Origin of the sequence: Phenylobacterium conjunctum, from assembly GCF_042679085.1 — a bacterium.
GTDB lineage: Bacteria > Pseudomonadota > Alphaproteobacteria > Caulobacterales > Caulobacteraceae > Phenylobacterium > Phenylobacterium conjunctum.
Window position 1 is genome coordinate 54,410 of the sequence record NZ_JBHTLQ010000001.1, and the last position, 55,189, is coordinate 109,598.

The following is a 55,189-nucleotide window of genomic DNA, read 5'->3' on the forward strand; positions in this document are numbered from 1 at the left end:
CCCCGAGCAGCACCAGGAACCAGGCCGAGGCGGTCGCGCCCCGATAGTCGGCGTTCGTGCTGGGAGGCAGGAGGCTCATGCGGCGGCGCCCAGCAGCAGGGCGATCTGGCCCAAGGCGGCGGCCAGCGCGATGGCCAGCCCGACCCAGATGCGCGGGGAGGGCAGGAACATCATCATCGGCCGGGTGGGGAAGGACGCCGTCTCCGGCATGGCCGCGAACTTGAATTCATGGGCGCCGTTGAAGCGCGGGTCGCAGACCAGCTGGGCGAGGTCGCGGCGGCTGCGGTAGCGCATGTAGCCGATCATGGTCCAATCGGGGTCGGCCGGAACGCCCCAGGTGTCGACGAAGGGGCCGATCTTGCGCGCGGCGATGGCCGGGTGGCCGCCGCGGGCGAACAGGGCGGGCAGGAACATCTTGGTGTAGCCCTCCATGACCTCGCGGGCGGGCTTCTGCTCGCCGGTGGTCGGGTCGGCGATCGTGCCCGGCGCCAGGCGCACCAGGTTCAGCATGAAGAACTCCCGGCCGTCGTCGGCCAGGAAGAAGGCCTTGATGGCGTCGAGGCTGTTGCGGTCGGTGGCCTCGGCGCTGTCGGCGCGCATACGCTCGACGAGGCTCTCCACCTCGGCCGGGCGCAGCGGCCCGCGCCAGTTCTGATACCAGGCGAGGAAGGCTGCGTAGAGGACGAGGGCCAGGCCCCAGACCCAGAAGGTGGTCATGGTCGGTCTCCGAATGTCAGGCGAGCCAGGGCGTGCAGCCGGCGGCGTCGAGAATGGCCTTGAGGCCTGGCGCGTCGGCTGCCGCGGCATAGCGGGCCTTGAGCGCCGCCAGCGAGCGGGCGTGGTACTTCTGCGGGCCCTGGACGTAAGGCCCGCCGGGCAGGTCGACGGTGAAGCTTTCCGCGCCCTCGGCCAGGGCCTTGGCGTTGGCGGTGGTCCAGGGCAGGAAATAGCGGCCCACATAGGCCAGGATCGGCGCCAGCGTCGGCGCAAGGCTGTCCCAGGTCTCGAAGGCGCCGTCGTTGCGGGGCTCCAGCATGCGGTGGCACCAGTCCAGCACGGCGGGGCCGCGCGCCCGGATGCCGGCGCCGCAGGTCGGGTCTACGGAGCATTCGTAGAGCTGCGCCGCCAGGCCGAAGTCGCCGAAGCTGGGACGCGCGCCGAACAGATAGGGCCGGGCCTGCAGGTGCGGCTCCAGCAGGTCGAGCAGTTCGAAGTAGTAGGCGCTGATCAGCGGCGCGGTCTCGGCGCTGGAGCCCACGAAATGGCCGCGCCCGGTCATCCGCTCCCGGATGAACTGGGTGCGAGCGGCGATCTCCTCGGTCGAACCGAAGGGGGCGCTGAGGCGGGCGAGCGTCTGGGCCGAGGCCCGCTGGTCCACCTCCGCCCACCAACGGTGATGGAACATCAGCTTGTTGCCCCACTCGTCGCCGAACTCCTCGATCAGGGCCGACAGGAAGGCCAGGGCCGGATCGTCGGGATGGATCGAGGGCTCCGGGTGCTGGGCCTCCACCGTCTCCATGATCGGGGTGGAGTCCTGCAGGCCCTCGCCTGCGGGCGTCGCCACCGTCGGCACGATGGGCAGCCGGGCGTAGCGCTTGTAGTCCTCGTCGTTTTCCGCGCGCCGGGGGACCCATTCGTGCGGCAGGCCCTTGAAGCGGAAATAGGCGCGCACCTTCACCGAGTAGGGCGACATCTCCGAGCCGAAGATCCGGTGGGTCATGGGGGCCTCGTTCAGGGTTCCGCCCGGCGGGCGAGGAAGGTCTCGGCGATCCGCTCGCCGTGGGTGTCCTGCAGGAAGTGGCCGGCGTCGGCGAACACATCGAAGCTGGCCTGCGGGAAGCGGCCGGCCCAGGCGCGGCCCCAGTCCTCGGTGAACACGTTGTCGGCCCCGCCCCAGATGAAGTGGATGGGCTTGGTCCAGGTGTCGAGGGCGGCGAACCAGCGGGCCTGGTCTGCAGCGGCGCCACCTTCGGGATTGTAGAAGGGCAGGCTTAAGGGGAAGCGGCGAGGGCCGGCATGGCCCTGTCGGCCAAGGCCCTCGAAGGGCGCGTCATAGGCTCGCCGAACGGCGGCGGCCTCAGGTGTGAGTTGCGGATAGGTCCCGGAACTGACGATGCCGTAGAGATCCTGGGCGGTCATGTGGCCGAGCGAGACCATCATGAACCAGCCCAGGGACAGTTTGTCCGGCACGTTCAGGCCGAACAGGCCATCGGCCTGCCACTGGGCGTTCCAGCGGCGCAGGGCGTCGGTGTAGGCGTAGGCCTCGTGGTGCAGCCAGGTGTTCATGATCACCAGCCGGGCGAACCGCTGCGGCGCCTCAGCGACCTGGGCCAGGCTGATGGGGCCGCCCCAGTCCTGGCAGAAGAGGGTGATGTCCTTCAGGTCCAGGGCCTGGATCAGGGCCCGCTGCGCGGCCACATGGCGCAGGATCGAGTACCAGTCGTCCTCGATGGGTTTGTCCGAGCGGCCGAAGCCGATGTGGTCGGCGGCGATGCAGCGATAGCCCTCGGCGACCAGGCGGTTGAGGATGTGGCGGTTGAGGAAGCTCCAGGTCGGCATGCCGTGCATCAGCAGGGCGACAGGACCGTCTCGGGGGCCGACATCGACATAGGCCAGCCGCAGGCCCTCGAAGGTGATGTAGGCGGGGGCGTGGTCGAAGTCCGGCAGGCCCTGAAAGGCCGCCTCCGGCGTGCGCAGGAACGCGACGCCCTGATCCGTGGTCAGCACCTGGCTCATCCTGTCCTCCCAGGCCCCGTCTTTCGCGGGATCGGGTGAGCCTAGTCTAATGACATGAATTGTGTCGATAGTTTCTATGCAGGCCCGGCTTGCCTTCCGCAGCGCGCGGCGTGCATGCCTTCCGCAAAGACAAGCTCGCGGGGGAAACCATGCACGTCGACCTGACCGGACGCACCGCCCTGGTGACCGGCGCCTCCAGCGGCTTCGGCCGTCACTTCTGCCAGTTGCTGGCCCGCTCGGGCGCCGAGGTGATCGCCGCCGCCCGTCGCACCGAGCTGTTGGACAGCCTGGTCGCCGAGATCACGGCGACGGGCGGCAAGGCTCGCGCCCTGCGCCTGGACGTCGCTGACCAGGACCAGGTGATCGCGGCGCTCAGCGGGCTTGAGCGCCTGGATATCGCCATCAACAACGCCGGCGTCGCCTCGCCCACCAAGGCCATCGACATGGAGGCCGCCGAATGGCGCGGCGTGTTCGACGTCAATGTCAACGGCGCCTTCTTCGTCGCCCGCGAGGCGGCCCGGATCATGCGTAAGGCGCAGACCGGCGGCTCGATCATCAACATCGCCTCGATCACCGGCCTGCGCACGGCGCTGGCGGCCTCGGCCTATGCGCCGTCCAAGGCGGCGGTGATCCACATGACCAAGACGCTCGCCATGGAATGGGCGCGGTTCGGGGTGCGGGTGAACGCCATCACGCCCGGCTATATCGAGACCGACCTGAACCGCGAGTTCCTGCAGTCGGCCCACGGCGAGCAGATGCGGCTGCGCATTCCGCAGCGCCGGTTCGGCGAGATTTCCGACCTGGACGGCCCGCTGCTGCTGCTGGCCTCAGACGCCTCGCGCTACATGACCGGCAGCGTGCTGGAGGTGGACGGCGGGCACCTGGCGAGCCCGCTTTAGCCGCCCATCGTCTTGGCGCGCAGACGGCGCATGCCGCCGATCCAGCGGTCGTAGTCGGCGGTCTTACGCTGCATATAGGTCAGGACGACCGGGTGCGGCAGGATCAGGAACTTCTCTTCGGCCAGGCCGGCGATCACCGCCTCGGCGGCTTCGTCCGGGGTGAGCACGCCGTCCAGGCTCTGGGGCGAGCCTGAGCCACCGGCGCGCAGCATGGCCGTGTCGACCCCTTGCGGGCACAGCACCGAGACCGTGATCCCCTGGTCCCCGTGGGTGATCGACAGCGACTCGGCGAAGCCGATGGCCGCGTGCTTGGTGGTTGAGTAGACCGCCCCGCCGATCTGGGAGAGCAGACCCGCGGCCGAGACGGTGTTCAGGATGTAGCCCCCGCCGCGCTTCACCATGCCCGGGATCACCGCCCGCGCGGCGTGGACATGGGCCATGACATTGACGTTCCAGGCCCGGTGCCAGACGTCGTCCGGCGACGAGGCGGCGTTGTTGCGGTCCGGGTCGCCATCGCCGACGCCGGCGTTGGCGCAGAACAGGTCGATGCCGCCGTGGCGCGCCTCGATATCGGCGACCATTTTGGCGGTGGCCTCACCGTCGGTGACGTCCAGCGTGACGGCCTCGCCGCCGATCTCGGCGGCCACCTTGGCGGCGCCCTCGCCGTTGCGGTCGACCACGATGACCTTGGCGGCGCCTTCCTTGGCGAAGCGGCGGCACATGGCGGCCCCGATGCCATCCGCCCCACCGGTGACGACGACGATCTTGCCCTGGACGTTCATGGTGTCTGCCTTCCGCTTATCTTGCGGGCGGAACCTCGACCGGATCGTCGGGATTGGCAAGGCGCCTCTAGGCTCGCAAGCGGCGCCTGACTAGGGTGGGGTCAGGACTGTTCGGAGTATCCCCATGACGCTTTCCCGCCTCGGCGCCGCCCTCGTCTCGACGGCGCTCGCCTCCACCGTGGCGCTCTCGCCCCTCGCCGCCGTCGCCAAGCCCCTGTCCGCGCCGCAGCGCGCGATGATCCTGAAGGCCGTGGATGATGACGCCGGCCAGATCTCTGACGCCGCGATGAAGATCTGGAACTTCGCGGAGGTCGGCTACCAGGAGACCAAGAGCTCGGCCCTGCTGCAGGAGCAGCTGAAGGCCGCCGGGTTTGAGGTGAAGGTGGGTGTGGCGGGCATGCCCACCGCCTTTGTCGCCAGCTACAAGAACGGCAAGGGCCCCGTGATCGGAATCCTGGCTGAGTACGACGCCCTGCCGGGCCTGGGCCAGGCGGCCGAGCCGACCAAGACCCCGGTTGCGGGCCGCGCGGCCGGCCATGGCTGCGGACACAACCTGTTCGGCGCGGCCTCGGTGGGCGCCGCGGTCGCCATCAAGGACTGGATGGTCAAGAACAAGGTCCAGGGCGAGCTGCGGGTCTATGGCAGCCCGGCGGAAGAGGGCGGTTCGGGCAAGGTCTATCTGGTCCGCGCCGGCCTGTTCGACGACGTCGACGCCGCCATCCACTGGCACCCGGGCACCGAGAACTCGGCCGCTCAAGGGGTGAGCCTGGCCAATATCAGCGGCAAGTTCCGCTTCTACGGCGCCTCGGCCCACGCGGCCGCCAACCCGGACAAGGGCCGCTCGGCCCTCGACGGTGTCGAGGTGATGGACGTCGCCACCAACTATCTGCGTGAACACGTGCCGGAGAAGGCCCGCATCCACTATGTGGTGACCAGCGGCGGCGGCGCGCCCAACGTCGTGCCGGACTTCGCCGAGGTCTACTACTATGTCCGCCACCCCGATCCGGCGGTGGTCAAGGACGTCTGGTCCCGCGTGGAAAAGGCCGCCCAAGGCGCCGCCATCGCCACCGGCACCACCTACAAGATGGAAGTCACCGGCGGGGTCTACGCCCTGTTGCCCAACGACACCCTGGGCAAGGTGATGGACGCCAACCTGCGCAAGGTGGGCGGGATCAGCTGGACGCCGGAAGAGACGGCCTTCGCCAAGACCCTGCAGAAGTCCCTGACCAGCGCGCCGGACCTGGCTTCGGTGCAGAAGATCGACCCCTACAAGATCGAGATGGACGGCAGCGGCGGCTCGACCGACGTCTCCGACATCAGCTGGGTGACGCCGACCGTGGGCCTGCGCACCGCCACCTTCGTGCCGGGCTCGGCGGGCCACAGCTGGCAGAACGTGGCCGCCGCGGGCACGACCATCGGGACCAAGGGCGCGGTCAACGCGGCCAAGACCCTGGCGCTCACCGCCGCCGAGCTGTTCCAGAGCCCCGACGTGCTGAAGAAGGCCAAGGCCGAGCTGGCCGAGCGGCGCGGGCCGGACTTCAAGTACCAGGCCATGCTGGGCGACCGCCCGCCGGCCCTGGACTACCGCAAGGCGCCGAGCGCGGGCGGCGGGTCGGAGTAGGCTTGCGACTTGCAGGCTGTCCGTCGACTGCCGGTGGCCAAGGAAAAGGCGCTCTTGGGGAAGAAATTCCCCAGGGGCGCCTTAAGTCCCGGGTTGTGATAGAAAACTATTTCTCGAAGCGGCGGAATTACCCAAATTTGGCGAAGTCGCAAAGGTTCCGGTGCGGCCTCGTGGTCTGAACCGCTCAAGCCTTCAAATGTCGCGGGGCTTGGCTGCGTGAACACTGGTCACTTGAGAGCAAGGCGGTGTTTTGTCGCAGCGAACGACTTCCGGGGCGTCGCCAATTATTGAAATATAATTTCGTCTTCGAAGCCACCAATTAAACAATAATAGAAATAATAGTGGATCTCGGATTGTAGAAAATCGAGTATGGGCTGAAAGGGTTGTCGCAAGGTGACGGCAATTGCTACTTTGACTTGATATTATATTCGTCCCCATTCCACTGACTGGCGTCTCCTGTTCGCTTTTCCCCAGAATAGGGTACGCGTTCCTGCCTCGTATCCGACAATGTGCAGGGGCGAGGTGTGTCGCAGCTAGCCTCGACGTCAGAGATCGGGTGTGTGGCGCGGCGATGGGCCGCCAGAGGCGAGGGGGGAGGCTTGTCCTTCCTAGTTTGGGGGAGACGAGTTGCCGGGCCGTATTCTGAATCTGTTGCTCAGCGATGCGTCGAACGATGTCATCCGTTCAGAGGTCGAGGCCCTGAGCTGCGCCAGCTTTGGGAGCCGGGACGACTCGCCTCTCGGACGCGCCGATTTCCGTGACCAGCTTGCGGCCATCGTCGTGCGCGCCCTGGGCGCCGCATCTGTCGCCGGACTGGTCGTCGACGGCGCCGGACGGGTTCTGTCCATGACCCCGATGGCCAGCCAAGCAATCACATCGGAAGAGGTGCTGGCTGAGCGCACGGCTGGGACGCCGGTCATGCTCAACAGTTGCGCACGTTCAGCGGTTGAGCGCTTCCAGGTGAATCCTCAGCTCGAGGGCGCTTCTGCCGTGATTGAGGCGAGTGGCGGCCCATTGCTCCTTGAGATTAAGCGGCTTTGGCGTGACGAGACCGGGCCTGCAGGGCAGTTGCTGGTCTTGGTCGTTCGCCATCCCAGCACGCGCGACCCGCTTGCTGATCGTCTTCGCGCAGCGTTCGACCTAACCCCCGCTGAAGCCTCTGTCGCCCTAGCGCTTTGCACCGGTCAGTCTCCGGACGAAATCGCCGAGAACCGAGGCGTCAAGATCGATACGGTTAGGACCCAACTTCGGACACTTTTCAGCAAGCTGCGTGTCAAGCGGCAGGCGGAGCTCGTCTCGCTGTTGCTGGCCTATGCATAGGTCCCTGCAAGTCGGGATCGGGGTGAGAGGGATCTATGCGTGATCGCGCCCTGTCTCCATTGGCTGGCTTGTCCCCCCAGCTGACCCCCGTAAGCGGGGACGACATGATGGCGATCGTGGCCGCACATGAAGCCCACGCAGCCGGCCGGCCGACAGGCGCGCGCAAATTTCCCCGCTTCATCATCGCTCGGCGCAGTATGCTTAACCGGCGAGTGCTTCCTGAAATCGATTTCACCGGAGCCGACCTGGAAGACAGCACCTTCATCGAGGCGGATCTCACGCGGGCCCTGTTTTGCGGCGCCGTCCTGAGGCGCTGCGATTTCAGTTTCGCCCAGTTGACAAGGGCAGATCTGCGGGGAGTCGTCTTCGAGGGGGCTTGTCTCAACTGGGCGCGGCTCGATGAGGCAGATCTGCGCGCCTCGATCCTCGTCTACCGCGGCGGCTTCGCTGAGGCTGGGGCTTCGCCAGCCGAGGCGAGCCTGCGCGGGGCGAGCCTCAATGGGTCCAGACTGGATGACATTGACGGGCGGGGTGTGGACTTTTCCAACGCGTCGATGAAAGGCGCTGACCTTAGGCGCGCGAACCTAAACGGCGCGAGGCTATCGAACTGCAACTTCGACGGCGCGAACTTTGCGGGCGCTAAGGTCGCTGAGGCCGATTTCCGCGGCGCGATCTTGACGAATGTCGATCTGAGCGGACTGAATCTGCCCCGCGCTGCTCTTGCGACATGTGTCATCGATCCTAGCCTCGAAGCCTTGGCTAGGCGCCCAGGCCTGATGCGCCGGGTAGATGATGGCGAGGCATGGGGCATGACCGCTGGGCGGGCGGGGCGCGTGGCAGATCTCAACGGCGAAGACCTGCGGCCCCTCGGTCCAGCGCTAAGGGGCCGCAAGCTGCCAGCGCTTGTTGGCCGGAATGTTTGCGCGGTCGGACTAGACTTCTCACGCTGTCTGCTGGTCGGAGCAAACTTTGAGGGTGCAGACCTGCGTGGGGCCAACTTTATGAATGCGGATCTAAGGGGCGCGAGCTTCCTTAACGCCAATCTCGCCCACGCCAACTTTCACGGCGCTGATCTGAGCCCCCTCGAACTGCTGTCCGGTCGCCTACATCCCGTGAACCTCGAGGGGGCCGTGCTCGATGGGACCGGCATTGTTCGCGTCCTCGAGCTTTGACCGGAAGGCGGGTTTCAGGAGTGCTTTATGAGTGACCCCTCCGACGCGGCACATGCTGCCGAACGCGCCAGGGCCAAGCGACGGCTCCGGATCAATGAAAACACCCCTGTCATGATCTATCATGAGGGGCGCGGCTTGCCTGGAACGGTAATCGACCGCTCCGAGGCGGGCTTTCGCGTCGCCCTCGTTCCCCGCGTGAGAGTGGACGGCCAGGTCGTCGTTGAGGATGTTGGGGGGGCTCGTCGGTGGACCTGTAAGGTCATCTGGCAGTTGGGGGCCCATGTTGGCCTTGAGCGGCTTGATGTCGAGCCGCCTCAAGCTTGAGTGTCAGGCGGCTTGCGCGGCCTTCGCCCCGCTAGGCGGTTGGCCTGTCAAGGCGATAAGGGCTTCCATATTCAGAGCGTGGCATGACCAGGCGCGCGCCCCTTCTTTGAAGAGCGCCAGCCGCTCTGAGAGCCCGGCGATCACCTCGGGTGACCAACCTCTTTCAAGTCCCTTGAGGGTCTCGACGACCAATGCGAAGTGCCCCGAAGGCGTTGATATGAAGATCAGCACCCTTGCGGCGATTTCACCGTCCCATGCAGTGCGCCAGGGCCAGTAAACCGGCGTAGGCTGACCCCGGAAGTCGCAGTAGCCTACGAGCCTGTTTTGCCGGGTCGAGAGGGGTACGAAGGCCTGCGCCCCCTGGGTGACCGCGGTTATGGCGCTAAGCGGTATCGCCCAGTCGCGGTCTGAAGTCGCGATCAGATAAGGTTGTTGGGGCGGCGCGCCAACGCCGTTGCGCGTCTCCTCGTCTAGGGCCCGGGTCGTCAGTCGGGCGTATTGGGTCATGAGGTCCAGCTTGGACATGCCGTTGGCGCTCAGGCGAAAGATTAGACCCTCGGCCTCGTCAACATGGATGCCGTCCACGCTTAGACCATCGGACGCTGCGCTTGCGTGCAGAGCGGGCGGGCCGAGCTGGCGGATGTCTAGGGCGCGGTCGACCGCCAGCGCCAGGCATCGTTCCGCGTCTGGGCCTACCAACACAACTGACGCGGGTTCGATGCTTGCCTCGCGCACGGTCCCAGTCATGGCGACGCTGGGTTCACATACGCAATAGGTCCATCCCCGGTAGGTCACTCGACCGAGGGAGCCGTGGATGGCGGTGGTGTTTGGGACGATTTCGACGCCGGGCAAGGTCGCAAAGACGTCGGAGACTGGTATCGCAAGCTTCGCGCCGCCCCGCTCCACGAGCAAACATTCGCTCGCTTGGGCGGTCATGCGTTCGATCTTTTTGGCAGTATGGTCGGCGACGAAGACGGCGCGTCGGAGCACCGCATCGGTAATGTCCAGGAATGGCTGCCCCTCGAAATTGGATACTTGCGCTGCTAGGTCGGGCGTGGCGCTTGGCGTGAGGGCGGAGACTTCATCGGTCTGCAGTCCGTCGCTTGCGACCACATCAACAATTCGGTCGATGAAGATTGCGGTGACTCTCTGCTCTATCCGCAGGACAAGGGCGTAAACTTGAGAGGCGTCTCGGGTCTTCAGGCCTAGGAGGTCCCGAACCGTCAGGACTGGGATTAGCTCGTCGCGGATGCGAGCAAAGCCCTCCGAGGCGTCGCCAAAGGCTCGGCCAGCGCTATTGAACCCTTCGACCAGCGCGACCTCGCGAACGACGCTGACAGGGAACCGCAGGCCGAGGCCCCCAGCTTCAACCAGGACCAGTCGTTCGGCATGCCCAGCCATGCGGCTACTGGACCTTAGACTTCAGGTTGGCGATCAGTTCGCCGACCTGACTAGAGACCGCCTGTTGATTGGTCGATTGGTCAGAGATGTCGCGTATGGCGTCGCTAGAGCGGGCGGAGTAACCGACAATGCGCTCCAGGGAGATGCGAGCGTCTTCGGTCTGCTCACGTCCGATGGTTGCGCGAGTTACGGCTTCATCTATCAAGCCGGAGATTTGCCGAGCTGCGGAGGCCGACCGCTCGGCCAGTTTGCGCACCTCTGCGGCCACGACGGAAAAGCCAATACCGTGGTCTCCCGCACGCGCCGCCTCGATGGCGGCGTTAAAGGCCAAAAGGTTAGTCTGGTTGGAGATTTCGCCGATCACAGACACGATCTCGGATACTCCAGTGGCCGACTTCTGAATCTGCTCGATGGTGCCCAAGGTCCGAGTTATCGCCTCAACGCCTCGCTCCGCGGCGGTGCGAGAATCGGCAGAAAGTTCGCGAGCTTCGTCGCTCATCTTGCGAATGTCAGAGATGGAGGAGGCGAGATTCTGCATGACACCGCCCATCTGGTGGGCGCTGTCGCCGATGGTGCGTTCCAGGGCCACCGACTCCGTGACGTCGTAGGCGTATTTGATGACGCGAATGACTTGACCTTTGAGGTCTCGGATCGGGTTGTAGGTGGCTTCGATAAACACATCGCGCCCGAATTTGCCGATCCTGTGGAAGCGCCCAGACTTGGATTGACCCTTAGATAGTTGTAGCCAGAAGTCGCGATATTCGCGGCTCAATATGTAATCTTGTTGGCAGAATATAGAGTGATGTTGACCAATTATCTCGCGCAGAGAATATCCCATAGTTCTGATGAAATTCTCGTTGGCAGATATAACATTGCCGTCCAAATCAAACTCAATTACGGCTTGGGCGAGATCGATCGCTTTTAGCTTGCTGGAAGCCTCGACCGTCTTGACCTTTTCCTCGGTGATATCCGTGGCGAACTTGATGATTTTGTGCACCCGGCCGTCCAGTCCGATGATCGGATTGTAGGTGGCCTGGATCCAGACGTCGCGACCGTCGACGCCTACACGCCTGAACTCGCCGCTGTAGTATTCGCCCCGACCAAGTCGTTCCCAGAACCGGACATAGTCCTCGGTCTGTACGTAGCTGGCCTCACAGAACATGCGGTGATGACGTCCGGCGACGTCATCAAGTTTGTAGCCCATAAGATTGAGGAAGTTCTTGTTGGCCGACAGTATGGTTCCGTTCAGATCGAACTCGACAACGGCCTGGGCGCGATCTATGGCCTTTAAGGCGCCCTCCTGCTCAAGGGTTTTTAGCTTATCCTCGGTGATGTCGTAGGCGAATTTCACAACCTTCGCTGGTTTTCCGTGCATATCTAAGATCGGGTTGTAAGAGGCCTGTATCCAGAATTCGCGACCGTTCTTGCCCAAACGGCGAAATTCGCCATTTTGAACTTCTCCCTCGCCTAAGGCGCGCCAGAATTGCCGATATTCGGTAGATTTATTGGCTCCATCCGGCATGAATATTGAGTGGTGCTGCCCCTTGATCTCCGCCAGGCTGTATCCTGCGAGGCCTAGGAAGTTCTCGTTGGCGTTGAGGACATATCCTTGGGGGTCGAACTCGATCACAGCCTGGGCGCGGTTGATCGCAGCGAGGAGGCCCTGGTGCTCAAGGGTCATCCGCTTGGCGTCTGTGATATCGACCGCGATAAGGTGGATGGACTCGATCGCGCCATCTCCGCGGGACTTCGGCACATAGGTCGCTCGTACCCAGACCTCTTCGCCGTCGGCGGCGCGCATGCAGGTCTCGGTGTCTTGGGGGCGACCTTCAAGTAGATTGCGCCAAAGGGCTTGTGCGGCGCGCTCGTGATCCTCACCAACACACTGGATGTCCGCCAGCCTCAACCCCTCAGTGGCCTGCGTCCGGATGAGTCTGCGGAAGCCACTATTGCTGTTCAGGCAGACGCCAGATGGCGCGAACTCGGCGATGCAAACTGCATGGCTAAGCAGTTCGAGGGTTTCGGTGCTGACCTGACAGTCTCCCAAGGCCACGGGGCCTTCGGTGAGAGCGCATGCGTCGACCTTCGCCCCGGTGACAAGGGGCGCGCCATCGTCGGAGGCGGGCGTTGAGGTGGGGGAGAGCGTGTCCATACTGGCCCTGGTCCTGCAGGTCGAGATTGGGAGATTGGATCTTGGGTTTGAACTAGGCGCGCGCGGCCGATGCTGACCGTGCGACTGGCGGCTCAGATCGGCCCAGCAAGGTCTCCGGCCCTGCGGCCTCTAGGTCTAGGCGCGGGGCGACGGGAGCCCCTCGCTGCACCAGCGCAAAATTCTTCAGGATGAACATCGATCAGCTCCCCTAAGTCGCAATGGTTATTTCGCAAGATGCAGGAGCGGAACTTTGTGATCGGCATGGTTACCGATGCGTAAAACAGTCGATAGGTGGCTTCATAATTAATTTGATTGGGGCGGCATGGTGGAAGATATACTCAATTGAGACTGCCCAAAATCAGCATAGTTCGAAATGCGTAATCAATATGGATTACGTAAGGCTGATTCCGTGGCGAATTTTTACTGGTCTCCAGTTGCGTGAGGCGCCTGACGCCGCTTACGCCTCAGCGTACTGTTGAGCCTAGCTTCCTCAATGACGGCAGCGAGGGTCTCGGGGCGTATGGGTTTGCCAAGCGCGCCATCAAAGTCGTCCATCAGCGCCTTGCCCGCCCCATCGCCGACCAGGTCGGCCGACAGAGCGTAGATCCATAGGTCTTGCCCCCCAGGGAGGCTGCGGATCCTCTTCAAGCACTCGTGGCCGTCACACTTCGGCATTCTGAGGTCCATCAGGCACAGATCGAAAAAGTCCGGCGTGTGCTTTCGCGCGAGTTCGTAAGCTTCCTCGCCATTAGCCGCGAAGAAGGGAGTGCAGTTCTCGGCGGACAATAGATGGGAAAGTACGAGCCTGATCGCAGGATTGTCCTCTGCCGAAAGGACATTCAACGACACGGCCGAGGTGGGCTGGTCGGACGGCAGCGTGGGCGCAAGCGTCGGCGTTGAGAGAGGCGGCGTGGCAGCGGGGATTGTGACTGTGAAGCGGGCCCCGCGGCCCGGGGAACCCTCTGCGCTGATCGAGCCCCCCATGGCGCTGACCAATTGTTGGCAGATTGGAAGTCCGAGGCCAATTCCGCCCAGGCTGCGGCTCAGTAAGCTTTCCACCTGCTCGAAGGGCAAGAACAGGCGTGCGATGTCTTTCTCGTCAAAGCCCAGGCCGCTGTCCTCCACGCGGATTGTGAGCTGATCTTCCGCCCAGTTGGCGTAAACCTGCACGCCGCCGACTTGGGTGAATTTCACTGCGTTAGCGGCCAGATTGCTGAGAATCTGGCGCAAGCGCAGAGCATCCAGAACCAAACGATCAGGTAGTGCGACTATCGAGACCTGGAAGGTGAGGCCCTTCTCTGCGGCTCGGGCCACGAAGGGCTCAAGGCTGTTGGTGAGGATGTCGCGCGGCGAGCAGAGACTCGGTAGAATCCGGAACCGGCCGCTCTCCAACTGAGCGGCGTCCAGCAGATCATCGACGAGCGCGGTGAGCGTGGCTGTAGCTTCCCCGATGCTTGTGGCGAAGTCGTGCACCCTCTCGCTCGGCTGCTGCCGTAGGCGTCTGGCCAGACCGTCAATGGTGGTCAGAGGCGTCCTCAGTTCGTGGCTGACATTGGCGAGCAGTCGGTCTCTGGCTCGGGTCGCAGCTTCCGCCAACTTGCGTGCAGCAAGGGCGTCGTCCAGGGCGGTAGCGCGGGCGGACTCCATCTCCGTAATGTCGTGCGCAATCTTGAAGACGGTCTCCAACTCGCCATGGATGTTCAGGATCGGAGCATAGGCGCCATGCAGGATGATCAGGCGACCGTCTGACGCGCGCCTTCTGAAGGAGGAGGCGAACCGCTCCCCCCGCTCCAGCCGATTCCAAGTATCGACGAAGGCCAATAAGTCCACTTCTGTTTCAGGAACCAGGGCAGCGTGATTCAGGTGCTTCAGCGCCTCGGGGCCGTATCCAAATAGATCTAGGAACTTTGCGTTCGCAGAGAGAATGGAACCGTCTGGCCGGAGCTCAACGACGATATTTTCCTGGTCAAAAAGCTGAGCCAGTACTTCACGCATAACGATTCCGCCCCCATGTCAGGGGCCGGAAGGTCAGTTCGCCTTATTCGGCGCGCAACCCAGATATTTGGTACAGATTTTGGGTAGGTGGCCCGGCTTGCCGACGGGGTTGGTGTTTCATTGCCGTTATGGGCAGATGCGCCATGGCGTTATCGCTTAGAAAGCATCAGCTCATCCTCGAGGCGGCCGTCGCGGCCTTCCTGGACAATGGCTACAGCTCAACGAGCATGGACGAGGTGGCGCGTCGGGCGGGCGTGTCCAAGCGCACGGTCTATCGGCACTTCGCCAGCAAGGCGGACCTGTTCGAGGCCATCGCCCACCAGGCCTTCGCCCAGTTCAAGGCGGCCTATGAGACAGGCTTCGAGCCGGGACGCCCGATCCAAGAGCAACTCGGGGCCATCGCCAGGACTGAGGGCGCGCTGTTCACCTCTGAGCGGTTCATGCGCCTGGGGGCGGTGCTGTGGGCCGAGACCTATCGCGACCCGGACCTTGCCGCGCGCGTGCCGCGGTTCCAGGACGATTCCGACGCCCTGGCCGGCTTCATGGCCGACGCCATGGCCGCGGGGGTCCTGCGAAAGGCCGACCCGCGCCGGGCCTCAAGCCACTTCAAGGCGCTTCTGAAGGCTGAGGGCTTCTGGCCGCACCTGGTGCGCGGTGAGGTCGTGCCGACTGACAAGATGGCGGTGATCGAGGCCGAGGCGGTGGCCCTGTTCCTCTCCCACTATGGGCCTGAGGGGTAAACTCACCAGTTTACTTATGGCGGGCTCGCGGGCTTAATCCCCCACCAGACGGGAGGACGACGCATGGCGCAGACCATCAAGGCGAACTGGGGCGAGGCCGACATTCCGGACCAGACCGGCAAGGTGATCCTGATCACCGGCGCCAATAGCGGCCTGGGCTATGAGGCGACCCGGATGCTGGCGGGCAAGGGCGCGCATGTTATCATGGCCTGCCGCGACGCCGCCAAGGCCGACGCAGCTGTGGCCGAAATCCGCAAGGGCTGGCCGACCGGGCGGATGGATGTGATCGCCCTGGACCTGGCCGACCTCGACAGTGTCGCGGGCGCCGCCGAGCGGGTGAAGGCGCTGGGCGTCAGCCGTATCGACGTCCTGATCAACAACGCCGGGGTGATGATGCCGCCCAAGCGGCTGACCACCAAGCAGGGCTTCGAGCTGCAGTTCGGCTCCAACTTCCTGGGCCACTTCGCCCTGACCCGCACCCTGTTCCCGCTGATCGCGGCCAACGGGCGGATCGTGAACGTCGCCTCCATCGCCGACCGGCGGGGCGATATCCGCTGGGACGATCTGCAGTGGACGACGGCCTATAACCCCTCGGCCTCCTACGGCCAGTCGAAGACCGCCAACCTGTTGTTCAACCTGGGCCTGACCGAGCGCCTGGCCAAGGCCGGCAGCGGGATCACCGCGGTGGCCGCGCACCCCGGCGTGGCGGTCACCAACCTGGCTAACAACAGCATCCTGGGCCGCTGGCTGTGGCTGCTGAAGCCGATGGTCGCACTGGGCATCGGCCCCAAGTCGCACAGCGCCGCCAAGGGCGCTCTGCCGGAGGTCTACGCGGCCACGGCCGAGATCGAGCCCGGAGCCTATTACGGCCCGGCGGACCGGTTCACGGGCCCGCCCGCGCGGGCCGAGAAGGACCGCTCCGCCCACTCCGCCGACGCCCAGAGCGCCGAGCGCCTGTGGGCCATCGGCGAGCAGCTGACCGGCGCGCCGTTCAAGATCTGAGCGGCTACTGCAGCCAGCCCGTGATGCGGATCTTGCCGTCGGCGCTCGCGCCCTCGGCCCAGATCTGGCGGGTGTTGACCCAGGCGTAGTCCGGGCTGGCGGTGGTGAGCGTGACGTTCTCCACCAGATCCATGCCCGTGGCGGTGGGCGTCGCGACCCCCGTCGCCTCCATGGAGATGCGGGCGCCGTCGTCGGTCTCAATCACGCCGCGGATGTTCAGCTCGCCCCGGCCGTCGGGGCGCAGGCGGTAATAGTCCGTGCCCGTCAGTTTCCCGGAGAGGCGGCCCTCGGCGCGGCCGGCGAAGCCGAAGTCGAAGCGCGCGCCGGACGGCGGGATCGCCGCCTGGCCGGTCAGGATCGCCTCCAGGGTCACGCCGAAGTCGGTCGCTCCGGTGATCTCGACTTCGTACTCATAGATCTTCTCGCCACGCATGGCCGTCCTCCCGTTTTGCGAAAGGCGTAGCCGCCGTTCCGTGGCGACAGGGAAGGGGTCAGGCGGCGGTGTAGCCGCCATCGATCACCAGTTCCGCCCCGGTCATGAAGCTTGACTCGTCCGAGGCCAGGAAGACGATCCCGTCGGCGATCTCGCGCGGCACGCCCAGCCGGCCCAGCGCATGGCGCGAAATGATCATGTCGCGCATCTCGTTGGCGTTCTCGACGTCGCGCAGGGCCCCGGCGACCATCGGGGTTTCGATGAAGCCGGGATGGACCGAGTTCACCCGAACGCCGAAGGGCGCGAGCTCCAGGGCCGTGGCCTTGCTCAACAGGGCGACGCCGCCCTTGGAGGCGCAATAGGCCGGCGCGCCGGGGGAGCCGACCTTCCCCAGGATCGAGGACAGGTTGATGATCGAGCCCCGGCCGGCCTCGACCATCACCGGGGCGGCGGCCTTCATGCCCAGGAAGACCCCGTCGAGATTGATGTCCATGAGTTGGCGCCAGGCCTCGAAGGTGGTCTCCAGCAGCGGGCCGCCGCCGGCGACGCCCGCATTGTTGACCAGCACGTCGAGCCGCCCGAAGGCCTTCAGGGTTTCGGCGACCACCTCGGCCCAGCGCGCCTGGTCGGCGACGTTCTGGGTCAGGAACAGGGCCTTGCCGCCCGCGTCGGCGATGCCGTCAGCGACCGCCTGGCCGGCGTCGGCGGAGATGTCGGTCAGCACCACGGCCGCGCCCTCGCGCGCCAGCCGCCGGGCGGTTTCCGCGCCCAGGCCGGACCCTGCCCCCGTCACCAGGGCCACCTTGCCCTCGACCCGTCCCGCCATGTCGCTCTCCCTGATGCGCCGCCGTCTGGAGCGGTCGTTGTCCGGACCCTAGCGGGGCGGCGCGCGCGCCGGAAGCATTGACGCAACGTGCAGCCCGTGGCCCCTGGCGATCAAAGAGATCGGGAGGATCGCATGGCCGCCGTCAATCGCTACTGGACCCTGTCGGGCAAGCCGATCGGCGGCTGGCCGGAGGCCGACACCTTTGAACTGCGCGAAGGCCCGATGCCAACGCCCGGGGAAGGCCAGGCCCTGACCCGGACGATCTACGTCTCCCTCGACCCCTATCAGTGGGCCTACAAGCGGCGCGGAACCGAGGCGCCGGGCGCGCCCTGCCATGCGCGGACGGTCTCGCAGGTCGTCGAGAGTCGCATTCCGGGGCTCAGCCCCGGCGACTTCGTGTTCAACACCAATGGCTGGTCGGAATACGCCCTCATGGGCGAGGGCGTGCCGCGCCCCGGCTACATGGTCCCGCGCAAGCTCGATCCGGCCAAGGGTAAGATCTCTCAAGCCGTGGGCGTGTTGGGGATGCTGGGCCTGACGGCCTATGCCGGCATGGTGGTCCAGTGCGGGGCCAAGGCCGGCGACACGGTGGTGGTGACGGCGGCCTCCGGCGGGGTGGGCCAGATCGCGGGCCAGCTGGCCAAGCTGCGCGGCGCTCGCGTGGTCGGCGTCGCCGGCAAGCCGGACAAGTGCCGGTTCGTCACCGAGACCCTGGGCTTCGACGCCTGTGTCTCGCACCTGTCGCCGACGCTGGCCCAGGACCTGGCGGCGGCCTGTCCCGACGGCGTCGACGTCTATTTCGAGAATGTCGGCGGCCCGTCCTTCGAGGCGGTGCTACCGCTGTTCAAGCCGGGTGCGCGGATGACCATCTGCGGCCTGATCAGCACCTATGGCGATGCGCCGGGCGAGGACCCGCGGGCCATGGAGGCGCGGCGGGCCGGCGAGCGCGGGGTCACGGTCACTGACCTATTTGTCGGCGACTATGTGGACAGCCACCACGCGGCCATGCTGGCCGAACTCGGCCCCGCCGTGGCGGACGGGCGGGTGAAGTACCTGGAGGATATCCGGGAAGGCCTGGAGACCATCCCCCAGGCCTTCGCCGAGATGCTGAAGGGCGGCAACTTCGGCAAGATGCTGGTCCGCATCGCCGAGGATCCGACCTAGAGCTTGGAGCGTGATGGCCGCCGAAACCGCCGTCCACTTTCGGCTATCACACTCCTGGATTAGTCGCCGAAGCCGACGAACACGGTAGCTTCTTCCACGGACTTGCGCTCGGAGACCACGGCGTTGGCCGGGAAGCTGTCGTCCGGCCAGCCCAGGGCGACGGCCTTCATGATCACCTGGTCCTCGGCGATGCCGGCGTGTTCGCGCACCACTGGGGACTGCATGATGCCCTGGCTGTTGATCACGCAGCCCAGGCCCCGCGACCAGGCCGCGTTGACCAGGGCGGTGGTGACCGCGCCGCAGTCGAAGGGCGTGTCGTCGGAGCCGTCCAGCACCCGGTCGTAGGTGATGATCACACAAACCGGCGCGTCGAACTGGCGGAAGCCCCGCAGCACCCAGTCCTGACGGCCGGCCTTGTCGTCGCGCTCGATGCCCATGGCGCCGAACAGCTGCTTGGCGACGCCCACCTGGCGGTCGCGGTGCTTGCCTTCGAAGGCGCCGCCGGTGCGGAACTCGCGGGAGTGGGGGATGCCGGCCAGGTTGCGCTCGGTGTTGCCGGCCCGGATGCGGTCCAGCGGCTCGCCGGTGACCACATAGAAGTTCCAGGGTTGGGTGTTCATCGAGGAGGGGGCGCGCATGGCGAGCTCGATGATTTCCTCGATCAGCTTGCGCGGCACGGGATCGGGCTTGTAGCCGCGAATGCTGCGCCGGCCCTTGATCACCTCGTCGTACTTCATGCCGTCCTCCCCTCTCATGTTGTCGTCAGGCCTGGCGTTGCGCCACGGCGGCCACATTGATTGTTCCCACCGGCCCCATCTCGTCATGCAGCCAGCACTCGCCCACGGCGACACCGGCCAGGGCGTGGTGGCGAACCATGTCGAAGCCCAGCCACTCGGTGGCCGGCAGACGGTGCATGTAGACCGTGAAGTCGGTGTTCACATAGTCGATGCTGCCCAGGCTGGAATGGGCCATGGGGCTGGCGAAATCGGCGGCGAGCGCCACGCGGGTGAAGGGCGTGTGCGCCTGGCCCTCGACCAGCGGCCGGGTCTCGCGCACCCAGGCCTGGCGGGCCTCGAAGGGCGACAGCGGCCCCAGCACTGGCGGGTTGGCGGCGGAGGAGGGCGCGTCGCCCTCGCCGGCCAGGCGCCGACGCGGCGTGTCGTGAGCTTCGCGGCGGTCGGCGGGGATCGGGCGGATCTCCCAGTGGCCGCGGTCCGGTTGCGGCAGGAGGTCGTGGGGCGAGGGGACCCGCCAGCTCGGCGACTGTGGGGTGGGGCTGTCCGGGTTCTCGGTCTCGCGCAGGTACAGGCAGTTGGCGCGGGCCACCACGTCGCCGTCGGCGATCAGCTGGGCCTCGGCCAGCAGCAGGCGGCGGCCCTGGCGGATGATCTGGGTGGCGACCTGCAACGGCGCCTTGGGAGCCATCTTGATCAGGTCGACGCAGAGCCGGGCGGGCACGAGATCAGAGGCGCCATAGGCCCGCTCCAGGCCAAGGCCCAGGAGACCGCCCACGAAGCGGCCGCCCAGGGTGTTCGGCCGCCAGTAGCCGCCCGCCGCCTCGGTCGGCACGAAGCGGTCGCCGTCCTCAATGAAGAAGGCGGTCGTTGAGACCGTCCCGAACCCGTCGCCCAAAATTCCAACCCCGACCCAGGTCGCCGTCGCGGCGACGCAACGGCTCCTAGAGGTCCGTCCCCACGTCACGCAAGTCCGGCGTGGGGCGCCGTGGCGTCACGATTGATCTCGCGCCCCCAATTGGCCGAAGTGGCGAAAAGCTTCGAGGAGACGCCCCATGACCTTCCCCCTGCCCAATGTTTCCACCGACCTGACGGGCCAGGTGGCCCTGGTCACCGGCGCCTCGTCAGGCCTGGGCCTGCGCTTCGCCAAGGTGCTGGCCAAGTGCGGCGCCAAGGTCGCCATCGCCGCCCGCCGGGTGGAGCGCCTGGAGGCCCTGGCCGCCGAGATCCGCGCCGAGGGCGGCGTCGCCTTCCCCGTGGCCCTGGACGTCACCAACACCGAGCAGCTGAAGACGGTGGTGCCCAAGGTCGAGGCCGAGCTGGGCCTCGTCACCATCCTGGTCAACAACGCCGGCATTCCCGACGCCCAGCGGGCGGTGAAGATGTCGGTCGAGCTGATCGACCAGGTGCTCGATATCAATGTCCGCGCGCCCTTCATCCTGTCCTGCGAGGTGGCCCGCCGGCTGATCGAGGAGAAGTCCCCGGGCCGGATCGTCAACATCGCCTCGGTGGCGGCCTATGACTATGCCGGCGGCGGGGCTGCGCTCTACTCGGTGACCAAGGCCGCGGTGGTCCGCGCCACGGAGGCGCTAGCGGTGGAATGGGCTCGGAACAACATCAACGTCACCGGCATCGCGCCCGGCGCTTTCCAGTCCGAGATGATGGACGGGATGCTGGAGCGGGTGGGCGACATCTCCAAGGGCATGCCGCGCCAGCGGATCTGCGATCCGGCCATGCTGGACTCGACCCTTCTGTTCCTGGTCTCGCCCGCCTCGGTGGCGGTGACCGGCACGGTCATCAAGGTCGACGACGGCCAGGGCCGTCGCTGAGCCCTACTTCACCACCAGATCGGTGTCGGCGACCCCGGCGTTCGGGGTCGTCGCGTCCGTCGCGATGATCCGCAGCCTGTAGGCGCCCGGCGCGAGCGGTGTGGGCGTCGGGGCCGCGAACTCGCTCTTGGTCCCGGCATAGGCCAGGGGGAAGCGCACCGGCTCGGCGCCCTTGCGGGTCAGTTCGGCGCTGACCGTGTAATTGGCGGCGTCCCACAGGCCCTTGGGCTCGATGGGGCAGCCGCACATCAGGGCCACCTTGGCGTGGACCATCGCCTTGCGGTCCGCGCCGACGACCGCTGACGGCTCGACGATCAGGCCGGGGAAGCTCAGCACCCAGCCGTCGCCCTCGATGTTGCGGCCGGGCAGGACCCAGAGGGTCGAGCTCGCCTCCATGCCCGCCGGGGCGCGGACGACTGCACGCACCAGGGTGGGCTCGGTGATGTCGAGCTGGGCGGTGAACCTGGCGGTGTCGGCGTCCGCCAGGGGCGCGTTGCGCGCCGCGGGCTGGACCATCAGCTTGGGCGTGTCGCCGGTGGCGCCTTCGATCTTGCCGCTCGCCAGGGTCTTGCCGGTGCGGGCGTCGGTCAGGGTCACCTGGGCGCCGCCCACGTGGGTTCCGATGAACTTGGCGTCAAGGGCGCGCGCTCGGACGACGACGGTCGTCGGCTGGGCCTGGGCGGCGCCGGCGGCGAGGGCCGCAGCGAGGCTGAGAGCGAACAGGTAAGGGCGCATGGGCGTTCCGATCCGGCAAGAAGGTGTGGCTCGATCCTAGCTGACCTGGCGCGCCGGACCACTGTGGCGCGGTTGCAGCGGGATCAGGGCGCAGCCTCGGCGGCGATCCTCACCGCATCGGCGGCCGGCACGCCCAGCATCGCCAGCTGCAGTTCCGCGAAGCGGGCCGAAATCGAGGCCGGCGCTCCGTTCAGGCGCTGCGCCAGGGCCGCCAGGGTCAAGGCGCCCAGGGCGTCCAGCAGGGGCTGGTCCACGGTGGCCTGGAACCAGCCCTGGGCGACGCCCAGATCGACGTCGGCGCGGATGAACTGGGTGATACGGCCCCGCAGCTCGCCATTGGCCGCCACCGCCTGGGCGAGCAGGCGACCCCACTCGCGGTGGGCGGCGGCCTCTTCCACGAAGCGGCGGGTGGCGTAGGCAACCCGAGTCCGGGCGTCGGCGCCGCCGGGCAGGGTCTGGGCCATGCGCTCGGCGGTGATCTCGGCCATGCCCAGGGCGACGCCGTGGGCGATGTCCTCCCGGTCGCGGAAGTAGCTGTAGAATGTGCCGTTGGCGACCCCCGCCGCCTTGGCGATGTCGAAGGCGGTGGCGACGCCGAATCCGTCGCGGGCGAATAGGGTGACGGCGGCGTCCAGCAGGCGGGCGCGGGTGCGCTCGGCCTTGCCTGCCGCAGCCGCGCGCGCGGCGAACACCCCCTCGATCGACAAGGCTCCATCCATGGCCCGACTGTGCCTTGCGATGGCTGAATTGACAATAATCTCAAAAATGAGAATTATCTCAATTCTGAGCCCCAAGGAGGACGCCATGGCGCAACCTGCTCCTGATCTCCAGCCCTCCGCCGCCCACCGGCCGGGCGGCTGGCTGGCCGCCTATTGGCGCCCGGAGGTCGCGCCCCTGTCGCCGCGGGTGCAGGCCGCCCTGGCGGCGGGCCCGCGTCCCGCCGAGCTGTTCCTGAGCTCGGCCCAGGCGCCGGCCCTGATGGAGGATGGCTATGGCCCCGTCGAGACCGGCTGGACCTGGACGCGGGGCCAGGGCGTCCGGGTCAATTGCCTGACCCCGATGCCAGGGGTGACGCCGGCCATGTGGGACTGGTGGTTCGCCTGGCACGGCGCAGATTCCGACCGCTACAAGCTGTGGCATCCCCGCGCCCACCTGGCGGTCGGCTGGGCCGATGGCGGTGACGCGCGCGGCGGCTATGTGGGCCGCACCTCGCGGGTGGTGGAGTATCTGGGCGCGAGCCGGATGCGGTTCGCCATCAGCTTTGAGCCGCCTGCGGCCTTTGGCCTGGATCCGGCGCTGCTGGCGCGCAAGGGCCAGGTGGCGGTCTGCGCGCGCGCCGGGCTGGACGGTTCGGGCTTCACCTCGGGCGCGATGATCCACCAGCTTCGTCCCACCGCGGACGGCTGCGAGATGCGCTCCCGGTTCTGGATGCTGGGCGACGACCTGAGGCTGGGCGGCCTGCGACGGCCCCTGACACGGCTGATCCCGCCGCGGCCGCAGGAGGCCGAGGCCCTGCTGGTCCATTGCGCTGAGGAGATGGGGCATCTGGCGGGCATCCTGCCGGCGCTCTACGCCGAATTCGGAGCCGACCAATGATCCGCGACGGCAAGCCGGGCCGCAGCTTCGCCCGAGGCGAGGCGGGCTATGAACGGGCGCTGTTCGGAACCAGCTTCAACGGCCGTGATCCCGGACGGCGGCCCGAACGCATTGTCCAGGCCAACACCGCCGCCGACGTCATCGCGGCGGTCAAGGCGGCGCAGGCGCAGGGCCTGAAGATCACGGTCTGCTCCGGCGGCCACAACTGGGCCCAGAACCACATCCGCGACGGCGTCCTGATGCTGGACCTGTCGCGGCTGAACACGATCCAGATCGACCGCGCCGCCATGACCGCGCGCATAGGGCCGGGCTGCGAAGGCGCGGAGCTGAACCGCAGGCTCGCCCGCAGGGGCCTGTTCTTCCCGACGCCGCACGCGCCGGATGTCGGCATGGGCGGCTTCCTCCTGCAGGGCGGGTTCGGCTGGGGAAGCCGCGCCTTCGGCATGGCCTGTGAGAATGTGCTGGGCGTGGACGTGGTGCTGGCCGACGGCTCCCTGGTGCAGGCTGATGCGCAGACCCATCCAGACCTCTACTGGGCCGCGCGAGGCTCGGGCCTGGGGTTTTTCGGCGTGGTGGTCGCCTTCCACCTGAAGCTCCACAAGCGGCCGAGGGCCATCGGCATCGCCAGCCAGGTGTTCGGCCTGGAGCACCTGGACGAGGTCTATCGCTGGCTGGACGCGATCGGTCCGTCGGTCTCGCGCCAGGTCGAGCTGCAGATGCTGATGACGCCCAGGCCGATGTTTCTCAACCGGCCGGGCCTGGAAGTGATCGCGCCGGTGCTGGCGGACAGCTGGCGCGCGGCGCGGGAGGCGGTCGCCTTCCTCAAGACAAGCCCGCTGCGGTCAAAGGCCGTGGTGACGACGCCGCTGCTGCCCCTGTCGCTGGACGTGATGCAGAAGGGCGCCGCGCGGACGCATTTTCCGGACGGCATGCGCTGGTGCGTCGACAACATGTGGACCGACGCGCCCATCGATGACCTGCTGCCGGGCCTGCGCGCCATCGCCGCCGACATGCCGCCGGAACCGAGCCACGTGCTGTGGCTGGACTGGCGGGCGGCGGGCGAGCGGCCGGACATGGCGTTCTCGATGGAGGCCCAGCGCTATCTCGCCCTCTATGGCGAATGGCGGAACCCGGCGGACGATGGCCGTTATCTGGACTGGGCCACCCGGCACATGCGGGCCATGGCGCCCCTGGGCGTTGGCTCCCAACTGGCGGACGAGAACCTGGCGAGGCGTCCGGCCAAGGTGCTGGCGGACGCCAACCTGAAGCGCCTAGAGGCCCTGCGGGAGCGCTACGATCCGCAGGGCCTCATCGGCGGCTGGCCTGGAGGCGAGGCCTAGGCGCCGGCCGCTAGAAGCGGTCGGCGTTCATCACCTTCGTCCAGGCGGCCACGAAGTCTCGGACGAAGCGTTCGGCGGCGTCGTCCTGGGCGTAGACCTCGGCATAGGCCCGCAGGATCGAGTTGGAGCCGAACACCAGGTCGACCCGCGTGGCCGTCCACCGCACCGCGCCGGTCTTGCGATCGACGATGTCGTAGAGGTTCCGGCCCTTCGGGACCCAGCGATAGGCCATGTCCGTCAGGCCGACGAAGAAGTCGGGGCTGAGCGCGCCGACCCTGTCGGTAAAGACGCCGTGGGCCGCGCCGCCGTGATTGGCGCCGATCACCCGCAGCCCGCCGACCAGGGCGGTCATCTGCGGCGCGGTCAGGCCCATCAGCTGGGCCCGGTCGAGCAGCAGCTCCTCCGGCTGGACGGCGTAAGACTCCTTCAGCCAGTTGCGGAACCCGTCAGCGAGCGGCTCCAGCACCGAGAAGCTCTCGGCGTCGGTCTGCTCCGCCGTCGCGTCGCCGCGGCCGGGCAGGAACGGAACCTCGACCTCGACCCCGGCGGCGCGGGCCGCCTGTTCGACGCCCAGATTGCCGGCCAGCACGATCAGGTCGGCGACGCTGGCGCCAGTCTCAGCCGCGATAGGCTCCAGCACTGACAGCACGCGGGCCAGGCGCTCGGGCTCGTTACCGGCCCAGGCGTTCTGCGGGGCCAGCCGGATGCGGGCGCCGTTCGCCCCGCCCCGGTGGTCGGACTGGCGATAGGTGCGCGCGCTGTCCCAGGCCGTGGCGACCATGTCGGCGACCGAGAGGCCGGAGGCCGCGATCTTCGCCTTGGCGGCGGCGACGTCGTAGTCGCTGCGCCCCGCCGGGATCGGGTCTTGCCAGATCAGGTCTTCCGCCGGCACGTCCGGGCCGAAGTAGCGGGCCTTGGGGCCCATGTCGCGGTGGGTCAGCTTGAACCAGGCCCGGGCGAAGGTCTCCGAGAAGTAGGCCTGGTCCTGGGCGAACCGCTCCGAGATGGCGCGGTAGGCCGGATCGACCTTCAGGGCCATGTCCGCGTCGGTCATCACCGGCATGCAGCGGATGGAGGGGTCCTCCACGTCCACCGGCATGTCCTCCGGCTTGATGCCGATGGGGCGGTACTGGTGGGCGCCGGCCGGCGAGGTGGTCAGCTCCCAGTCGTAGCCGAACAGCAGCTGGAAGTAGCCGCTGTCCCAGCGGGTGGGATGGGTGGTCCAGGCGCCCTCGACGCCGGAGGTGACGGCGTCGCGGCCGATCCCGCGGCTGGTGTTGTTGATCCAGCCCAGGCCCTGTTCCTCGATCCCGGCGCCTTCCGGGGCGGGGCCCAGGCGTGAGGCGTCGCCGGCCCCGTGCGCCTTGCCGACCGTGTGGCCGCCGGCGGTGAGGGCGACGGTCTCCTCGTCGTTCATGGCCATCCGCGCAAAGGTCTCGCGCATCTGGGCGGCGGTCTTCAGCGGGTCGGGCCGGCCGTTCACCCCTTCGGGGTTCACATAGATCAGGCCCATCTGCACCGCGGCCAGAGGGTTCTCCAGGGTCTGCGGCTTGGCGACGTCCTCATAGCGGCTGTCGGAGGGGCCGACCCATTCCTGCTCGGCGCCCCAGTAGACGTCCTTCTCCGGATGCCAGATGTCCTCGCGGCCGAAAGAGAAGCCGAAGGTCTTCAGGCCCATGGTCTCATAGGCGATCGTGCCGGCCAGGATCATCAGGTCGGCCCAGCTGATCTTGTTTCCGTACTTCTTCTTGATCGGCCACAGCAGGCGCCGCGCCTTGTCGAGGTTGCCGTTGTCCGGCCAGGAGTTCAGAGGCGCGAAGCGGATATTGCCCGTGCCTGCGCCGCCGCGGCCGTCCGCCGTGCGGTAGGAGCCGGCCGAGTGCCAGGCCATGCGGATCATCAGGCCGCCATAGTGACCCCAGTCCGCCGGCCACCAGTCCTGGCTGTCGGTCATCAGGGCGCGGACGTCGGCCTTCAGGGCCTCGACGTCCAGGGTCTTGAGCGCTTCGCGATAGCTGACGCCGGGCAGGGGATTGGTCTTGGTGTCGTGCTGGCTGAGAATGTCGAGGTTCAGCGTCTTGGGCCACCAGGCCGTGACGCTGGCGCCGGCGGTGGTGTTTCCGCCGTGCATCACCGGACATTTGCCGGTCGGGGTTCCGTTGTTTCCGTCCATCTCATCCTCCAGGGACCGCTTCGGGTCGGGCGGGAGGGCCACCGCGAAGCTCCGAAGCTTCGCGATGGTTATCCGTGGAGATGGCTGAGATAAAATCGATAGTTTTATCGATTTGGATCGTAAAAACCTATGGGCCTCAGCCCATGGGGTAGAGGATCTCCTTGGAGACCTTATTGATGGCGTCCAGCACGTCCTGGCCGAGCGTCAGGTCCGTGGCGGCCAGGATGTCGTCCATCTGGTCCTCGCGGGTGGCGCCGACGATGGTGGAGGCCACGAAGTCGTGCTGCTTGGACCAGGCGGTGGCCAGGGTCACCGGCGCCATGCCGGCCTCGGCGGCGATGGCCATGTAGCGCTCAGTGGCCGCCAGGGACTTCTCGTTGACGAACCGACGGGCCATGACGGTGTGGCGGCCGCCCAGGTTGATGTAGCTGGAGAATCGCGCGCCCTCAGGCGTCGCGCCGCCCTGGTACTTGCCCGACAGCACGCCGCCGCCCAGGGGCGAATAGGGGATCAGGCTCACGCCTTCCTGGCGGCAGGCCTGGGCCAGCTCGTCCTCGAAGCGGCGGTTGTTGAGGCTGAAATTGTTCTGGATGGTCTGGTAGCGGGCGGTGCCCAGCCGCTCGGCCACGGCCACCGACTTGGTCAAGCCCCAGGTGGTTTCGTTGGAGCAGCCGATGATCCGCACCTTGCCGGCCTGGATCAACTCGTCGAGGGCCAGCATGGTCTCGTCATAGGCGACCCCATGGTCCGGCCAGTGGGTCTGGTAGAGGTCGATATAGTCGGTGCCCAGGCGCTTCAGGCTGGCTTCCACGGCGTTGACGATGTTGTGGCGGTCGAGGGCGGTCATGGCCGAGCGCTGGGCCGACTTGATCCAGCCGTGGCTGGGGCCCGAGACCTTGGTGGCGATGATAAGGGCGTCACGGCTCTTGGTCTTCATCCAACGCCCAAGGATCTCCTCGGTGCGGCCGGCCCACTTCGGATCCGGCGGGACGGGATAGTTCTCGGCCGTGTCGTAGAAATTGATGCCGGCGTCGAACGCGCGGTCGAGGATGCGGAACGAGGTCGCCTCGTCGGCGGAGGACCCGAAGGTCATCGTGCCCATGCAGATGTCGGAGACGACGATGGCGCTCTTGCCCAGACGCTTGTGGCCCATGGAATGCTCTTCTTCGCTTCAAATGGCGCGACGCCATCGGGGGCGCCGCCGGATCAAAATGGTGCGGCGAAGGTATCGGCTGGAATCCGCTGGATAGGCAATCGCTGACAGGCCCTGATCGGCATGACGTTCCGGCGCCTAGGGACTCTACTTAGTTGTTGGCTGTATAGTATGTGTCCTAGAAGTTGGGCGAGGACGCGCCACGAAACCATAAACGGGAGGACCGGGCATGACCCTGGCCACTGAACTCGCGCAAGCGATCGTCGACCCCAGGAGCTATTCGCAGCGCGAAATCGTCGATGCGGCCTTCAAGAAGATCCGGGCCGAGGCGCCCCTGGATGTGGCCGAGCTTGAGGGGATGGATCCCTTCTGGGTGGTCAGCCGCGCCGCCGACATCAAGGAGGTCGAGCGCCAGGCCGACATCTTCCACAACGGCGACAAGTCCACCTTCCTGTCGAACCGGGAGGGCGAGGCCAAGATCAAGCTGTTGACCGGCGGCGACCCCAACATGATCCGCAGCCTGGTGTCCGTGGACGGCCAGGAGCACCGCGACCTGCGCGGCATCGTCTTCCCGCACGTCCTGCCGCGCGCCCTGCGCCCGCTGGAAGAAGACATCCGCGACATCGCCCGCGAGTTCGTCGACCTGATGCTGAGCCATGACGGCAAGTGCGACTTCGCCACCGACGTCGCCTTCCTCTACCCCTTGCGCGTGATCATGACCGTGCTGGGCGTGCCGAAGGAGGACGAGGCCTTCATGCTCAAGCTGACCCAGGAGCTGTTCAACAACGCCGACCCCGAACTGAACCGGGCCGGCGCCGAGCAGACCCCGGAGGAGGCGCTGAAGTCGCTGTGGGAAACCGCGATGGAGCTGGAGAACTACTTCCAGGCGGTGACCGAGAAGTTCCGGGCCAATCCCACGACCCACATCAACAGCCTGATCGCCAACGCCAAGATCAATGGCGAATACCTGAACCACCGCCAGATGATGGGCTACTACATCATCGCCGCCACCGCCGGCCACGACACCACCAGCAACACCACGGCCGGCGCCATGTGGGCCCTGGCCGAGCGGCCTCACCTGCTCAAGCAGATGCAGGACAAGCCTGAGCTGTTGAACGGCTTCGTCGAGGAGAGCATCCGCTGGGAGACGCCGGTGAAGCACTTCATGCGCTCAGCGGTGAGCGACACCGAGATTGGCGGCAAGGCGATCAAGGCCGGCGACTGGCTGATGCTGGCCTATCAATCGGGCAACCGCGACGAGAGCGTCTGGAGCGACCCCTTCGAGTTCCGCATCGACCGTGACCCGAACCCGCACGTGGCCTTCGGCTATGGCGTCCACGTCTGCCTGGGCCAGCACCTGGCACGGCTGGAGATGAAGATCCTCTGGGAAGAGCTGTTCAAGCGGATCAAGGCCGTCGAGATGGACGGCAAGGGCGAGCGGACGATCTCCAACTTCGTCTGCGGTCCCAAGCACGTCCCCATCCGCTTCACCGCGCAATAGGAGGCGGCCATGGCGGACGGCACACGCAAGTGGCGCTGCAAGAACTGCGGCTGGATCTATGACGAGGCCAAGGGGATTCCCGACCAGGGCGTCCCGCCTGGCACCCGCCTCGAGGACCTGCCGGAGGAATGGTACTGCCCCGACTGCGGCAGCGAGAAGGACGACTTCGAACTGCTTGGGTGAAGATCAAGGGCCCGCCGGAGACGCTCCGGCGGGCCTCTTGCTTCAGGACTCCGCCAGGGTCGGGAAGTCGATGTAGCCCTTGGCGCCGCCGCCGTAATAGGTCTTGCGATCCGCATCGACGATGGGGGCGTCGAGCTTCAGGCGCTCCACGAGGTCCGGATTGCCGATGAAGGCGCGGCCGAAGGCGACCATGTCGGCGGTGTTGTCGGCGCGGGCCTGCAGGGCCATGTCGCGGTCGTACATGTTGTTGGCGACGGTGACGCCCTTGAAGAGCTTGCGCAGCTTGCTGAGGTCGAAGCTCGGCTCGGCCTCGCGGGAGATGCCGGTGTCGCCCTCCACGAGGTCCAGCCAGCCCACGCCCAGGGCGTTCAGCTGCTCGACGATGTAGGTGAACAGCGGCTCGGGGTTCGAATCCCAGGCGTTGTAGGCGTGGCCGATGGGCGCCAGGCGCACCATCACCCGCTCGCCGCCCCAGACCTCGACCAGGGCGGTCAGGATTTCCACCATCAGCCGGGCGCGGTTCTCGATGGAGCCGCCATAGCGGTCGGTCCGCTTGTTGGTCATGTCGCGGACGAAGGCGTCGATCAGGTAGGAGTGGGCGCCGTGTAGTTCGACCCCGTCGAAGCCGGCCGCCTTGGCGCGCTCGGCCGCCGAGCGGAAGTTGGCGATCACGCCGGCGATCTCGTCCAACTCCAGGGCGCGGGCCATGTCGTAGGGCTTGAAGCCGCCGTCGGCGAAGACCAGGCCCTCCTGCTGCATGGCGCTGGGGGCGACGGGGGCGGCGCGCTCCGGGTGAAGGCTGGAGTGGCTGAGCCGGCCGGCGTGCCACAGCTGACAGAAGATCAGGCCGCCTTTGGCGTGCACCGCGTCGGTGACCTCTTTCCAGGGGGCGACATGGCTGTCGTCCCAAAGGCCGGGGGTGAAGGCGCCGCCGCGGCCTTCGGGGACCACCGCGGTGGCCTCGGTGATCAGGAGGCCCGCCGAGGCGCGCTGGGCGTAGTAGATGGCCTGGAGTTCGCCGACCCGGCCCTCCATGTCCGCCCGCGTCCGGGTGACCGGCGACAGGGCGATGCGGTTCTGCAGCTTGAGCCCGTTGAGCTCACAAGGGTCAAACAGGTCCGTCATGGTGCGCCTCCCGCAGCGTTGTTTGGAACAGCTTGCCGGATTGCCCTTGGGGAGGCGCAAGACCTCTCAGGTCAGATGCCCGCGTACCACTGATAGCCGCGGTCTTCCCAATAGCCGCCCTTGCCCAGGCCCAGGTGATCGAAGCTCTCGATCAGCTCGATGCGCATGACGTACTTGGCCATCTTGTAGCCGAGCTGGCGCTCCAGCCGCAGGCGGATGGGCGCACCGTGCGCCACCGGCAGGGGCTGGTCGTTCATCTCATAGGCCAGGAGGGTCTGGGCGTGGCGGGCGTCGGCCAGGTCGATGGTCTCGTAGTAGTCGCCGGTCCCGTCGAGGGTCAGTTCCAGGGTGTCGGCGCAGAAGAAGGCGACATAGCGGGCCGTGGGCTTGATCCCGGCCTGCTGCAGCAGGGGCCAAAGGCGCGCGCCCTTCCACTTGGCGATAGCGCTCCAGCCCTCGACGCAGTCGTGGCGGGTGATCTGGCTGCGGGACGGCGCGGCCTTCAGGTCGGCCAGGGACAGGCTGAGCGGCCGCTCGACCAGGCCGCCGATCTCAAGCCGCCAGTTGGCGAAGCCGTCGGCGACGTGCTGCTGGTAGTCCTCATTGTCCGGATTGGTCGAGCCGTTGGCGCGGAAGTCCGGGGAGATGGCCGAGGCCGGGTATTCCCGGGCCAGGGCGTCGCGGCCCAGCAGCAGGCGCTGGAGGTGGAAGTTCACGCCCTCGGCGACGTCCAGGCTCTGGTTCGCCTTGGGCGAGGTCGCGACCTTGTCGCAGGCCGCGAGCCCGGCGGCGGGCGCGGCCAGGGCGGCGCAGAGGAGACCGCGTCGGGAGGGGCGGGTCATGGGGCGTCCCCCGTTTCGGGCGTTGGTGTCTTGGCGTCAGGCCTGTGGCCCAGGGCGTACCAGCCGGTCAGCATGGAACGCAGCTCTCGCCAGGGCCCGGCGGCGATCACCATGGCCAGGTGGACGGCGACGAAGGTGACGAGGCCGCTGGCGGCCAGGAAGTGGAAGGTCCGCGCCGATTGGCGTCCGCCGAACAGGTCGCCCAGCAGGGGCAGGCGCGCGTGCATGGCCGGCGACATGGCCAGGCCCGTCAGCAGCATGGTCGGGACCAACACCCACAGCACGGCCAGATAGGCTAGCTTCTGCAGCACGTTGTAGCCGGGCCGCCCGTGGTCGAAGCGCAGGCGCAGGTGGTCGAGGAGGCTCTGGCCAAGGCCCCTCAGCTCGTGGCGGGTCGGTAGGAGCAGGACCTTGAACCGCCGGGTGGCGATGGCGTGGACCGCATAGACCGCGCCGCTGATCACCAGCACCCAGGCGAAGGCGAAGTGCCAGCGGCGGCCGGCGCCCAGGTCCAGATAGCCCGGCAGGGTCAGCCAGGACGGCGCCGCGCGCGCCGCAAGCTGGCCGTCTGCGGTGGGCGAGGCGCCGAACACGCCGGTGGTGTCGAAGGCGAGCTTGCCGATGCGAACCTCGCCGCGCAGCTCGCCTTCCGGCGTCGTGACCGAGGCGATCTCCATGACCGGGGAGGCGAAGCGCGAGACCTCGCCCCAATAAAAGGCCGGGTGGGCGTTCAGGATCTGCAGGCCGCTGAACAGCAGGACAGCCATGGCCAGCACGCTCGCCCAGTGGGCGGCGCGGACGGCCACGGGGTGCCGATAGACCTCGCGGCCCCCCGCCTTGTCGCGTTGATCCAGGATCGCCATGACCGCTCCCCCTTACATCGGCGGGGCCGCGCCCTTCTCACCGACCGCCACCGCGCCGGTGATCTCACCACCGCCGCCCGGCTTCGGGAAGGCCACCAGGAAGACCTTGGCGCCCGTCTTGACCAGGCTGCGGTCACCGTTGGTGATCTGCACGACCGGCACCTTCGGCGGCACCACGATCTTGCGCTGGCCGGTGGAGTAGCTGACCTGCAGTTCACGGCCGCCCCTGGCGCCGGTGGTGACCTTGCCGACCGTGCCGTTGGTCATCATCGAACCCTTACGCAGGTTCCAGGCGTAGTGGCCTTCGCCGATCTTCACGCCAGGCGGGAAGACGTGAACTTCCAGCGACTTGCCGCTGCCGTCCTCCTGCGGGATCTCGGAGGTGCCGATGAAGCTGCCTTCCTTGATTTCCGAAATGGCGATGGGCTTGGTGACCTGGACGCTCCAGTCCGGCGTCAGGGTGATGGTGCGCGGCGCGCCGGACTTCGGCCGGACGGTGATCTGGCCGGCGTCGATCTTGGTGACCACGCCGCGGATCGGCTCGGGACCGGCGGCGGGCGCCGGGGCGGCGAGGACGAGGGCGGCGCCGGCCAGGGCGGCGATCGGAGGCAGCAGGCGCTTCATGGGGGTCCTCCTGGGCGCTTTCAGGCTGAAATAAATTGCGCAGAATAAAATTGTACGCAAGTGATTCCTGCGGCCGTTGCGCACCGCCGTGATTTCCCCCGCGACAAGCTGACTTGGCGTGAACTTGCGGGGGGCGTTTTCATGCGCCAACTGTGCCCATACCGAAGGTTGGAAGGCCGCCCCTGAAGCGGCCCGGACAAGGGAGCCGCCACATGAAAGTCGCCGCCGTCAAAGCCCCGGGCGGGCTGGACAAAATTGTCATCGAAGACCGCGCCCAGCCGACGGCTGGCCCCGGGCAACTGCTGGTCCGGGTGCGCGCCAGCTCCCTGAACTTCCACGACTTCGCGGTGGTCGCCGGCATGATCCAAACCGCCGACGGCCGCATCCCAATGTCGGATGGCGCCGGCGAGGTGGTGGCCGTGGGCGAGGGCGTCGTGGGCTGGAAGGTGGGCGATCATGCGCTCTCGACCTTCTTCCCGAACTGGCCGGCCGGCGGCCCGCAGCTGCAGCGCATCATCGGCGTGCCCGGCGACCATGTGGACGGTTTCGCCGCCGAGTTCGTGGCCATGCCGGCCAGCGCCTTCACCCGCCTGCCCAAGGGCTACAGCTTCGCCGAGGCCGCGACCCTGCCCTGCGCCGCGCTCACCGCCTGGCGCGCCCTGATGGTCGAAGCCCAGATCAAGCCGGGCGACATCGTGCTGACCCAAGGCACCGGCGGCGTCTCGATCTTCGCCCTGCAACTGGCCAAGGCGGCGGGCGCGACGGTGATTTCCACCTCGTCCTCCGACGCCAAGCTCGAGAAGCTGAAGACGCTCGGGGCCGATCACCTGATCAACTACAAGGACGAGCCGGAATGGGGCCGCAAGGCCGCTGACCTGACCGGCGGCCGCGGCGTCGACCTGGTGGTCGAGATCGGCGGGCCTGGCACCCTGACCCAGTCCGTCCACGCCTGCCGGATCGGCGGCCACGTCTCGCTGATCGGCGTGCTGACCGGCGTCTCGGGCGAGGTCCCGACCGCCCTGATCATGTCCAAGAACGTCGCCGTGAAGGGCGTCACCGTCGGCTCCATCCAGGACCAGGTGGAGATGGTCGCCGCCATCGAAGCCAATGGGATCAAGCCGGTGATCGATTCCAGCTTCCCGCTGGACGGCATCGCCGCCGCCTTCGCGCACCAGATCTCACAGAAGCACTTCGGCAAGATCGTCCTCGAGTTCTAAATCTGGAGCGTGATGGCCGCCGAAACCGGAATCCACCTTCGGCTATCACGCTCTAGGCATCCTAGAGGGGCGACCCCGCGTATGTGGTCCAGGCGCTGGTGAGGCGCCTGGACGACAGGGGCGCCGCCAATGGACTCATTTCCGAAGCCGCTGGAGTCCGTGGTGCTGGGCGCCGCGGGCGGGATCGGCGCAGCGATCGCTGACCGGCTGGAGGCGCTTGGGCCTGTTTGGCGGCTGAGCCGGGCAGACGGCTTGGACCTCACGAATGAGGCTTCGATCCAGGCGGCGGCCGAGACCGTGGGCGAGCCCCGCCTCGTGGTGATCGCCACCGGTCACCTGCATGGCCATGGGGTGGAGCCCGAGAAGCGGCTGGCCGACCTGTCGCCGGAGCGCCTGGCCTACAGCTTCGCGGTCAACACCATCGGCCCAGCCCTGGTCCTCAAGCATTTCGGCCCGCGTATGCCGCGCTCCGGTAAGAGTGTGATCGCCGTGCTCTCGGCCCGCGTGGGCTCCATTTCCGACAATCGCCTGGGCGGCTGGTACGGCTATCGCGCCGCCAAGGCCGCCCTGAACCAGGTGGTGCGCACGGCCTCCATCGAGCTGGCGGTTCGGCGCCCTGAGCTGGCCTGCGTGGCCTTGCATCCCGGCACGGTGGACACCGGCCTGTCTGCGCCGTTCCAGAAGGGTGTGGCGCCGGAGCGGCTGTTCACGCCAGCCGTCGCCGCCGAGCATCTGCTGCGGGTGATCGACGGCCTGACCGGCGCCGACACCGGCCGGTTCCTCGCCTGGGACGGCCAGGAGATCTCATTCTGAGCGACAGGGTCGGCGTCAGCCGCCCATCCTGTTGAGCCAGTCCTGGTTCATCTGCCAGATGGAGCGCTCCAGGGGCGACAGTCGTCCCTGCCGGGTCAGGGGCGCGGTCAGGCCGCCCCAGACCAGGTCGTTGGCCCTGATGTCCTCAGCGTGGACGAGGGCGGTCATGGCGGCGAGGCCTTCCACGATCTCTTCCGCGCCGGGGCTCGCGAGGGCGCCCTTCGGCACTAGGAGATGGATCTTCAACTTCACCCGGTCGTGCCCCAACGGGAACACCTGATACCAGGCGGCGCCGGAGGCAAAGGCCGCGATCATGAAGTGCGGGAACACCACCGCAGCCACAAGGGCCTGCTTCTGGGCGTCTGTCAGGCCCTCAATCAGCGCCGGGCCGCCGTCCTCGGCGCCTTCCACACCGGGCATGTGCAGGATCGACCAGGGGCCGTCATTGTCGGGAATCTCGGACCTGGCCGCCGGGTGGATGGGCTCGAAGGTCTGCGAATGGACGCCGATATGGTGATAGGCCTCCATGAAATTCTCTACGAGGACCTTCCAGTTCCAGCCGCTCTCGTATTCGAGCGTGCGCGCCACCACCATGTCGCCCAGGCGGTAGGGTTCGAGGTGTCGGGCGTAGGTTTCAATCTGGGGCGTCAGGGCCGCTGCCTCAGGATCCAGATTGGCCAGGACGAAACCCTCCCAGACTTCGCTGCGAAGGCGCGGCAGGGCGCAGTCCTGGGCCTCGAAGCCCGCCGCACCCTCCATCAGGGGCGCACGCACCAGCCGCCCCGCCGTGTCGTAAGCCCAGTTGTGGTAGGGGCAGGTGAAGAGCTTGCGTCGGCCGGATTCCGGGGCGAGGTCTGCGGCCCTGTGCAGGCAGATCCGCGACAGGACCCGCACCTCGCCGTCGGCTCCGCGCACCACCATCACCGGCTGGCCCATCAGATCGAGCGACAGGTAGTCCCCCGGCTCCGGAACCTGGTCGAGCCGCGCCAGCGGAATCCAAGCGCGGCGCAGGATTCGCTCGACCTCCAACTCATAGATGTCAGGCGACACATAGGCCGACGGCGGCAGGGTCCAGGCCTGTTCCAGGGGCAGGCGGGCGCGCGCGATTTCATCGGCGGTGAGGCCGGGCAGGGCGGATGTGGCTGGCGGCATGGTTCCGTCTCGCGCTCATTAATTACGAACGACTGATATAAAATAGACGGATCGCGGGTCAAGCGCTATGCGCTGGGGCATGACCATGCCCCCTGACCAGGAGAGGCCCCTGCGCCGTCCTGTGGGCCGGCCGCGCGGTGACGGCCGTCCGCACCTGACGCGGACGGTGGTGTTCCTGGCCGCGGCCCGACTGATCGCCGAGCACGGCTATGCGGGCACAAGCATCCGGATGATCGCCCGGGAGGCTGAGGCGTCGCCCGCCTCGCTGTTCAACCTGTTCGCCGGCAAGGACGAGCTCCTGAACGAGCTGATCCTCTACCTGGCTCAACCCTCCCTGGCCTTCTATGGCGACCTGGAGGCCGAAGTTGGCGCCGGCGCCGCGCCGTCGGCAGCCCTCTACCGGATGGTGTTCGAAGAGGCGCGCCTGGTGGCGTCCGTTGATCGCGCCTATGTCGCGGTCTTCCTGCTGCCGGAACTTCGACAGTCTCAGTTCGGTCCGGCGCGCGCCGCCCGGCGAGCGCTTGTCGCGCACTATCAGCGACTCATCCTCGGCGGCCTCGGTGACGGCACGCTGGTCTGCGATCAGCCGCACCTTGCCGCCGAGCAGCTGTTCCAGCTGACCGAAACGAGCCTGATCATGGATGAGACGCAGCCGCCGCTTTCGCCCGACGACCTCGCGCGGGCGACCGCGCGCTTCTGCCTCCGGGGACTGCTGGCCGACCCGGCGCGACTGGCCGATCTGGAGGCCGAAGCCGCCCAACTGAGGTCCAGCCTCATCCTTCCGCAGGTCTGATCCGTATCAGCGCCGACGCGCGACGCTGGCGCCGGGAGTTCTTCGTCACATGCCCACCCTTCGCCTGGTCCTGGGCGACCAGCTGTCCGACAACCTGTCCAGCCTGACGGACTGGGCGGCGGGTGACCTGGTGCTGATGGCCGAGGTCGCCGACGAGGCGGCCTATGTCCCGCACCACAAGCAGAAGCTGGCCATGGTGTTCGCCGCCATGCGCCGGTTCGCCGGGCGGCTGACCGCGCGGGGGATTGCGGTCCGCTATGTGCGACTGGACGACCCTGCCAATACCGGCGCCCTGACCAGTGAGGCCCTACGGGAGCTGGCCGGGGGCGGGTTCGAGCGGCTGGTGGTGACCGAGGCCGGCGAATGGCGGCTCGCTCAGGCGTTCGAGGACCTGAAGCTCACCTCGCCGGTCCCGGTGGAGGTGCGGCCCGACACCCGCTTCATCTGCAGCCGGCCGCAGTTCGAGGCCTGGGCGGAAGGGCGCTCAGAGCTTCGGATGGAGTTCTTCTATCGCGTGATGCGCAGGGCCACCGGCCTTCTGATGGACGGCGACAAGCCGGCCGGCGGCCAATGGAACTTCGACCACGAGAACCGAAAGCGCCTGCCCAAGGGCGTGCGGCCACCGGATCGGCTGGTCATTCCGCCGGCGGAGGATGTGCGCGAGGTCCTGGCGATGGTCACCGCGCGGTTCCCCGACAACTTCGGAAGCCTGGAGACCTTCGGCTGGGCGACCAGCCATGAGGAGGCCGAGCGGCTTCTCGATCACTTCATCGCCGACATCCTGCCCAGCTTCGGCGACTGGCAGGACGCCATGAAGGGCGGCGCGCCGTTCCTGTGGCACGCCCGGCTGTCAGCGGCGATCAATATCGGCCTGCTCGATGCGCTGGAGGTCTGCCGCCGGGCCGAAGCCGCCTATCGCGCAGGTCTGGTCCCCATCGCGTCGGCGGAAGGTTTCATCCGCCAGATCCTCGGCTGGCGCGAATATGTGCGCGGGGTCTACTGGCTGGCCGGGCCGGACTATCTGGCCCGCAACGCGCTCGCCGCCGACCGCCGCCTGCCGGAGTTCTACTGGAGCGCCGAGACCGAGATGGCCTGCGTCCGCGACGTGGTGACCATGACCGCGCGCCACGCCTATGCCCACCACATCCAGCGGCTGATGGTCACCGGCAACCTCGCCCTGCTGCTGGGCGTCCATCCTGACGAGGTGAACCTCTGGTACATGAGCGTCTATGTGGACGCCTTTGAATGGGTGGAGGCGCCCAACACCCACGGCATGGCCCTGTTCGCGGATGGCGGCCTGATGGCCTCCAAGCCCTATGCGGCCAGCGGCGCCTATATCAGCCGGATGAGCGACTACTGCGGGGGCTGCGCCTATGACGTGGCCCAGAAGCGCGGGGAGGGGGCCTGTCCGTTCAACCGGCTCTACTGGGCCTTCCTGATCCGCAACCGCGCGCGGCTGAAGGACAATCCGCGCCTGGCCATGCCCTATCGCACCCTGGCCAAGATGGGCGCCGACGAGGCCGAGATCCTCGCCGACGCCGAGGCGGCTCGCGTGATGCTGGGCGCGACGCTGCGGGAGGTGGACTAGGGGCCATCCTCAATGGGTCGCGCCGAGAGTGGCGTGACTTGTCCTTCTCCCCCTGCGGGAGAAGGTGGCCTGGCGGAGCCAGGTCGGATGAGGGGTCTCTCAAACCTCGCAAGATAGTGCTTAGGGAAACGGAGGATAGGGCGGTGCGACCCCTCATCCGTCAGCTTCGCTGACACCTTCTCCCGCAAGGGGAGAAGGAACCCTGCCTCGCCAATCCCGCTGGGGCCTTGGCCCTAGCCGTAGACCAGCTCCGGGGCGTCCAGGTCGATGGCCGGGAGGGTGTCCTTCTCGGCCCAGTAGTCCTGGGTGTGGCGCCATTCCGGCTTGGAGCCGGCCTTGGGCATCAGGTGCATGCTGCGCATCAGGTAGCCGGGATTGAAGTCCTCCGGATCGGTCCAGGGGCCGAGGGTCATGTCGGCGTCCTCGGGCCGCAGCGCCGGCTCGACCCGCTTCACGCCTCTCTCGTCCATGTGCCTAAGCAGGCGCGGGGCAAGTTCGCCGATCAGGTCGGCCCGCAGGGTCCAGCTGGAGCGGAAATAGCCGAACACCCACAAGAGGTTGGGCACGCCGGTGAACATCATGCCGCGATAGGTGACGGTCTGGGCGAAGTCGATGGGCGCGCCGTCCTTGCTGAACGGGATGTCGCCCAGGACGCTGAGATCAAAGCCGGTGGCGGAGACGACAATGTCGGCCTCCAGGATCTCGCCAGACTTCAGCGCGATCCCGCCCTCGGTGAAGCGCTCGATCTCGTCGGTGACCACGGAGGCCTTGCCGGCCTTGATGGCGTCGAAGAAGTCGCCATTGGGCACGAAACAGATCCGCTGGCGCCAGGGCGCGTAGCTCGGCGTGAAGTGCTTGGCGACATAGTCCTCGCCGACCAGACCGCGCAGGGCGCCTAGCAGTTCCTCCCGCACCACCTCGGGGTTCGCCTTGCGGCGCTCAGCCATCTTGGCGCCCATGGACAGGATGCTGCGGCGGACGATCTCGTGGGTCCAGGCCGGGTCGATGTCGAGCTCGCGCAGGGTCTCGGCCAGCTCGTTCTTGTTGCGGCCGGGCGTGAAATAGGTGGGCGAGCGCTGCAGCATGGTGACGTGGGCCACCTTGTCGGCGATGGCCGGAACCAGGGTCGCCGCCGTGGCGCCGGACCCGACCACCACCACCCGCTTACCCGCATAGTCGAGGTCTTCCGGCCAGGCCTGCGGATGGATGATCTGGCCCTTGAAGCTGTCCATGCCGGGCCACTGGGGCATGTAGCCCTGGTCGTGGCGGTAGTAGCCCTGGCACATCCACAGGAAGCCGGCGGTGCAGACGGAGACCTCGCCGGACTGAACGTTCTGCGTGCGGATCACCCAGTGGTTCTCGGCGCTGGACCAGTCCGCGGAGACCACCTTGGTGTGGTAGCGGATGTGTCGATCCAGGTCGTTCTCGGCGATCACCTCGCCCATGTAGCTGAGGATCTCGCCCGCCGTGGCGATGGGCGCGCCGCGCCAGGGCTTGAAGCTGTAGCCGAAGGTGTGGAGGTCGCTGTCCGAGCGGACCCCCGGATACCGGTGGGTGTGCCAGGTGCCGCCGAAGCTGTCCTTGAGCTCCAGCACGGCGAAGGTCTTCTCCGGCGCGCCGGTCTGCAGATGATAGGCGAGGCCGATGCCGGAGATACCGGCGCCGACGATGATCACGTCGAAGTGGCCGGCGTTCGCCGGGGCCTTGGAAGGCTGGGGCATGAAAAATGGCGTCCTTGAAAATCAGCAGCAGCGTGGGGCCAGTGCGCCCCGCCGGTCAATGCCGGCGGGGGATCTCCACCTGCAGGGTCTCGTAGCCCTTCACGAAGGTGGAGAAGGTGCGCTTGGGCTCCTCCAGCACCACGATGTCGGGGAAGCGCTTCAGGATCTCCTCCCAGATCACCCGCAGCTGCAGCTCGGCCAGGCGGTTGCCCACGCAGCGGTGGATGCCGAAGCCGAAGGACATGTGCTGGCGGGGGCGCTCGCGGTCGATGATGTAGGCGTCCGGATCATGGATCACCTCGCCGTCGCGATTGCCCGAGACGTACCACATGACCACCTTGTCGCCCTTTCGGATGGTCTTGCCGCCGAATTCGATGTCCTCCAGCGCTGTGCGTCGCATATGGGCGAGCGGGGTCTGCCAGCGGATGGTTTCCGACACCATCGAGGGGATCAGGTCCGGAGTCGCGCGCAGCTTGGCGTACTGGTCCGGGTTCTTGTTCAGGGCGTAGACCGAGCCGGAGATAGTGTTGCGGGTGGTGTCGTTGCCGCCGACGGTCAGCAGGATGACATTGCCGTGCACCTCCAGGATGTCCATGTCGCGGGTCTCGGGCCCGTGGGCCAGCATGGACATCAGGTCGTCGGTGGGGGCTGAGGCCTTCCGGTCCTTCCAGACCTCGGTGAAGTAGGCGAAGTACTCCATCAGCAGCTGGCGCTTGTGCTCCATGCTGTCGACCAGGCCATGGCCAGGCGTCGCGGTGACCACGTCGGACCAGTAGGTCAGCCGCCGCCGGTCCGCCTGGGGGATCCCGAAAAGGGTCGCCAGGGTCATGGCGGTGAGTTCCTTGGACACCAGGTCGACCCAGTCGAAGGACTTGCCGATCGGCAGGCTGTCCAGGATCGCGCCGGCGCGCTCGCGGATCAGGGGCTCCATCTGGGCCAGGTTGTGGGGCGAAACCGCCGGGCTGACCGTCTTGCGCTGCACGTCATGGCGGGGCGGGTCCATGGCGATGAACATCGCCCGGCGCGGCTGGTCCGGCGGAGCCTCGGTGATGCCGATGCCGGAGGCGGACGAGAACACCTGGTGGTTCGTGTCCACCGCCATGATGTCGTTGTACTTGGTGATCGACCAATAGGGGCCGTACTCGCTCTGCGGCGTGAAGTGGACCGGGTCCTCGCGGCGGAGCCTTTCGAAGTATGGCCACATGGCGTCGGCCTCGAACAGGCCGGGCTGGGCGGGGTCCAGTGTCTCCAGGGGCGTGGCGTAGGCGGCCTCGCGCGCGGCGCTGCGGAGGTCGGTGGCGGCAGAGGTCATGGCTGTTTCCGTCCCGGATTGTTTTGCGGACAGCAGACGCGCCTGAACACTGTTCGGAAAGCCCCAGCTTGCGCGGGACATCAGCCTCGTCCCAAGCTAGGGCTAGTTGCGGGTTGGTCGCCGGTTCGGCGCCGAGGGTGCTGGAGCGAAGCGTTTAGGATGGCGCCTCCCAAGAAGGGGTCCCTCGGGGCGGACCCGGCGACGATGAAGGACGTGGCCGAGGCGGCCGGCGTCTCCATGAAGACCGTCTCGCGGGTGCTGAACCGGGAGCGCTATGTCTCGGACGAGACGCGCCAGCGGGTCGAAGCGGCCATCGCCGAGTTCAACTTCCACCCCAGCGCCGCGGCCCGCACCCTGGCCGGAAAGCGCAGCCACCAGATCGCGCTGATCTACGACAACCACAGCCCCCACTACATCTACCAGATCCAGACCGGCGTCTGGACGCGGTGTGTCGAGGAGCGGGTGCGTCTGCTGGCCCAACCCTGCGACGCCGCCTCGCCTGACCTGGAGGCCGAGGTCCGAGCCCTGATCGACCAGACCCGGGTCGATGGCGTGGTCCTGTCCTCGCCGGTGACAGATGTCGCCGCGGTGCTCGAGGAGCTGGAGCTGCGCGGGGTGCCTTATGTCCGCATCTCTCCCGGCACGGAGCACGAGCGCAGCGCCTCGGTGTCCATGGACGACGCCCAGGCGGCGGACGAGATGACCATGCACCTGCTGTCTCTGGGCCACCGGCGGATCGGCTTCATCCTGGGGCACCCGAATCACGCCGCCAGCGACCTGCGGCTCTACGGCTATCGCCGGGCCCTGGACCGGGCGGGTCTGCCCTTTGAGCCGAAATATGTGCGGCCAGGCCTGTTCGACTTCGCCTCGGGCGAGGCGGCGGCCGACGCCCTGCTGGACCTGCCCAACCCGCCCACCGCCATCTTCGCCTCCAATGACGACATGGCGGCCGGCGTCATGACCGTGGCCCACCGGCGCGGCCTGTCCCTGCCCAGGGACCTGTCGATCACCGGGTTCGACGACACGCCATTGGCCAGCCAGCTTTGGCCGCCCCTGACCACGGTGCGCCAGCCCACCCGCGACCTCGCCTATGCGGCGGCGGGCCTGCTGTTCGACGCCGAGGGCGAGATCATCCACCGCCGGCTGCCGCATGAACTGGTGCTGCGCGGCTCCACCGCCCCGCCGCCCGGCTGATCCAGATCAACCCGGCCGCGCCTTGCCAAGCCGCGCGCGGCGAGCGTATGACAGCGCTGGACAGAGCCGAGCATCCGGCCCCGCCGAAGAACGGAACCCATGACCCATCTGCCTCCCGCCGCAGCCGTCCGTCCGCTCTATGAGGGGGGGCCGCAGGTCTCAGGGATCGGCTGGGGGATGTGGCGCTTCTCCGGCGACGACGTGGCCGCGGCCGAGGCCCGGGTGGTCGCCGCCCTGGACGCGGGCGTGACCCTGTTCGACACCGCCGACATTTACGGCCCCGACAACAACGAGCCCTTCGGCGCCGCTGAGGCCCTGCTGGGCCGGGTGTTCCAGCGCAATCGCGGCCTGGCCCAGCGCATGGTGATCGCCACCAAGGGCGGCATCGTCATCGGCACGCCCTATGACTCCAGCCGCGCCTACCTGAACTCGGCCATCGACGCGTCTCTGGCTCGCATGGGCGTCGAGCATGTGGCCCTGTGGCAGATCCACCGACCCGACATCCTGACCCATCCGTCGGAGATCGCCGAAGCCCTGACCGCCGCCCACAAGGCCGGCAAGATCGGCGCGATCGGCGTTTCGAACTTCACCGCCTCCCAGGTCGAGGCTCTGGCCGCCTATCTCGACCTGCCGGTGGTCTCGAACCAGATCGAGCTGTCGCCGCTGGAGATCACGCCCTTCACGAACGGTCTCACGGACCAGGCGCTGGCCCGCCGCATGACCGTCATGGCCTGGTCGCCCCTGGGCGGCGGCCGGCTGGGCGACCCCAAGGACGAGCGCGGCCTAGCCGTCGCCAAGGCTCTGGACGCCAAGGCCGCCGAGGCCGGCGTCTCGCGCGCCGCCGCCGCCTACAGCTGGATCATGGCCCATCCGTCGCGGCCGATCCCGCTGGTCGGAACCCAATCCGTCGCCCGGATCGCCGAGATCCCCGACGCCTTCAAACCCAAGTGGACCCGCGCCGACTGGTACGCGGTCCTCGTCGCTGCGATGGGAGCCCCCCTGCCATGAGCCGTCCGCCTTGCGAAGTCAGCTGGTTCTCAGCCCTGTGTGATGACGACTATGAATTCCTCGGCGTCCCTGACGCCCGGCTGAAGTCGTCGTGGGAGCATTGCCGCGACATCGTCTTGCAGGCCGAGGCCGGCGGGTTCGACAACATCCTGCTGCCGTCGGGCTATGAGCTCGGCATCGACACCACGGCCTTCTGCGCCGGCATCGCCCCGATGCTGCGCCGGATGAAGCTGCTGATGGCCACGCGCATCGGCGAAGTCTGGCCGCCGCAGCTGGCCCGCCAGATCGCCACCATCGATCAGATGCTGGGCGGCCGGCTGGTGGTGAACATCATCTCCTCCGACATGCCGGGCGAGAAGCTGGCGTCCGCGCCGCGCTACGCCCGCACGGTCGAGGTCATGCATATCCTGAAGACCCTGCTGAACGGCGAGGCCCTGGACCACGACGGCGAGTTCTACAAGCTGCAGGTCGAGCCGCCGCGCATCCGCACCGTCTCCGGCAAGGCGCCGCTGCTCTATTTCGGCGGCCTGTCCGAGGACGCCCGCGAGGCGGCGGCCAAGGGCTGCGACGTCTTCCTCATGTGGCCGGACCGCAAGGAGACCATCGCCGAGATCATGGCCGACATGGACAAGCGCGCCGCCAAATATGGCCGCAAGCTGCGCTACGGCTATCGCGCCCACGTGGTGGTGCGCGAGACCGAGGCCGAGGCCCGCACGGCCGCTGATCGCCTGCTGTCCAAGCTGGACGCTGACACCGGCGCCGCCATCCGCGCCAAGTCGCTGGATAGCACCTCCGTGGGCGTCCAGGCCCAGGCCGCCCTGCGCGAGAGCGCCAAGGACGACGGCTATGCCGAGCCCTTCCTGTGGACCGGCGTCGGTCGGGCCCGCTCCGGCTGCGGCGCGGCCATCGTCGGCGATCCCGACCAGGTGCTGGGCAAGCTGAACGACTACCGCGACATGGGCATCGAGGCCTTCATCCTGTCGGGCTATCCGCACGCGGCCGAGGCGGACCTGTTCGCCCGCCATGTGCTGCCGAACCTGGAGCACGGCCCGCTCGTCTGAGCGGCCTGAGCCTTTAGAGAGCGCGCGACGCCCGCCCCGACCAGGGGCGGGCGTTCTGCTTTAGTGGCCTACCTGCACGGGGGCCTGGCCGCCCCGGCTTTCGATGCGCGGCAGCCACAGCTGGATCCAGCCCAACGCCAGCAGGTAGGAGGCGCCGGCGAACAGGAACAGCGGGCTGTAGCCCAGGCCGGCGGTCAGGATCATCCCCGCCGCCTTGACGATCAGCATGCCGCCGATGTTGCCGCAGAAGGCGCCGACGCTGGTGACGCGCCCGATCTTGGCCGGGTCCGTGACGTCGGCGATCAGGGCGAACAGGTTGGTGGAGAAGCCCTGGTGGGCGGCCAGGACGATGGCCAGGACGGCCGCGGCCTCCCACGGGGTCTTGGCGAACAGGGCCAGCGGCAGGACTAGCACCATCAGGCCGCTGACCAGCATGGCGCCCTTGCGCGCCCGGTCGACGGAGACCCCGCGGGCCAGGAGACGGGTGGCGACCGTGCCGCTGATCAGGGCGCCTGCCGCGGCGCCGGCATAGGCGAGCGCGATAGGCGGGCCGATGGAGACGCCTGACAGACCGAACTGCCGGTTCAGGAAATCCGGCATCCAGAACAGCATCAGCCACCAGGTGGCGTCGCTCAGCACCTTGGCGCCGGCGATGGCCCAGGTGGCGCGGTCCTTGAGGATCGAAGGGGCGGGGCCAGACGGCGCGGCCTCCACGGGCTCAGGCGCCTGTTCAGCCACAGGCAGGCCCTTGCGGGTGACCAGCAGCCAGAGCCCGGTCCAGACCACCCCGGCCAGGCCGGCGGCGACAAAGGTCCCGCGCCAGCCGAAGGGAATGGCGATCAGGGGGATCAAGATCGGCGCGGCGACCGCGCCCAGGCTGTTGACCGCATTGATGATCCCGAACCCGGCCGAGCGCAGGTTGGCCGGCAGGATGGTGGCCACCGTCTTGATCATGGTGGGCGTGCCCATGGATTCGGTGGCGCCCAGGGCGACGCGGCAGATCGTGAACTGGCCCAAGGTCCGGGCGAAGCCATGGAACACGGCGGACACACTCCAGGCGAAAACCCCAAGGGCGTTGGCCCAGCGCACGCCGATGCGATCCACCAGGGGACCGGAGATCAGCAGGCCCACGGCCATCGCCCCCTGGAACCAGGCGCCCAGGGTGCCATAGTCATCGGCGGTCCAGTTAAGCTCTTGGGAAATCTCGGGTTTCAGCACCGAAATGATCTGGCGATCCACCAGATTGAGGATCCCGGCCACGGTCAAGAGACCGAACAGGACCCAAGCCCCAAACCTGCTCTGCTTCATCCCTAGTGTTCCGATAGGTGTTTTATGATAGACGCAGCCAACCATAATTTCGGCTTGAAGTCGCGCCCGCGTCCTGAGAATGCTCACAATAAGTCAGCGCTGTCATATTAATTGCGGGGAGGGGTCATGAGCGACACGGTTCGCTACGGCCTGGTTGGGTCCGGGATGATGGGGGTGGAGCATATCCACAACCTCGCGGTCACGCCGGGCGCGGTCGTGACCGCCATCGCTGACCCCGTGGAGCGGTCGCGCGGCTGGGCCCGCAAGGCCCTGGGCGCCGACGCCAAGGTGGCCGAGTTCGAGGATGGCGCGGCCCTGGCCAAGAGCGGCCTGGTGGACGCGGTCATCGTCTCCAGCCCCAACTACACCCACCGCAAGGTGCTCGAGCCCCTGTTCGAGGCCGGCCTGCCGATCCTGTGCGAAAAGCCGCTGGCCACCACCATCGAGGACGCCAAGTGGGTGGTGGAGCAGGCCGAGAAGTCCAAGGCCCCGTTCTGGACGGCTATGGAATACCGCTACATGCCGCCGGCCGAGGCCTTCATCGCCGACCTCCGCGCCGGCAAGATCGGCAAGCTGCAGATGCTGTCGATCCGCGAGCACCGGTTCCCCTTCTTGGAAAAGGTCGGTGACTGGAACCGCTTCTCGCGCAACACCGGCGGCACCATGGTCGAAAAGTGCTGCCATTTCTTTGACTTGATGCGGCTGATCGTCGAGTCCGAGGCGGTGCGCGTCTACTGCTCCGGCGCGATGGACGTGAACCATCAGGACGAGCGCTATGACGGACAGAAGCCGGACATCATCGACAACAGCTACACGGTCGTGGACTTCGCCAACGGCGTCCGGGCCATGCTGGACCTGTGCATGTTCGCCGACGGGGCGGAGAACCAGGAAGAGATCACCGCCGTGGGCGACAAGGCCCGGCTGGACGTCCTGATCCCCACCGGCGACCTCGTGCTGTCGCCGCGGGTGGGGTTCATGAACCCCAAGCAGGTGAGCCGCCGCAATATCGCGGTGGACGAGACGGCGTTGAAGGCCGGCAGCCACCATGGCTCGACCTTCTACGAGCACCAGAAGTTCAACGCCGCGGTGCGTGGCGTGGGGCCGGTCGAGGTGACCGCGCGCGATGGCCTGATGGCCGTGGCGATCGGGACCGCGGCGGAGATCAGCGCGCGGGAGAGGCGCGTTGTGGAGTTGTCGGAACTTGGGTTGTGACCGGGGGGCTTTTCCAAGCCTGACCGCGTCACCATGTGACAGCGCTAGACATAAACATCCGCCAGGAGGCGGAGGGGGAAATACAATGATCAAGACTATTCTAGTCGCCAGTGCGAGCCTCGCCGCCCTGGCCTCCGCGCCCCAGGCCTGGGCCGCGGAAGCAGCCAATGAAATCAGTGAAGTCGTCGTCACCGCCCAGAAGCGGGAACAGAAGCTGCAGGACGTGCCGCTGGCTGTCTCCGTGGTCTCCGGCGACGCCGTGGCCGCCAAGGGTGCCGTGAACCTCGAGGGCGCTCAGTACCTCGTGCCGACCCTGAACTTCCGCAAGTCGGGCACCACCATCAACCAGTCCCTGTTCCTGCGGGGCGTGGGCACCTCGACCTTCTCCATCGCCGGCGAGCCCTCGATCTCCACCGTGGTGGACGGCGTGGTCTACAGCCGCGCGGGCGAAGCCTTCAGCGACCTGATCGACATCGATCGGCTCGAAGTGCTGCGGGGCCCGCAAGGCACCCTGTTCGGCAAGAACACCTCGGCTGGCGTGATCAACATCGTCACCAAGCGGCCGGGCGACGACTTCGGCGGCTATGTCGAAGGCAGCTACTTCTCGGGCGGCGACGAGTACCGGATCCGCGGCGCCGTGGACGTGCCGTTCTCGGACAAGGTCAAGGGCCGCTTCACGGCCTTCTATGGCAACTATGACGGCAACATTCACAACCGCGCCACCGGCGACCGGGTGAACGGCTACGAGCACTGGGGCGTTCGCGGCGTGATCGTCGCCGATCCCACCGATGACCTGTCGCTGACCTTCATCGCCGACTACCGCAAGAGCGATGACGACTGCTGCGCCGAAGTGATCGGCACCCTGCCGACCAACCTGGCCGCCGGCGCCCTGCCGACCCCGCGCGCCGACAAGTCGCGCGATATCCGCCAGGACCTGGTCACCGCCACCAAGGAAGAGAGCAAGGGGATCTCCCTGCAGGCCGACTGGTCGGTCGCGGGCCAGACCCTGACCTACATCGGGTCGTATCGCGAATACGACAACACCGAGATCCGTGACGGCGACTGGCTTGCCCAGGCCTATGTGGGCCTGAACCAACTGCACGACATCGGCCCGCAGACCGGTGAGACCCAGACCCACGAGCTGCGCCTGACCTCGCCGTCCGGCCAGTTCTTCACCTACGTGGCCGGCCTCTACTACTCCAAGGCCGACAGCGAGCGGATCTTCACCCGCAACGACCTGGTCTGCACCGTCACCCCGACGCCGACCGTGCTTACGCCCTGCACCACTGCGGGCGCGGTGATCACCCGGCCGACCGGCACCGCCGACTTCGGTTCGACCTTCAAGAACTTCGCGGCCTTCGGCCAGGGCGAACTGAACCTGTCTGACCGGCTCCGCGTGCTCGTGGGCCTGCGCTACACCAACGACGACCTGTCGGTGTTCCACCAGCGCGTGACCGCCCTGACCGGCCCGGGCATCCAGCCCAGCTTCGGTCCGTTCAACGCCAGCACCTCGAACGACAATGTCTCGGGTCGCCTCGGCGTGCAGTACGACGTGTCGTCGGACGTGAAGGCCTACGCCACCTACGCCCGCGGCTATAAGGGCCCGGCCTACAACATCTTCTACAACCTGACCGCCACCGGCACGAACGTCATCGAGGCCGAGACCGCGGACAGCTACGAGCTGGGCCTGAAGAACACCCTGCTCGACGGCCGGATGACCCTGAACCTGGCGGCCTACTACGCCAAGTACGAGAACTTCCAGGCCAACAACCCCGACATCGTGGCGGGCGTCCTGGTGACCCGCTTCACCAACGCCGGCACGGTTTCGACCCGTGGCGCCGAGCTGGACATGGCCTTCCGTCCGATGGCCGACCTGAACATCTCCGGCGGCCTGGCCTACACCGACGCCAAGATCGACCAGTTCAAGCTGCCGACCAACGGCGTGATCACCGGCGTGGTCCCCTCGGGCACCAGCCTGCCGTACGCGCCGAAGTGGAAGGGCTCGCTGGGCGCCGATTACCGTTGGCGGACCGGTGGCGCGTTTGACTGGACCCTGGGCGTCCAGGGCTCCTACCAGACCAAGCAGATCAGCCAGCTCGACGCCTCGGCGGCTATCCGTCAGGCCACCACCATCAAGGGCTACGGCATCGTCGATCTGACCTTCGGCATGATCGAGGCCAACGACAAGTACCGCGTCCTCGTGCAGGTGAAGAACCTGTTCGACGAAAGCTTCGCCTCCGCCATCACCAGCGGCGGCCCGGGCGGCAGCTACCGGTACATCATCCCGCGTGAAGCCGACCGCTACTACGGCGTCACCCTGCGGGCGAACTTCTAAGTCCGACCGCAAGGTCCAAGTCTAGAACGGGGCGCCGGTCCGAGCAGGGCCGGCGCCCTTTCTTTCGCGGGCCATCCGCTGGGCGGCGACAAGGTAAGGCGTCTGGACGTCCGGATAGATGGCGATCACCGCCTGCATGACCTGATTGATGTCTTCCCTGGTTCCGTAGTTGGCCATGGTCCAGTCGACCAGGGTCTGGGGCGTGTTGAACGACAGGTCCGAGGACTCCTTCAGGAACGCCTCGCCGCCGATGGCGCTCAGAGCCATCTGCCGGCCCATGGCCTCGCCGGCCTTCTTGCCCAGGAAGCCGCCGACGAGGGGGACATTCTCCATCGCCTTCTGGCCCAGATAGTTGCCGGCCATGGAGCCGATCTGGCCGGCGGCCTTCACCTGCAGCGACTTGGTGATCCAGCCGGCCGTGACCCCGTCCGAGGTGAAGGGCGACATGTAGAGGCCGGTCACGCCTTCGATGACGCCGGACGCGGTCGGCGCGGCCGCGGCCGGGCTCGCCGCCGGCGCTGCAGCTGAGGTCGAACGTTGGGCGGGCGCGGCCGCTGCGAACAGGGCCAGCCCCACAGGCGCGGCCGCTGGCGCGGGCTTGGCGGCCGGCGCGGACTTGCCCGACGCCATGAGCCCCGCGAGGCCAAGGCTCGCCATGCCGGCTGTGGACGAGGCCGCGGGCTTGGCGGCTTCGACCTTCGCAGGCGTTGGTGTGGGTGCAGCCACCGCGACCGCCTTTGGCGCGGGCGCGGGGGCCACCGCTACGGCCTTCGCCGGCGCCGGGGCCGAAGCCGAGGCAGGTGTGGGCGGCGCAGGGGCCGCAACCTTCGCGGTGGCGATGGGCGCTGGTGTGGGAGCCGCGCCACCCGGCGCCGCCGGCAGGGTTTCGATCAGGTCATAGCCCCAAAGGATATCGGCCCGCGCCACCACCTTGCGGGCTTCGCGAGCGCCATCGGCGGCGATCATCTCGCCCAGCCCATCCGGACGGGGGAGGAAGTTGCGGCCTGTCGGGCCCTCGCCCTGGGTCGAGACCTGGCCGAGCCAACGGGAGCCGTCGGCGAAGGTGATGATCCCGACGCCAGAGGCCATGCACCAGGGGCCGCTGTCGCCGCGATAGCCGATGATGCTGTGGTTCTCGCCCGGCCGGCCCTTGCCGCGCTTGGCCCGCACCTCCAGGGCGACGGTCCCTGCCGGGGTGTCCTTGTCGCAGCCCTTCTGAAGGGCGCCGGCGGAGGATCCGTCGGCCATGATCGCCAGGCTGCGGTCCGGCGTGAAGGATGAGCTCAGCAGCCGGGCCCGCCATTCGCTGATCTTGGCCCGGTCGGCCGCATAGGGGTCAACCGGCGGCGGAGGCGGGGCCACGACAACCGGCGCCTTCGGAGCCGCCTTCCGACGTTGGGCCGCATCCGCGTCGTGGGGGACAGCAACCACCGCCATCACCCCTAAAACAGCCAAGCTTACTTGCGCCGTGACCTTGGCGCTGCGCTTCGCAAATCTCGCCATGACCTTGTCCCCCTACGCGCCCGTACTTCAGGCATGTTGCACCGGCGCCGGTTTCGACGCTGAACTTGGGCCCGCGAAACGGGGGAGTTGGGGTCCAGGCCCCATGATTAATCGCCGTAGACGGCGGGGTCCAGTTGGAAGGCGAGCCCTTGCCAGTCCGTCTGTCCGGCGTCGCGGCGGGCGCGGTTCTCGGCGGCGATCCGGCGGTAGAGCGCCAGCGCCTCACGGTCGTCCATCTGGGCGGTGTCCAGGTCCAGATGCTCGGCCAGAAGCTCGCAGCGGGTTGCGCGGACAACCTGCGGATCCCAGACCGAGGCGTTCATTTCGATGTCGCCGAAGAACGACCGGCGGGCGATGTTGCATGAGCCGATGGTCATCCAGGCGTCGTCGACCAGCATCACCTTGGCGTGGACATAGACGTCGTGCCGCCGGCCTTCGGCGTCGGCTCCAGCGATCCCCACCAGGGCGAAGCGCTCATGCCGGCCGAGCGCGGCCAGCAGGTCGAACAAGGGCCGGCTCTCCGGTCGGCTCTTGGCGGCCTTCAACTCGCCATAGGCCTCGGCGGGTGTCAGGGCGACCACCTCAACCCCGCGAACCAGGGCCGCGTCCAGGGCCTGGATCACGTCCGGATCGAACACGGTCTGGTTCTCGATGTAGATCGTCCGCCGGGCGGCGGCGATGGCGCGCAGGTACTGTTCGGCGATGGACAGCTCACCTTCGGCGATCGTGTAGGGAACGTGGCCCGCGGCGGCCGCCGGGGTCGCATAGAGCCCGGCCTTGACCGTGCGCTGGATCTGCACCCGGCTGTCACCGGCCGGCGCGGAGACCATGATCGGGAAGGCCAGGTCGGCGACGTCGCCCCAGGCGCCATCCGGAGCCGCCCGCTCGCTGGCGTCGTTCCAGCGCTGGACGAAGTTGTGGTGCACGTCGCTGGCTGAGGGGCCGGCGACCTCGACATAGACGTCGTGGACATGGCGCTCGCCGCCCAGGATCCGGTGGCCAGGGGCGACCACATAGTCCGGACCAAGGTTGATACCGCCGACAAAGGCGACCTCGCCCGTCTCACCTGCGTCGATCATCCAGCTCTTCTGGTGCTGGCAGTATCCCTTCTGGGCCCGATCCCAGCGCATCTTCACCGGGGAGCCCCGCTCGGCCAGCATCCGCCGCTGGTCGCCAGAGCCGGAGAAGGTCGCCTGCTCCACCCGCTGGCTCTCAGGGTTCACGCGCCAGAACAGGGCCCGCACGTCCAGGCCCCGCGCCGCCGCCCGGTCCAGCACATCGAACAGTGATCCACGTCCGTCGGGCATCAGGAAGCCTGCGTCGAGGAAGGCCACGGTGACCCAGACGCTGCGCTGGGCGGCTTCGACCGCCTCGCAGATGCGCCGGAAGGCGGGCTCGCCGTCAATCAGCGGGCGCACGCGGTTGCCGTCCCGCACCGGATAGGCGGCGCGCTCGGCCGCCGGGATGTGAAGGGCGGCGTCCAGCCCGGTCTGGCTCATCTGTTCGCTCATGCGCGTCTCCCAGCGTCCCGCCGCGCCCAAGGCGACGACTCGGCTGGACGTTATAGGCGCGGCTTATGTCGGAACATCCGTCGCCGCCCGAAGCGGGTTCTCTGACGGTCTACGACCAGGCCGAGCCTCAGGCGGGTGATCCGGCCTGATAGGCGACGGCCTCGGCGACGACGACGTAGCGGACTTCAGGGCGGGCCGGGTCGGCCAGGTGTTCTGCGCAGGCGCGGGCCGCGGCGTGGTCGTCAAAGGGACCGAAGGCGCGGGGCCAGGGCAGGTGGCCGTCGGCGGCGAAGCGGCCGCCGACCACCCAATAGCCGCTCGCCGGCCGGGTTGCGGGCTTGGGGATCACGACAGGGCCTCCCAGGCGAGGTCGCCGGCGTAGCGGTGCGTCGTGCGGCCCGCATCGTCCAGGGCGAACAGGTGGATCCATTGGTTGTCGACCAGGGTCCGGGCGCCGGGCTGTCGGGCGATCACCTGGCTCATCGCCTGCGGCGTGGTTGCGACGAAGACATTCAGCCGGACCGGCTCGTGCACAAAGCGCGTCCCGTCATGGATGGACTGCATCGGCAGGCCGGTCCGCAGGTCTCCGGCGTTGCCCTCCAGCACGCCGATCCGTCCACAGACATTGTGCAGGGTCTTGTCCCCGGCGCCGAAGGCCCGGTTATCGACAGTGGAGCCGTAGTATTGCAGGCTGATCCAGCTGGCCACGACCATGGGCGCGGTCAGGATCAGCTCCAGCACCGACAGGTCGGCGTCGGCGTGGCGGTCATAGCTGTGCAGGAAGGCGCGGCCCTCCAGGTTGCGGCCAGCGGTCAGACGCCGGGGCGCAGCGATAAAGGCCCCGGCCCGGGCGAGGCCCCATTCCGGCCGCACCTGCGACCAGTCTCGGGACCGGGCGACCAAAGCCTCGGGGGCAGAGGGCGTCAGGCCCAGCAAGGGCGCGCGCTCGGCCCGCACCTGGGCCGAGGCCCGCGCCAGCCGCGCCTTGGCGACCACGATGTCCGCGGCGTGGCTGGCCGGAACCTTGGCCAGGTCCAGCAACCACAGGTCGTCGGTGGTGGTGTCGTGCAGCGCCGCCAGGAACCAGGTGTCGGCGGGGATCGCCACGCCGCGAACGGCGAGGCCCTCGCGAACCTGCGGATCGTTCAGCAGGGCGGCGGCGAACCGGGCGTTGGGCGCGCCGCTATGGCCGCCACAGGCCCCGCAATCCAGACCCGCCGCATGCGGATTGTTCACGGTGCTCGACCCGTGACCGACCAGCAGCACCAGCCGCGCGAAATCCCGCGTGAGGGACATGCCCTTGAGCGCGCCGTGCGCCATGTCGATGCGGCTGGCCAAGGGGACGTGGTCCAGGTGCAGGTGGGGCTCGGGCGGGGGGACGTCATGTCCGGCGGTGGGCCGGGCGGCCTTCAGCAGCTTGGCGCCATAGGCCAGGCCGAACGCCTCCACGAACCCGAAGCAGGCGACGGCGGAGTCCTTGAAGCGCGACCAGAAGGCCTGTCCGGCCCGCCGGGACGCGGCGCCGGCGGGAGCATGCGCTTCGACGCAGACCGAGGGCTGCAGCAGCACCGGGCACTGGGCGTGGACGTGACCCTCGGCGTCGCCATAGGCCAGGGGCATGCCGAAGAAGCCCGCGAAGCCCAGGGTCTCGGCCTGCGGCCAGGCCTCTTCCAGGGCGCGGCGATAGAGCTCGGAGCGGACGTCGATGCAGAACACCGCCTGGACCTGGGGCCTAAGCGGCCGCGTGGTCTGCGGGCCGGCGGCGAGGTCGCTGACCAGGCGGGCCTGATAGCCCCGCTCGTAGGCCGCATGCAGGATGAGGTCGATGGCCAGGTCATCCTCGCCCCGCGCAGGCGCCGCAGCGGTCGAAGCCGCGAGGGCCTGGCGCCAGGCGGTGCGGAAGGCCTCGTCATCCCGCTGCCGGAACAGGGCGTAGCCCCAGATCACCCGGATCGCCAGCAGGTCCGCCAGGGCGTGGCCGTCGGCGCCGGCTTGCTCAGCCTCCCAGTCCAGCCGCCGGACATAGGCGGCCCAGCCCCGGATATCGAAGAGCGCGCGATAGAGGTACTCGCCCCAGGCCGACGGCGGGATATGGAGCGCCTCTAGCACCTGCCGGATCGCCTCAAGCGGAGGCTCGGGGAGTTCGGCGACGATGCGGGAGAGGTTCCTGACCCCCATGGCCCGGGCGTTGGCGTC

The 55,189-nt window shown here is 67.6% G+C and carries 50 protein-coding genes (2 of these 50 cut by a window edge); 22 read left to right on the plus strand and 28 right to left on the minus strand.

Annotated features, from left to right (window positions below):
- The 4 genes in view from ACFQ27_RS00260 to ACFQ27_RS00275 are tightly spaced (at most 16 nt apart) and all read right to left on the minus strand, a layout consistent with a single transcriptional unit that may run on beyond the window.
- Nucleotides 1-79 carry the beginning of a hypothetical protein gene (locus ACFQ27_RS00260; protein ID WP_377351943.1) on the minus strand. Its footprint begins 353 nt before the window's first position, so the window shows 79 of its 432 coding nt (coding positions 1-79); the start codon lies at nt 77-79; its stop codon lies off the left edge, out of view.
- Complete coding sequence (locus tag ACFQ27_RS00265) at nt 76-717, minus strand: hypothetical protein (RefSeq protein ID WP_374345655.1); 642 nt, start codon at nt 715-717, stop codon at nt 76-78. The genes ACFQ27_RS00260 and ACFQ27_RS00265 overlap by 4 nt, the downstream gene beginning before the upstream one ends.
- 16 nt (nt 718-733) lie before the next feature.
- Nucleotides 734-1,720, minus strand: a complete 987-nt coding sequence (locus ACFQ27_RS00270) for a glutathione S-transferase family protein (RefSeq protein ID WP_377351944.1) — start codon at nt 1,718-1,720, stop codon at nt 734-736.
- An 11-nt stretch (nt 1,721-1,731) separates the two neighbouring features.
- Entirely contained in the window at nt 1,732-2,736 is a 1,005-nt protein-coding gene (locus ACFQ27_RS00275; RefSeq protein WP_377351945.1) for an alpha/beta fold hydrolase, read from the minus strand.
- 149 nt (nt 2,737-2,885) lie between these two features.
- On the opposite strand from ACFQ27_RS00275, the gene ACFQ27_RS00280 reads away from it, so the two are divergent.
- Nucleotides 2,886-3,635 carry an SDR family NAD(P)-dependent oxidoreductase gene (locus tag ACFQ27_RS00280; protein ID WP_377351946.1) on the plus strand — a complete coding sequence of 250 codons (750 nt, stop codon included), beginning with the start codon at nt 2,886-2,888 and terminating at the stop codon, nt 3,633-3,635.
- Here ACFQ27_RS00280 and ACFQ27_RS00285 read toward each other — a convergent pair.
- Nucleotides 3,632-4,417, minus strand: a complete 786-nt coding sequence (locus tag ACFQ27_RS00285; RefSeq protein ID WP_374345651.1) for an SDR family oxidoreductase — start codon at nt 4,415-4,417, stop codon at nt 3,632-3,634. The genes ACFQ27_RS00280 and ACFQ27_RS00285 overlap by 4 nt on opposite strands.
- A gap of 124 nt (nt 4,418-4,541) precedes the next feature.
- Here ACFQ27_RS00285 and ACFQ27_RS00290 point away from each other — a divergent pair, with 124 nt between their 5' ends.
- The 4 genes from ACFQ27_RS00290 to ACFQ27_RS00305 all read left to right on the plus strand — a co-directional run bounded on the left by ACFQ27_RS00290 (nt 4,542) and on the right by ACFQ27_RS00305 (nt 8,854).
- A complete protein-coding gene (locus ACFQ27_RS00290) occupies nt 4,542-6,038 on the plus strand; it encodes an amidohydrolase (RefSeq protein WP_377351947.1) in 1,497 nt (498 codons plus the stop codon).
- A gap of 627 nt (nt 6,039-6,665) precedes the next feature.
- Nucleotides 6,666-7,358 carry a helix-turn-helix transcriptional regulator gene (locus ACFQ27_RS00295; protein WP_377351948.1) on the plus strand — a complete coding sequence of 231 codons (693 nt, stop codon included), beginning with the start codon at nt 6,666-6,668 and terminating at the stop codon, nt 7,356-7,358.
- A gap of 104 nt (nt 7,359-7,462) precedes the next feature.
- Nucleotides 7,463-8,530 (plus strand): pentapeptide repeat-containing protein, encoded by a 1,068-nt coding sequence (locus ACFQ27_RS00300; protein ID WP_377351949.1) that lies wholly within the window; start codon nt 7,463-7,465, stop codon nt 8,528-8,530.
- A gap of 27 nt (nt 8,531-8,557) precedes the next feature.
- Nucleotides 8,558-8,854 (plus strand): PilZ domain-containing protein, encoded by a 297-nt coding sequence (locus tag ACFQ27_RS00305; protein ID WP_377351950.1) that lies wholly within the window; start codon nt 8,558-8,560, stop codon nt 8,852-8,854.
- A 3-nt stretch (nt 8,855-8,857) separates the two neighbouring features.
- Here ACFQ27_RS00305 and ACFQ27_RS00310 read toward each other — a convergent pair whose 3' ends face one another.
- From ACFQ27_RS00310 to ACFQ27_RS00320, 3 genes are all read right to left on the minus strand, one after another.
- Nucleotides 8,858-10,255, minus strand: a complete 1,398-nt coding sequence (locus tag ACFQ27_RS00310) for a chemotaxis protein CheW (protein ID WP_377351951.1) — start codon at nt 10,253-10,255, stop codon at nt 8,858-8,860.
- A gap of 4 nt (nt 10,256-10,259) precedes the next feature.
- Nucleotides 10,260-12,407, minus strand: a complete 2,148-nt coding sequence (locus ACFQ27_RS00315; RefSeq protein ID WP_377351952.1) for a PAS domain S-box protein — start codon at nt 12,405-12,407, stop codon at nt 10,260-10,262.
- Between the two features lie 420 nt (nt 12,408-12,827).
- Nucleotides 12,828-14,402 (minus strand): ATP-binding response regulator, encoded by a 1,575-nt coding sequence (locus ACFQ27_RS00320; RefSeq protein ID WP_377351953.1) that lies wholly within the window; start codon nt 14,400-14,402, stop codon nt 12,828-12,830.
- Between the two features lie 143 nt (nt 14,403-14,545).
- On the opposite strand from ACFQ27_RS00320, the gene ACFQ27_RS00325 reads away from it, so the two are divergent.
- Both ACFQ27_RS00325 and ACFQ27_RS00330 read left to right on the plus strand, forming a co-directional pair.
- The gene (locus ACFQ27_RS00325; RefSeq protein ID WP_377351954.1) at nt 14,546-15,142 is read left to right on the plus strand and encodes a TetR/AcrR family transcriptional regulator; all 597 of its coding nucleotides are present in this window, start codon (nt 14,546-14,548) and stop codon (nt 15,140-15,142) included.
- Between the two features lie 63 nt (nt 15,143-15,205).
- On the plus strand, nt 15,206-16,144 hold the full coding sequence (locus tag ACFQ27_RS00330; RefSeq protein WP_374345644.1) for an oxidoreductase: 939 nt from the start codon (nt 15,206-15,208) through the stop codon (nt 16,142-16,144).
- A 4-nt stretch (nt 16,145-16,148) separates the two neighbouring features.
- On the opposite strand, the gene ACFQ27_RS00335 is transcribed toward ACFQ27_RS00330, so the two are convergent.
- Both ACFQ27_RS00335 and ACFQ27_RS00340 read right to left on the minus strand, forming a co-directional pair.
- Nucleotides 16,149-16,577 carry a DUF3237 family protein gene (locus tag ACFQ27_RS00335; RefSeq protein ID WP_374345643.1) on the minus strand — a complete coding sequence of 143 codons (429 nt, stop codon included), beginning with the start codon at nt 16,575-16,577 and terminating at the stop codon, nt 16,149-16,151.
- Nucleotides 16,578-16,635: 58 nt separating this feature from the next.
- Nucleotides 16,636-17,403 carry an SDR family NAD(P)-dependent oxidoreductase gene (locus ACFQ27_RS00340; RefSeq protein WP_374345642.1) on the minus strand — a complete coding sequence of 256 codons (768 nt, stop codon included), beginning with the start codon at nt 17,401-17,403 and terminating at the stop codon, nt 16,636-16,638.
- Nucleotides 17,404-17,535: 132 nt separating this feature from the next.
- Between ACFQ27_RS00340 and ACFQ27_RS00345 the strand changes: the two genes are divergently transcribed.
- Nucleotides 17,536-18,567 carry an NADP-dependent oxidoreductase gene (locus ACFQ27_RS00345; protein ID WP_377351955.1) on the plus strand — a complete coding sequence of 344 codons (1,032 nt, stop codon included), beginning with the start codon at nt 17,536-17,538 and terminating at the stop codon, nt 18,565-18,567.
- Between the two features lie 59 nt (nt 18,568-18,626).
- Here the strand turns inward: ACFQ27_RS00345 and ACFQ27_RS00350 are convergent, their stop codons facing one another.
- Nucleotides 18,627-19,304, minus strand: coding sequence for a nitroreductase (locus ACFQ27_RS00350; protein ID WP_377351956.1), 678 nt, complete (start codon nt 19,302-19,304; stop codon nt 18,627-18,629).
- Between the two features lie 25 nt (nt 19,305-19,329).
- Nucleotides 19,330-20,199, minus strand: coding sequence for a thioesterase family protein (locus ACFQ27_RS00355; protein WP_377351957.1), 870 nt, complete (start codon nt 20,197-20,199; stop codon nt 19,330-19,332).
- A 157-nt stretch (nt 20,200-20,356) separates the two neighbouring features.
- On the opposite strand from ACFQ27_RS00355, the gene ACFQ27_RS00360 reads away from it, so the two are divergent.
- Entirely contained in the window at nt 20,357-21,130 is a 774-nt protein-coding gene (locus ACFQ27_RS00360) for an SDR family NAD(P)-dependent oxidoreductase (protein ID WP_377351958.1), read from the plus strand.
- 3 nt (nt 21,131-21,133) lie between these two features.
- On the opposite strand, the gene ACFQ27_RS00365 is transcribed toward ACFQ27_RS00360, so the two are convergent.
- The gene (locus tag ACFQ27_RS00365; RefSeq protein WP_377351959.1) at nt 21,134-21,865 is read right to left on the minus strand and encodes a hypothetical protein; all 732 of its coding nucleotides are present in this window, start codon (nt 21,863-21,865) and stop codon (nt 21,134-21,136) included.
- An 83-nt stretch (nt 21,866-21,948) separates the two neighbouring features.
- Nucleotides 21,949-22,572: a TetR/AcrR family transcriptional regulator gene (locus ACFQ27_RS00370; protein ID WP_377351960.1), complete on the minus strand. Its 624-nt coding sequence runs from the start codon at nt 22,570-22,572 to the stop codon at nt 21,949-21,951.
- 97 nt (nt 22,573-22,669) lie between these two features.
- Here ACFQ27_RS00370 and ACFQ27_RS00375 point away from each other — a divergent pair, with 97 nt between their 5' ends.
- Both ACFQ27_RS00375 and ACFQ27_RS00380 read left to right on the plus strand, forming a co-directional pair.
- Nucleotides 22,670-23,461 carry a DAPG hydrolase family protein gene (locus ACFQ27_RS00375; protein WP_377351961.1) on the plus strand — a complete coding sequence of 264 codons (792 nt, stop codon included), beginning with the start codon at nt 22,670-22,672 and terminating at the stop codon, nt 23,459-23,461.
- Nucleotides 23,458-24,801, plus strand: coding sequence for an FAD-binding oxidoreductase (locus ACFQ27_RS00380; RefSeq protein WP_377351962.1), 1,344 nt, complete (start codon nt 23,458-23,460; stop codon nt 24,799-24,801). The genes ACFQ27_RS00375 and ACFQ27_RS00380 overlap by 4 nt, the downstream gene beginning before the upstream one ends.
- 10 nt (nt 24,802-24,811) lie before the next feature.
- On the opposite strand, the gene katG is transcribed toward ACFQ27_RS00380, so the two are convergent.
- On the minus strand, nt 24,812-26,974 hold the full coding sequence (gene katG / locus ACFQ27_RS00385) for a catalase/peroxidase HPI (RefSeq protein ID WP_377352028.1): 2,163 nt from the start codon (nt 26,972-26,974) through the stop codon (nt 24,812-24,814).
- A 136-nt stretch (nt 26,975-27,110) separates the two neighbouring features.
- The gene (locus ACFQ27_RS00390; RefSeq protein WP_377351963.1) at nt 27,111-28,127 is read right to left on the minus strand and encodes an aldo/keto reductase; all 1,017 of its coding nucleotides are present in this window, start codon (nt 28,125-28,127) and stop codon (nt 27,111-27,113) included.
- 229 nt (nt 28,128-28,356) lie between these two features.
- Here ACFQ27_RS00390 and ACFQ27_RS00395 point away from each other — a divergent pair, with 229 nt between their 5' ends.
- Entirely contained in the window at nt 28,357-29,628 is a 1,272-nt protein-coding gene (locus tag ACFQ27_RS00395; RefSeq protein ID WP_374345633.1) for a cytochrome P450, read from the plus strand.
- Nucleotides 29,629-29,637: 9 nt separating this feature from the next.
- Entirely contained in the window at nt 29,638-29,811 is a 174-nt protein-coding gene (locus ACFQ27_RS00400) for a rubredoxin (protein WP_374345632.1), read from the plus strand.
- Between the two features lie 42 nt (nt 29,812-29,853).
- Here the strand turns inward: ACFQ27_RS00400 and ACFQ27_RS00405 are convergent, their stop codons facing one another.
- The 4 genes from ACFQ27_RS00405 to ACFQ27_RS00420 all read right to left on the minus strand — a co-directional run bounded on the left by ACFQ27_RS00405 (nt 29,854) and on the right by ACFQ27_RS00420 (nt 33,265).
- A complete protein-coding gene (locus ACFQ27_RS00405) occupies nt 29,854-30,936 on the minus strand; it encodes an alkene reductase (protein WP_377351964.1) in 1,083 nt (360 codons plus the stop codon).
- Nucleotides 30,937-31,007: 71 nt separating this feature from the next.
- The gene (locus tag ACFQ27_RS00410) at nt 31,008-31,778 is read right to left on the minus strand and encodes a molybdopterin-binding protein (protein WP_377351965.1); all 771 of its coding nucleotides are present in this window, start codon (nt 31,776-31,778) and stop codon (nt 31,008-31,010) included.
- Nucleotides 31,775-32,641, minus strand: coding sequence for a cytochrome b/b6 domain-containing protein (locus ACFQ27_RS00415; protein ID WP_377351966.1), 867 nt, complete (start codon nt 32,639-32,641; stop codon nt 31,775-31,777). Before ACFQ27_RS00415 ends, ACFQ27_RS00410 begins: the two co-directional genes overlap by 4 nt.
- A gap of 12 nt (nt 32,642-32,653) precedes the next feature.
- Nucleotides 32,654-33,265 (minus strand): hypothetical protein, encoded by a 612-nt coding sequence (locus ACFQ27_RS00420; protein WP_377351967.1) that lies wholly within the window; start codon nt 33,263-33,265, stop codon nt 32,654-32,656.
- 212 nt (nt 33,266-33,477) lie between these two features.
- On the opposite strand from ACFQ27_RS00420, the gene ACFQ27_RS00425 reads away from it, so the two are divergent.
- Nucleotides 33,478-34,482, plus strand: a complete 1,005-nt coding sequence (locus ACFQ27_RS00425) for a zinc-dependent alcohol dehydrogenase family protein (protein WP_377351968.1) — start codon at nt 33,478-33,480, stop codon at nt 34,480-34,482.
- A 129-nt stretch (nt 34,483-34,611) separates the two neighbouring features.
- Nucleotides 34,612-35,295, plus strand: coding sequence for an SDR family NAD(P)-dependent oxidoreductase (locus ACFQ27_RS00430; RefSeq protein WP_377351969.1), 684 nt, complete (start codon nt 34,612-34,614; stop codon nt 35,293-35,295).
- Nucleotides 35,296-35,310: 15 nt separating this feature from the next.
- Here ACFQ27_RS00430 and ACFQ27_RS00435 read toward each other — a convergent pair whose 3' ends face one another.
- Nucleotides 35,311-36,447, minus strand: coding sequence for an aromatic ring-hydroxylating oxygenase subunit alpha (locus tag ACFQ27_RS00435; protein ID WP_374345625.1), 1,137 nt, complete (start codon nt 36,445-36,447; stop codon nt 35,311-35,313).
- Nucleotides 36,448-36,514: 67 nt separating this feature from the next.
- Here ACFQ27_RS00435 and ACFQ27_RS00440 point away from each other — a divergent pair, with 67 nt between their 5' ends.
- Nucleotides 36,515-37,240 carry a TetR/AcrR family transcriptional regulator gene (locus tag ACFQ27_RS00440; RefSeq protein WP_377351970.1) on the plus strand — a complete coding sequence of 242 codons (726 nt, stop codon included), beginning with the start codon at nt 36,515-36,517 and terminating at the stop codon, nt 37,238-37,240.
- Nucleotides 37,241-37,289: 49 nt separating this feature from the next.
- Nucleotides 37,290-38,828: a cryptochrome/photolyase family protein gene (locus tag ACFQ27_RS00445; protein WP_377351971.1), complete on the plus strand. Its 1,539-nt coding sequence runs from the start codon at nt 37,290-37,292 to the stop codon at nt 38,826-38,828.
- Between the two features lie 233 nt (nt 38,829-39,061).
- On the opposite strand, the gene ACFQ27_RS00450 is transcribed toward ACFQ27_RS00445, so the two are convergent.
- Together ACFQ27_RS00450 and ACFQ27_RS00455 are read right to left on the minus strand one after the other, a co-directional pair.
- Nucleotides 39,062-40,549 (minus strand): flavin-containing monooxygenase, encoded by a 1,488-nt coding sequence (locus ACFQ27_RS00450; RefSeq protein ID WP_377351972.1) that lies wholly within the window; start codon nt 40,547-40,549, stop codon nt 39,062-39,064.
- Between the two features lie 55 nt (nt 40,550-40,604).
- On the minus strand, nt 40,605-41,861 hold the full coding sequence (locus ACFQ27_RS00455) for a cytochrome P450 (protein ID WP_377351973.1): 1,257 nt from the start codon (nt 41,859-41,861) through the stop codon (nt 40,605-40,607).
- Nucleotides 41,862-42,020: 159 nt separating this feature from the next.
- On the opposite strand from ACFQ27_RS00455, the gene ACFQ27_RS00460 reads away from it, so the two are divergent.
- The 3 genes from ACFQ27_RS00460 (at nt 42,021) to ACFQ27_RS00470 (ending at nt 45,124) form a co-directional block, all read left to right on the plus strand.
- Nucleotides 42,021-43,055 (plus strand): LacI family DNA-binding transcriptional regulator, encoded by a 1,035-nt coding sequence (locus tag ACFQ27_RS00460; RefSeq protein WP_377351974.1) that lies wholly within the window; start codon nt 42,021-42,023, stop codon nt 43,053-43,055.
- 99 nt (nt 43,056-43,154) lie between these two features.
- Nucleotides 43,155-44,063 carry an aldo/keto reductase gene (locus tag ACFQ27_RS00465; protein WP_374345617.1) on the plus strand — a complete coding sequence of 303 codons (909 nt, stop codon included), beginning with the start codon at nt 43,155-43,157 and terminating at the stop codon, nt 44,061-44,063.
- Nucleotides 44,060-45,124 carry an LLM class flavin-dependent oxidoreductase gene (locus ACFQ27_RS00470; RefSeq protein ID WP_374345616.1) on the plus strand — a complete coding sequence of 355 codons (1,065 nt, stop codon included), beginning with the start codon at nt 44,060-44,062 and terminating at the stop codon, nt 45,122-45,124. Before ACFQ27_RS00465 ends, ACFQ27_RS00470 begins: the two co-directional genes overlap by 4 nt.
- Before the next feature lie 60 nt (nt 45,125-45,184).
- Here the strand turns inward: ACFQ27_RS00470 and ACFQ27_RS00475 are convergent, their stop codons facing one another.
- A complete protein-coding gene (locus tag ACFQ27_RS00475; protein WP_374345615.1) occupies nt 45,185-46,432 on the minus strand; it encodes an MFS transporter in 1,248 nt (415 codons plus the stop codon).
- A 126-nt stretch (nt 46,433-46,558) separates the two neighbouring features.
- Between ACFQ27_RS00475 and ACFQ27_RS00480 the strand changes: the two genes are divergently transcribed.
- On the plus strand, nt 46,559-47,644 hold the full coding sequence (locus ACFQ27_RS00480) for a Gfo/Idh/MocA family protein (RefSeq protein WP_374345614.1): 1,086 nt from the start codon (nt 46,559-46,561) through the stop codon (nt 47,642-47,644).
- An 85-nt stretch (nt 47,645-47,729) separates the two neighbouring features.
- Nucleotides 47,730-49,979, plus strand: coding sequence for a TonB-dependent receptor (locus ACFQ27_RS00485; protein WP_374345613.1), 2,250 nt, complete (start codon nt 47,730-47,732; stop codon nt 49,977-49,979).
- A 21-nt stretch (nt 49,980-50,000) separates the two neighbouring features.
- On the opposite strand, the gene ACFQ27_RS00490 is transcribed toward ACFQ27_RS00485, so the two are convergent.
- The 4 genes from ACFQ27_RS00490 to ACFQ27_RS00505 form a co-directional block, all read right to left on the minus strand.
- The gene (locus tag ACFQ27_RS00490; RefSeq protein ID WP_377351975.1) at nt 50,001-51,482 is read right to left on the minus strand and encodes a hypothetical protein; all 1,482 of its coding nucleotides are present in this window, start codon (nt 51,480-51,482) and stop codon (nt 50,001-50,003) included.
- Nucleotides 51,483-51,589: 107 nt separating this feature from the next.
- Entirely contained in the window at nt 51,590-52,993 is a 1,404-nt protein-coding gene (locus ACFQ27_RS00495) for a phospholipase D-like domain-containing protein (protein ID WP_377351976.1), read from the minus strand.
- A gap of 127 nt (nt 52,994-53,120) precedes the next feature.
- Nucleotides 53,121-53,342 (minus strand): hypothetical protein, encoded by a 222-nt coding sequence (locus ACFQ27_RS00500; protein WP_377351977.1) that lies wholly within the window; start codon nt 53,340-53,342, stop codon nt 53,121-53,123.
- Nucleotides 53,339-55,189, minus strand: the 3' portion of a protein-coding gene (locus ACFQ27_RS00505) for a YbcC family protein (protein ID WP_377351978.1). Its footprint extends 582 nt past the window's final position; 1,851 of the gene's 2,433 nt are visible here — the last part of the coding sequence; its start codon lies off the right edge, out of view — the gene reads right to left on this strand; the stop codon is at nt 53,339-53,341. Before ACFQ27_RS00505 ends, ACFQ27_RS00500 begins: the two co-directional genes overlap by 4 nt.

What these genes read in the sequence shown, in the direction of transcription:
- ACFQ27_RS00415 (WP_377351966.1), bottom strand. Translation starts at nt 32,641, where the DNA reads ATGGCGATCCTGGATCAACGCGACAAGGCGGGGGGCCGCGAGGTCTAT.
- ACFQ27_RS00465 (WP_374345617.1), top strand. Translation starts at nt 43,155, where the DNA reads ATGACCCATCTGCCTCCCGCCGCAGCCGTCCGTCCGCTCTATGAGGGG.
- ACFQ27_RS00475 (WP_374345615.1), bottom strand. Translation starts at nt 46,432, where the DNA reads ATGAAGCAGAGCAGGTTTGGGGCTTGGGTCCTGTTCGGTCTCTTGACC.
- ACFQ27_RS00410 (WP_377351965.1), bottom strand. Translation starts at nt 31,778, where the DNA reads ATGACCCGCCCCTCCCGACGCGGTCTCCTCTGCGCCGCCCTGGCCGCG.
- ACFQ27_RS00365 (WP_377351959.1), bottom strand. Translation starts at nt 21,865, where the DNA reads ATGCGCCCTTACCTGTTCGCTCTCAGCCTCGCTGCGGCCCTCGCCGCC.
- ACFQ27_RS00495 (WP_377351976.1), bottom strand. Translation starts at nt 52,993, where the DNA reads ATGAGCGAACAGATGAGCCAGACCGGGCTGGACGCCGCCCTTCACATC.
- ACFQ27_RS00380 (WP_377351962.1), top strand. Translation starts at nt 23,458, where the DNA reads ATGATCCGCGACGGCAAGCCGGGCCGCAGCTTCGCCCGAGGCGAGGCG.
- ACFQ27_RS00270 (WP_377351944.1), bottom strand. Translation starts at nt 1,720, where the DNA reads ATGACCCACCGGATCTTCGGCTCGGAGATGTCGCCCTACTCGGTGAAG.
- ACFQ27_RS00290 (WP_377351947.1), top strand. Translation starts at nt 4,542, where the DNA reads ATGACGCTTTCCCGCCTCGGCGCCGCCCTCGTCTCGACGGCGCTCGCC.
- ACFQ27_RS00300 (WP_377351949.1), top strand. Translation starts at nt 7,463, where the DNA reads ATGATGGCGATCGTGGCCGCACATGAAGCCCACGCAGCCGGCCGGCCG.
- ACFQ27_RS00305 (WP_377351950.1), top strand. Translation starts at nt 8,558, where the DNA reads ATGAGTGACCCCTCCGACGCGGCACATGCTGCCGAACGCGCCAGGGCC.
- ACFQ27_RS00390 (WP_377351963.1), bottom strand. Translation starts at nt 28,127, where the DNA reads ATGGGCCACAAGCGTCTGGGCAAGAGCGCCATCGTCGTCTCCGACATC.
- ACFQ27_RS00445 (WP_377351971.1), top strand. Translation starts at nt 37,290, where the DNA reads ATGCCCACCCTTCGCCTGGTCCTGGGCGACCAGCTGTCCGACAACCTG.
- ACFQ27_RS00400 (WP_374345632.1), top strand. Translation starts at nt 29,638, where the DNA reads ATGGCGGACGGCACACGCAAGTGGCGCTGCAAGAACTGCGGCTGGATC.
- ACFQ27_RS00330 (WP_374345644.1), top strand. Translation starts at nt 15,206, where the DNA reads ATGGCGCAGACCATCAAGGCGAACTGGGGCGAGGCCGACATTCCGGAC.
- ACFQ27_RS00460 (WP_377351974.1), top strand. Translation starts at nt 42,021, where the DNA reads ATGGCGCCTCCCAAGAAGGGGTCCCTCGGGGCGGACCCGGCGACGATG.
- ACFQ27_RS00490 (WP_377351975.1), bottom strand. Translation starts at nt 51,482, where the DNA reads ATGGCGAGATTTGCGAAGCGCAGCGCCAAGGTCACGGCGCAAGTAAGC.
- ACFQ27_RS00315 (WP_377351952.1), bottom strand. Translation starts at nt 12,407, where the DNA reads ATGGACACGCTCTCCCCCACCTCAACGCCCGCCTCCGACGATGGCGCG.
- ACFQ27_RS00395 (WP_374345633.1), top strand. Translation starts at nt 28,357, where the DNA reads ATGACCCTGGCCACTGAACTCGCGCAAGCGATCGTCGACCCCAGGAGC.
- ACFQ27_RS00345 (WP_377351955.1), top strand. Translation starts at nt 17,536, where the DNA reads ATGGCCGCCGTCAATCGCTACTGGACCCTGTCGGGCAAGCCGATCGGC.
- ACFQ27_RS00335 (WP_374345643.1), bottom strand. Translation starts at nt 16,577, where the DNA reads ATGCGTGGCGAGAAGATCTATGAGTACGAAGTCGAGATCACCGGAGCG.
- ACFQ27_RS00455 (WP_377351973.1), bottom strand. Translation starts at nt 41,861, where the DNA reads ATGACCTCTGCCGCCACCGACCTCCGCAGCGCCGCGCGCGAGGCCGCC.
- ACFQ27_RS00425 (WP_377351968.1), top strand. Translation starts at nt 33,478, where the DNA reads ATGAAAGTCGCCGCCGTCAAAGCCCCGGGCGGGCTGGACAAAATTGTC.
- ACFQ27_RS00340 (WP_374345642.1), bottom strand. Translation starts at nt 17,403, where the DNA reads ATGGCGGGACGGGTCGAGGGCAAGGTGGCCCTGGTGACGGGGGCAGGG.
- ACFQ27_RS00325 (WP_377351954.1), top strand. Translation starts at nt 14,546, where the DNA reads ATGGCGTTATCGCTTAGAAAGCATCAGCTCATCCTCGAGGCGGCCGTC.
- ACFQ27_RS00310 (WP_377351951.1), bottom strand. Translation starts at nt 10,255, where the DNA reads ATGGCTGGGCATGCCGAACGACTGGTCCTGGTTGAAGCTGGGGGCCTC.
- ACFQ27_RS00405 (WP_377351964.1), bottom strand. Translation starts at nt 30,936, where the DNA reads ATGACGGACCTGTTTGACCCTTGTGAGCTCAACGGGCTCAAGCTGCAG.
- ACFQ27_RS00440 (WP_377351970.1), top strand. Translation starts at nt 36,515, where the DNA reads ATGCGCTGGGGCATGACCATGCCCCCTGACCAGGAGAGGCCCCTGCGC.
- ACFQ27_RS00265 (WP_374345655.1), bottom strand. Translation starts at nt 717, where the DNA reads ATGACCACCTTCTGGGTCTGGGGCCTGGCCCTCGTCCTCTACGCAGCC.
- ACFQ27_RS00350 (WP_377351956.1), bottom strand. Translation starts at nt 19,304, where the DNA reads ATGAAGTACGACGAGGTGATCAAGGGCCGGCGCAGCATTCGCGGCTAC.
- ACFQ27_RS00280 (WP_377351946.1), top strand. Translation starts at nt 2,886, where the DNA reads ATGCACGTCGACCTGACCGGACGCACCGCCCTGGTGACCGGCGCCTCC.
- ACFQ27_RS00485 (WP_374345613.1), top strand. Translation starts at nt 47,730, where the DNA reads ATGATCAAGACTATTCTAGTCGCCAGTGCGAGCCTCGCCGCCCTGGCC.
- ACFQ27_RS00360 (WP_377351958.1), top strand. Translation starts at nt 20,357, where the DNA reads ATGACCTTCCCCCTGCCCAATGTTTCCACCGACCTGACGGGCCAGGTG.
- ACFQ27_RS00480 (WP_374345614.1), top strand. Translation starts at nt 46,559, where the DNA reads ATGAGCGACACGGTTCGCTACGGCCTGGTTGGGTCCGGGATGATGGGG.
- katG (WP_377352028.1), bottom strand. Translation starts at nt 26,974, where the DNA reads ATGGACGGAAACAACGGAACCCCGACCGGCAAATGTCCGGTGATGCAC.
- ACFQ27_RS00320 (WP_377351953.1), bottom strand. Translation starts at nt 14,402, where the DNA reads ATGCGTGAAGTACTGGCTCAGCTTTTTGACCAGGAAAATATCGTCGTT.
- ACFQ27_RS00430 (WP_377351969.1), top strand. Translation starts at nt 34,612, where the DNA reads ATGGACTCATTTCCGAAGCCGCTGGAGTCCGTGGTGCTGGGCGCCGCG.
- ACFQ27_RS00470 (WP_374345616.1), top strand. Translation starts at nt 44,060, where the DNA reads ATGAGCCGTCCGCCTTGCGAAGTCAGCTGGTTCTCAGCCCTGTGTGAT.
- ACFQ27_RS00420 (WP_377351967.1), bottom strand. Translation starts at nt 33,265, where the DNA reads ATGAAGCGCCTGCTGCCTCCGATCGCCGCCCTGGCCGGCGCCGCCCTC.
- ACFQ27_RS00285 (WP_374345651.1), bottom strand. Translation starts at nt 4,417, where the DNA reads ATGAACGTCCAGGGCAAGATCGTCGTCGTCACCGGTGGGGCGGATGGC.
- ACFQ27_RS00435 (WP_374345625.1), bottom strand. Translation starts at nt 36,447, where the DNA reads ATGCCGCCAGCCACATCCGCCCTGCCCGGCCTCACCGCCGATGAAATC.
- ACFQ27_RS00375 (WP_377351961.1), top strand. Translation starts at nt 22,670, where the DNA reads ATGGCGCAACCTGCTCCTGATCTCCAGCCCTCCGCCGCCCACCGGCCG.
- ACFQ27_RS00450 (WP_377351972.1), bottom strand. Translation starts at nt 40,549, where the DNA reads ATGCCCCAGCCTTCCAAGGCCCCGGCGAACGCCGGCCACTTCGACGTG.
- ACFQ27_RS00275 (WP_377351945.1), bottom strand. Translation starts at nt 2,736, where the DNA reads ATGAGCCAGGTGCTGACCACGGATCAGGGCGTCGCGTTCCTGCGCACG.